The organism is Rhizobium sp. SG_E_25_P2 (genome assembly GCF_029892285.1).
Classification (GTDB): Bacteria; Pseudomonadota; Alphaproteobacteria; order Rhizobiales; family Rhizobiaceae; genus Rhizobium_E.
Map to the genome: position 1 here is coordinate 1 of NZ_JARXVM010000027.1, position 55,946 is coordinate 55,946.

Here is a 55,946-nt window from a genome sequence, read left to right on the forward strand (position 1 = left end):
ACCGGCAACGACATCCTCGATTACATCTCCAACAAGGAGGTGTTCCACTACGAGGACGGCTTCGTGTCGATCCCGCAGGGTCCGGGCCTCGGCGTCGAGGTGGACGAGGCCTATGTGATCGAACGCGCCAAGGAGGGCCATCGGTGGCGCAACCCGGTCTGGCGACATGCCGACGGCAGCGTGGCGGAGTGGTGAGATCAATCAGCGGGCGCCGGCGAAACCGGCGCCCGCCCATCATCAAGACAGGTGATGCGGCTTGGTCATGCCGTAAACAGGCGTATCCATGCCGACCTGGCGGGCCTTGAGCTGTAGCGACAGATATTGCGAGTAATGCCGCGACTGGTGAAGGTTGCCGCCATGGAACCAGAGAGCAGGCTGCTGCGTCGGTTTCCACATATTGCGCTGTTCTCCCTCCCAGGGACCGGGGTCCTTGGTGGTGTTGGAGCCGAGACCCCAGCATTTGCCGACCTTGTCGGCGACCTCGCGCGAGATGAGATCGGCCGCCCAGCCATTCATGGAGCCATAACCGGTGGCGTAGACCACGAGATCGGCTGGCAGTTCCGTTCCGTCCTTCAGCACCACGGCGTTTTGAGTGAGATGCGAGACATCCACGCCGGATTTCAGCTTGATCGAGCCGTCGATGACCAGGTCGCAGGCGCCGACGTCGATGTAGTAGCCTGAACCACGACGCAGATATTTCATGAACAGGCCGGACTCGTCGTCGCCGAAATCCAGCATGAAGCCGGCCTTTTCGAGCGCCGCGTAGAAATCGGCGTCCTGTTCACGGATCTTGTCGTAAATCGGGATCTGGAATTCATGCAGGATCCGGTAGGGAAGCGAGGCAAAGATGAGGTCGGCCTTGCGCGTGGTCATGCCGCCCTGCACCGCCCGCTCGGAATAGAGATCGCCAAGGCCAATCTCCATCAGTGAATCCGATTTGACGATATGGGTGGACGAACGCTGCAGCATGGTGACATCGGCGCCGGCTTCCCAGAGTGCGGCGCAGATATCATGGGCGGAATTATTGGAGCCGATCACCACCACCTTCTTGCCGGCATAGGCGTCCGGACCCGGATGCTGCGAGGAATGCTGCTGTTCGCCCTTGAACACGTCCTGTCCGGGAAATGTCGGCACATTGGCCTTGCCGGACATGCCGGTCGCTAGCACCAGCTGCTTCGGCTTCAGCACCACCTCCTGGCCGGCGCGATCGACGATCACGGTCCATTCGCCGGTCGCTTCGTCATATTGAGCGGATTTGCAAGTGGTGGAGCCCCAGTAATTCAACTCCATGACCTTGGTGTACATTTCCAGCCAGTCGCCCACTTTGTCCTTGGGCGTGAAAACTGGCCAGTTTTCCGGGAAGGGAATGTAAGGCAGGTGATCGTACCAAACCGGGTCATGCAGGCAGAGCGACTTGTAACGCTTGCGCCAGCTATCGCCGGGCCGCTCATTCTTCTCGATGATGATGGTCGGCACGCCGAGCTGGCGCAGCCGCGCGCCAAGCGCGATGCCGCCCTGGCCGCCGCCGATGATGACGACATAGGGCTGGGTGGAATAGCCGAGTTCGGCAGCTTCGGTCTCGCGGTTTTCCTTCCAGGTCTTGCGATTGCGGTCATGACCATGCTCGGCGCCCATCGGACGTTGGAAGCCTTTCGGCTCCTCATGGCCCTTGAGTTCGGTCATGGTGGTCAGCAGCGTCCAGATCAGCCCATCCTTGAGGCGGATGTGGCCATAACCACGCGCAACGCCTGTTTCGAATTCGAACCAGCCGTCCGTGACGCCGCCGGCCTCAGAGGCGGCCTCCTTGGAATCCTGCACGAAATTTGACGGCTTCGTCGCGGCCAACTGGGTGGCGAGCATGTCGCGGATCTGCTCATGGCCTTCTACGGTCTTGAGGTTCCAGGTGAAGGTCACCAGATCGCGCCAGTAGCAATCGGTCTGAAACAGGTTGACGGCAGCGTCGATGTCGCCGCTTTCGAGGGCTTGGCCGAGTTTTGAAAGAACCGAGTCGATCTTGGTTCCCGGGCTGATATCAAGCATGGTCATCTCCTCCATGGATGCTTGGTGGTTCGTGAGGAAGCGCCGGTTGCAGCGCTCCATTCGACTTCAGCGCCTTGGCGTCCGGGCTCCTCTCCCGGAAACCGAGGCTGAAAAGTTCATTTCGAAAGATCGATCAGGATCTTCAGATGCGCGCCGGCGGGATCGAGCAGGACGTCGAATCCTTCCTTGACGGCTGTGTCGAGGGTGATGCGCTTGGTGACGATCTTGGTCGCCGGCAGCAGGCCTGATGCGATCAGCCGGATCACCCTCGGCCAGTAATGGGTCGGGTAGGCCCAGGAGCCCTTGATCTCGAGATCGCGAAAGGTGACCTGGAACCAGTCGAGCGGGTTTTCATGCGGATGCAGGCCAGTCTGCACCACAACACCCTGTTTGCGAACGGCGTCGACGCAGGCCTTCAACGCATGTTCGTTGCCCACGCATTCGATGGCGACGTCGCAGCCGACATGGCCTTCCGTCAGCGAGCGAACGACATCGCCGACCTTGTCGCGCTTCGGGTTGATGGTGATGATATCGGGCAGCACGCCTTTCGCCAGCTCAAGCCTCGCATCATTGAGATCGGACACGAAGAGCTGCGCGGCGCCGGCGGCGCGGGCGGCGAGCAATGTCAGCATTCCGATGGGACCGGCTCCGGTGACCAGCACGCTACTGCCGGCGGTCACGCCGCCGCGATCGCAGGCATAGACCGCGACCGCCGTGGGCTCGACAAGAGCAGCCTCTTCATCGGTCATGTCATCGGGAATTTTCTGGACATTGTATTCGTTGACAACCGCCGCTTCGGCCATGCCGCCGCCATCCCAGCTCAGCCCGACCAATGCCAGTTCGGGGCTCAGATGAAACAGGCCGCGATCGGCAAAATAGTCGCCGGATCTCGGCATGACCAGCGGCTGGATCGACACCCGGTCGCCGACAGCAACGGACGTCACCCCTGCCCCGATAGCCTCGATCACGCCGCCGAATTCATGACCGAGAACCTGCGGACCATGTGCGCCGGTAAAGGGATGCGGCTCGGTGGGGATGAAGATCGGGCCGTAGCTATATTCGTGAAGGTCGGTGCCGCAAATGCCGACGAAGCGATTGCGGACCAGGACCTGCCCCGGCCCCGGCTGCTTGGGTTCGGCAATGTCTTCGAGCCGCAAATCCTTGGCGGCGTGAAATCTGAGCGCGCGCATGTTTTCTCCCTTTGGTCTTTTTGACGTAAAGTGAGCTGCAACCCCCGTGCCAGCGGCAGCGTGTGGTTCAATTATTTGAATTCACGGCATTTTCTCGGTCGATTACCACATCTTGCGCCACAACTGTGGCGCAACAAGTGTGGCGCGCGCCACAACAGCGCCCTCAATGCGTCCGGTCTATGCCGAGCCGCTTCATGCGCCGATGCAGCGTGGTGCGGTCGATGCCAAGCCGCCGGGCGGCTTCGGACACATTGCCCTTGCAGGCGGCCAGGATGGCGCGGACATCCGCTTCAGCCGTCTCCTGATCGGCCAAACCGCCTATATGCGTGAGATGATCCGGAAGGTCGGCGACCTCGATCAGTCCGCCCTCGCAAAGCGCGGCGGCAAAGGCGATGGCGTTGTCGAGTTCACGGATATTGCCGGGCCAGGAATAGTTGAGGATCAGCATTCTGGCCGCGCCGGAAAGACGCAAAGGGCGGCCTATGGCTCCGTGCTTTTCGAGAAGTCTGTCCAACAACCAGACAAAATCCTCGCGCGCCGCCAAAGGCGGCAGCGACAGCACTGCGGCGTTCAGCCGGTAATAGAGATCCTCGCGAAATTTTCCGGCCGCCACCATATCGGCCAGCAAGCGATGTGACGCCGAGACGACACGGAAATCCACCTTGCGCGGCGCAGATCCGCCGACAGGCAGGACTTCGCCCTCCGCAAGCACGCGCAGCAAGCGGCTTTGCGCCGCAAAGGGCATGTCGCCGATCTCGTCGAGAAACAGCGTGCCGCCCTCGGCCTCCTCGACGAGCCCTTTGCGCCCCTTGGCGAGCGCACCGGTAAAGGCGCCGGGTGCGTGGCCAAACAATTCGCTCTCGATCAGTTGTTCGGGGATCGCCGCGCAATTGACCGCGACGAAGCGGCCGGCAACGCCACTCGCCTCGTGAATGATCCGCGCCAGGAATTCCTTGCCGGTTCCCGTCTGCCCCTGCAGCAGGATCGGCAAGCGGCTTGGCGCGAGCTTTGCGACCTTGCGCCTGAGACCGTCGATCAGTGGCGAAGTCCCGCCCAATCGGGAGATCGCGGGCGCCGGCCGCGCGAGCCTGGCGACCGGCGCGCCGGCGACACGGCTCTGCGGTTCGATCGCATGGGCATAGAGGAGGCCGCCGTCGCGCAAGGCGATCCGGCGATCCTGCGGCAGGCTGGCGCGCGTCAGCGAGGCAAGCTCATCAAGGCCTGCTTCGAAGAAGTCGGCGACGGGCTGGCCGATCATCAACTCGGGGCTGCGCCAATCCAGCCCGCGCGACCGGGCGAGAAGCCGCGCGCCGCCATGGGTCATCCCGGTGATGTGCCCGACGCCATCCACCGACACAGCCGCTTCCGGATCGACATCCAGAAACTCGGGCGCTGCAGCGAAACGCAGAACCAGGTCATGGCGGCTATTGGCCATGAGATTGGCGAGTTCGATCCGCCGCACGGTGGAGGACACGAGATGGCGCGCCATGTTCTGGCTCGCCTTCAGAATGGGCGAACTGAGGAGAGAAATGTCGAGCACCGCCGTCAACGCGCCTTGCGTATCATAGATCGGGGCGGCGGTGCAGGAGAGCGGCGTATGGGTGATGTCGAAATGATCGGTCTGATGGATCGTCAGCGCTTCGCCGGTGGCGATGCAGGCGCCGACCGCGCAGGTGCCGGCGCGCGGCTCCGACCATTCCGAACCAAGATAAAGCCCAGCCTTACGCAGATTGTTGTTGAAGGAGGCGTCGCCGAGAAATTCGACAGTCACACCCTGACGATCGGAAAGGAGCAGCACATAATTCTGCTCGGCGACCTGTCGATAGAGCCGCTCGAGACCGGAGCGGGCAATATGCACCAGATCCTCGGCCTGCTGGCGATGTTCGCGCAGCCGCGTTTCAGAAACGATCACCGCCTCGCGCGCTTTGGCCGGATCAAGCTGATACGTGTCCAGGCATCGACGCCAGGATTCGACGACCAGCGCGTCCCTCCCCGTATTGCTGCCCTGCCCGACGCGCTCGATTTCCTTGACGTGCTCCGAAAAACCCATGAAATCACCGGCCAGAAACAGGCCGCCTCCCGTGATCCTCAGGGAGAGCATAACCGCAATTGCGGCGAGAGCCTAATCGTTCAACAAAATCGGCAGCCTTTATCGCGTCATTGACGCGACAGCCGGAGAGGCGCATCGCCCGGCAGGATCACGGGCTCTTGGCGAGCGGTCCCAGCAGCACATCGCCGAACAGGGGCTGGTAGCTCTTTCGGATGTCCGGATCTTCCTTGAACGACAGCGCGTATTGGCCGATCTGGTGGAAATAGGTGATGCGCGCCCGGACAATGCTTTCCTTGTCGGAATAGCCGATCTTGAGGAAAGAACGCACCAGAAGCTGGATGCGCAGTTCGTCGATCGCATCCACTTCCCCGGCAATCTTCTTGGATGTCCGCGCCCAGTCGCGGATGGCGAGATCGAGTTTCGGGCTGAAGGGTTTTTCGTCGACCCAGGTATGCACGATGTCGCTGAAGAACTGCACGCCGTCGGTAACCTCCCGTTCCACCATTGCCTGGAAAGGCGCGCAATTGGATCGCCGCCATTCCGAGAGCAATTCGTCGTGCAGATCGCTCAGGCTCGAAAAATGGAAATAGAAACTGCCGCGCGTCACCTTGAACTGTCGCGCCAGCCGGTCGATCTTCACCTCGGCGATGCCGCGCTTCTCCAGAACCTTGCGGGCCGCCGCCACCCAACCCTCGCGCGTCAGCGTCCTGCGGGCGACTTTGCCTGTATCCTCGGCGTCGGGAGCTGCGGATAACTGTTTCGCTTTTGCCAAAGGCTCTTCGCTTTCAAGACCGGAAATGGCCGGCGACATCGCCGGCCGGCCCGGATGTCTCATCCTGCCGTTAGCAACCAGCGGGCGCTGAATCAAGGGAGCGCGCTGATCCGCTCCAACATAAGTGCGAAGAAGGGATCGGGATCGATCCTGCGCAGCACGTTGCAGTTTCTCTCCTGCCCAGTGACATGCCACCAGTCGACCACTGTCATGCCGATCGTCACCGGCGACGAAATCTCCACCGTCACATGGCACTCGCGCTGCTCGAAAATCTCGGGCGCCAGCAGATAGCCGGTGACGCAGGCGTCGTGAATCGGCCGCGCTTCGGTCGGGAATTTGTGCGAGCCGTAGATGCGGAAGAAGTCGGCGAGATTGGCCGCCTCGATCGCCGCGCGGCTGCCGGTCGCCCGGAGCCTGGCGAGCCATTCCGGGGTCATCTGCGCGGTGTAGGTGCAATCGATCCCGGCCATGGTGACCGGCACGCCCGAGGCGAACACTTTATGGGCCGCGTGCGGATCGACATAGATGTTGAACTCGGCAGCAGGCGTGGCGTTGCCGCCCTCGAAGAAGCCGCCGCCCATCAACACGACTTCACGGATGCGCGGAATAATCCGCGGCTCCATTGTCATCGCCATGGCGAGATTGGTCATCGGTCCGAGCGTGCAGACGGTGATCTCGCCGACCTCCGCCTCCATGATGGTGCGCACCATCCAGTTGACGCCGTGCTCGGCCTGCAGCGGCGTCACCGGTTCCGGCAGATCAGCGCCGTCGAGGCCCGTTTCGCCATGCACATATTCCGCCGTCATCAACGGCTTGACCATGGGAGCCGGGCAGCCGGCGAATACCGGAACATCAGGCCGGCGCGCCAATTCCACCACTTTCAGCGCATTGATCGCGGTAAGCCTGAGAGGAACGTTGCCCCCGACCGTGGTGATCCCGACGACCTCCAATTCCTTTGGCGAGCCGAGCGCGAACAGAATCGCAAAGGCGTCGTCCTGCCCCGGATCGGTGTCGATAATGATCTTGCGTGGGGTCATTGTTTTGATTTTCCCATGATTGACGAATGCCTATTGCCGATATCATTTCTATGTGTAGAAATACAGTACTGTATCGTATGTTCAAGACAGGAGTTTGGCGATGACCTCGATCGACCGCGGCGACTTTTCCGAGATTCCGATTCTAGACGTCTCTTCGCTCTACGGCGATGACGAGGCGGCCATTCGCGCCACGGCGGCAACGCTGCGCAGCTATCTCGAGACCATCGGCTTCCTTTATGTCGTTGGCCACCCCATTCCCCGCGCCGATGTCGAGGCGGTCCGCGAAGCCAGCAAGCGTTTCTTCGCTCTGCCGGACGAGGAAAAGCTGAAGCTCAAGATCGACAAGAATTTTCGCGGCTTCCTGCCGTTCGCCGGCTCCACCATCGTCACCTCCTCGGTCGCCACTGTCAGCAAGCCGAACCAGAGCGAATCGATCTTCTTCATGCATGAAGTCGACGAAAACGATCCGCGCGCTATTGCAGGCGAGCCGCTGCAAGGCCCGAACCAGTGGCCGGATGAGGCGCAGCTCGCTGGATTCCGCGCCACGATCGAGCACTATGTGGAAGAGATGAGCACGCTGGCGCGCAAGATGGTGCGGGCGATCGCGCTCTCGCTCGGCCTACCCGCCGACAATCTCGACCGCTATTTCGAAGATCCGACCACGTTCCTGCGCCTGCTGCATTATCCCACCCAACCGCAGGAAGAAGGCCTGTTCGGCTCTGCGCCGCATACCGATTACGGCTTCATCACGCTGCTCGCCCAGGACGATGTCGGCGGCCTCGAAGTCAAGAACAAGGCCGGCGAATGGGTCCCGGCTCCGCCAATCCCGGATTCCTTCGTGATGAATGTCGGCGACATCCTCGCCCGCTGGTCCAACGACGTCTTCGTGTCGACCCCGCATCGCGTCATCAATCGCACCGGTCGCGAACGCTATTCGCAGCCCTTCTTCTTCGATCCAGCCATGAACGAGATGATCGAAGCGCTGGATGTCTGCGTGCCCGCTGGCGCCGAGCCCAAATATCCGCCGGTTCAGTATGGCGATTACCTGATGGAGCGGATCGACAAGAACTATCACTATCGCAAGAAGCAGGCAGCGGAAGCCGCCGCCGCCAAGATCTGAACCCGCCAGGAGGCTCGTTTGGGACCACAGGTCGATCCTGTCACGTCTGCCGAGACGCCGCCAGCGAAGGCCGATGTGGTCATCGTGGGCGGCGGCATTATCGGGCTGAGCACGGCGCTTTTCTTGGCGCGCCGCGGTCTCTTCGTGGTCGTCTCCGAAAAGGGCGATTTCGTCGGCGAGCAATCGAGCCGCAACTGGGGCTGGGTGCGGCGCATGGGCCGCGACCCGCGCGAATTGCCGCTGATCGTCGAGTCCATGCGGATCTGGGACGACATGAATATGCTGGTTGGCGCCGATGTCGGCTTTCGCCGGACCGGCATTCTCTATCTCTGCGACCAAGAAGACGATGTCGCACATCATGTCGATTGGCTGACGCGCGCGGGCGATTTCGCCTTTGACACCAGGCTGGTGCGGGGCGCTGAACTCGCCGATCTTCTGCCCGGCGCGGCGAGAAACTGGCATGCCGCGCTTTATACAGCGAGCGACGGTCGCGCAGAGCCGCAAAAAGCAGCATCGGCGATTGCGCGAGCAGCGGCGGCTGACGGCGCTGTCCTTATGGCCAATTGCGCCGTCCGTGATATCGAGACCACCAATGGACGGGTCTCTGCAGTCTTAACCGAACATGGGCGCATTGACTGTCACACGGTAGTTGTCGCGGGCGGCGTCTGGTCGACGAAACTGCTGCGTCGTTTGAATGTGAGACTGCCGCAACTCGGCGTTCGCGCCTCGGTGCTGCGCACCAGCCCAGTCTCGGGCGGCCCCGATGGCGCAGCCTGGTGCAAGGACTTCGCCTATCGCAAGCGACTGGACGGCGGCTATACGATCGCCGACGGCAGCCAAAACCGCCATGATATCGGCGCCGACAGCTTCCGCTATTTCGCAGATTTCGTGCCAATGATGCGGCAGGAATGGGGAAGCTTCAGCCTGGGCTTACCCTCTCCGCTGACCGTGGACATCAAGGGGGAAACAGAGTTTGAACGGATGCGCACGCTCGACCCCGCGCCCTTGAACCATCGCCTGACACAGACATTTTCAGACCTGCAAAAAGCTTTCCCGATTTTTCGGGGCGCCAAAGTCGAGCAAAGCTGGGCTGGCATGATCGATGCGACACCCGATGCGATCCCGGTCATTTCCAAGGTGCAGTCGCTGCCGGGATTGGTGATCGCGACGGGATTTTCCGGCCATGGCTTCGGCATCGGACCCGGCGCGGGCAAGCTCGCCGCCGATCTGGTCACCGGCGATGCGCCGCTCGTTGACCCCACAGCCTTTCGCTACGAACGCTTCATTGACGGAACGCGGCCAAAGCCGACGACGGGGGTGTGAAGCAATCGAGAATTTCCGTCCAGCGGGTCTGGACCGGAAGCCAGCGGGACCAGGCTTAAAGCGGAACCCGGCGGCGGGAGTAACAACAAAGAAGAGAGGAACGACTGACATGAAATCTTATCTGACCTATGCAGGCCTCGGCCTCGCCGCCATGATGACGGTCTGGAGCGGCAACGCTGTTTCGGCTGACATCAAGGCTTCACCCGACGTGGCGAGCAGCGGCAAGCTTTCCGTCGCCAACACGCTGGATTACGCGCCCTTCGAATATCTCCACGCCGACGGCAAGCAGACCGGCATCATCGTCGAACTCGCCGGCGAAGTCGCCAAGCTTGTGAAGGCGGAGCTCGATATCCAGCGCACGCCCTTCCCGTCGATGATCCCGGGCCTGGCCTCCGGCCGTTTCAGAATCGCCTGGGAAACCTTCTCCGCCAATCCCGACCGCCTCAAGCAGGTCGATTTCGTGATGTTCATTAAGGCCGGCATCGCCGCCTCGACTTCGCCGGAAAAGAAGGACAGCTTTACCGGCGACATGCCGCTCTGCGGCAAGCGCATCGGCGTCTCCGCCGGCAGCGCCTCCGACTTCCTTGTCGACAAGCTCAGCAAGGATTGCGCCGACAAGGGCCAGGAAGACATCAAGAAGTCCGTCTTCAACTCCTCGACCGACATCGTCCAGGCTGTGCTGTCCGACCGTGTCGACGCCCGTATGGACGACGCCACCGCATCCAGCTATTTCGAAGTCACCAGCAAGGGCCAGCTGGTCGTGCTGCCGACGCTTTATGACGTTGCGCCGCTCGGCCTCGCCATCGCCAAGGATGACCCGGCGACCGCCGAGATGATGGTGTCCGCGCTTGCGGAGCTATTCAAGAACGGCAAGTATCAGGAGATCTTGAACAAATACGGCATGGGCGCCTATGCGATCAAGGAGCCCTATTTCGTCAACACGATGGAATCGCTCCGCGCGGAATAAGGCCTGAAACCGGCTCCAAGAGAGCCTGTTGAAAGGCTCTTTCTGAGCCGTCCAATCCATGAGCGTCGCCGGACCAACAACGGCGGCGCATCGTCGGCGTTTCAATCCAGGCGCCATCCGAGAATACCAAGGACAGAGTCATGAGCACCGCCGATCCTCCCCACTCCCTCGCGCATGCGGCCATCGCCGAGCAGGTCTCGCGCCTGAAGGTCGTGCCGCAGCGGCAATACGGCATCTGGATCGGCACCGCGATCGCTCTCGTGCTGGCCGGGTTCATTATCCGCGCCTTCGCCGTCAATCCCGCCTTCGACTGGGGCACAGTGATTGGCTATATATTTCATCCTCCGATCCTGCGCGGACTGGGCACGACGCTTCTGCTCACCGTGCTGATCATGGCGGTGGCCATCGTTATCGGCGCTGTCATCGCTATCATGCGCGTGTCGCCGAGCCCGATCCTGCGCGCTTTCGCAGGCGTCTATGTCTGGTTCTTCCGTGGCGTCCCGGCGCTGATCCAGCTGATCTTCTGGTTCAACCTGTCGATCCTGGTGCGTGAGGTGTCGCTGACGGTTCCTGGCCTCGGCACATTGTTTTCCATCCGCACCAATGACCTGATGACGCCGTTTCTCTCCGCCGTCGTCGCATTGTCGCTCTGCGAAGCAGGCTATATGGCAGAGATCATCCGGGCGGGCATCAAATCGGTTCCCTCAGGCCAAGCGGAGGCGGCGAGCGCGCTCGGCATGCCCTATCGTCTGATCCTGAAGCGCATCACACTGCCGCAAGCCATGCGCTTTGTCGTTCCGCCGACCGGCAACGAAGCCATCAATCTGCTCAAAATGACCTCGCTCGTCACCTTCATCGCCGTCGACGATCTCTTCTATTCGGCGCAAAGCATCTATGCCCGAACCTTCGAGACCATACCGCTGCTCATCGTGGTGGCCGTCTGGTATCTGGCGGTGGTCAGCATCATGTCGGTCGGCCAGCATTTCCTAGAACGTCATTTCGGTCGGAGCGACAAGAGCGAGGAGTCGCTTCTGGCGGATATTCTGGCCAAACTCATGCCCATAAGCAGGAGGCAGAGTCATGTCTGAGGCCAGCATATCCAACCGCGACCGCTTTCAGATCCCTCCCGAATCCATGGTGTTCGCCCGAGGCGTACGAAAATCCTATGGCAACCTTGAGGTTTTGAAGGGCATCGACCTCGATGTTCCCAGAGGCTCCGTCACCTGCATCATCGGCCCTTCGGGCTCAGGCAAGAGCACCTTCCTGCGCTGCATCAACCATCTCGAGAAGCTCTCGGGAGGCCTGCTGCTCGTGGATGGCGAATTCGTGGGTTACGATCTGGTGGGCGACAATCTCCATGAGGTGAAAGACAGGCTGCTCTGCCAGAGGCGCGCAGAAATCGGCATGCTGTTTCAATCCTTCAACCTGTTTTCCCACATGACCGTGATGGAGAACATGATCGAGGCGCCAACGCAGGTGCGCCGTATGCCCGTCGACCAAGCCCGCGCCGAAGCCGAGGTGCTGCTCAAACGCGTCGGCTTGTCCGACAAGCTCGATCGCTATCCGCGCGAACTCTCAGGCGGCCAGCAGCAACGCGTCGCCATTGCCCGCGCCATGGCGATGAAGCCGAAAGTCCTGTTGTTTGACGAACCGACCTCGGCGCTTGATCCGGAACTGGTTGGCGAAGTGCTTGGCGTCATGCGCGACCTCGCTGAAAGCGGCATGACCATGGTGGTGGTGACTCATGAAATCGGCTTCGCCAGAGAAATCGGCGACCAGTTGATCTTCATGGACCAGGGCGTGATCGTGGAGCAAGGCGATCCGCGCGTGATGATCGCCGATCCGCAATCTCCCCGCACGCGGGAATTTCTCTCACGCGTGCTCTGATTTCCGGGCAGCGGGCACATGGGACAGCACGCCGCCGCGCCGGAAAAGCAACCGGCTTCGACCACGCCGACTTTTTCACGGATGAGAGCAGCGGCGTCCTGAGCTTTCAGGCCGACGCCTTTGATGTTCGGAAACGCATCGATCGCGCCATGCGGACTTTGGCAGAATATTCCGGGCGTCTGACTCAACCGACTGACGACAAGTTCGCGCTTGCGCCGGTCTTCGTCGTCCACCAGTTTCTCTTGCAGAGCCCGGCGCAGCGCTAGTTCGCCGCGCATGTCGGATCAATGCACCCATCCGTCCCGTAGCGCCTTTACCGTGGCGTCCTTGATATGATCAGGCGCGTCATGGAAGGGTTAACCGAGTTCGAGATGAATGGGATCACGTCCCTGACTTGCTATTGCGGAGCCTTCTGAGACATTCCGAAACTCTTGGGGGGTATCTGGGTAATCCGTTTCGCAAGACGTGGCATGTCTGATCTCCAACATTGGCGTTTGGAACGGCGAACCGCGTCTTGATTTGGATCCAGCAGCTCTTGCGCGTTTGATCAAATGATGCCGCGCCTTGTTTTTCAAGGTTCTGACAGATAGATTTTCGCCGCAGGCGAAACTGACCTACCTGAAAAGGGATACGCATTGGCTTTGGACGAGAATTTCGGCCCGGTTCTGGGGAGGGTCACAGTTCAGGACGCCGTTTACGTAAAGCTGCGAGAGGCCCTGCTTCTCGGCCGTTTCGATCCGGGTCAAGTGCTGACCATCGCATCACTTTCGCAATCGTTCGACACCAGCCACATGCCCGTCCGCGAAGCTTTGCGACGGCTTGCCGCCGAAAATGCGCTTGAAGTCGCCCGCAACGGTTCCGCTCGCGTGCCAGCCGTCAGCTCCGCCCGCCTCGACGACCTCTGCCGCGCACGCGCTTCCATAGAGGGACTCGCCACGGAACTGGCGGCGCAATTGATTTCCATTGAGGAAATCGACGCGTTGGAGGGCGTGGTTGCCGCGCATGAACTCTGCGCCCAAAACGGCCAGGTGTACGAAATGCTGAGCGTCAATCGTGAATTCCACTATCGGATCTATAGCGCGTCGAGATCGGAAGTGCTCACCCAGCTCATCGACACGCTTTGGCTGCGCTACGGCCCCTATATGCGCATGCTCCCGGCCTATGTCGCCCCGCGCATGGCCACCGAAGACTTTCGATCCTACACCGTTCATCACCGCAGGATCATCGCGGCTATGCGCCAGCGCGACGCGGTGCGCGCGCGCGAGGAAATGGTTGCAGATATCAGAGACACGCAGGATCTCTTGCGCAGACTTATCGACAATTGAGGCCGCCGCCACCCTACCGGGCTCCCTGGCGCCGATGACAAAAAGCTGGGAACTAAGTTGATGTTTTTTATATATTTTTTAGGAATAAAAATATTCTTCCGCCAGTTCAAAATTCCTCCCGCAGACCAGATTGACGAAAAGTCCCCAATATGATCTTTTGATCAAAATAGTTGAGGCTTGAAATGTCCAGGTACTTTCTCTTCCACTCCATCGGAACCTTTCCGGGCAAAGCAGAACAGATGAGCGAAGCGTTGTCGCGCTTTTCGCAGATCTGGTCTGCGGAAGACGACGGCCAGTGGCCGGCAGCGCTCGCGGAACGTCAAGCCTTCATTGACGCCTGGCGTAGTGTAATCGGCGCCCCCCCGGGCTCGGTGACGACGGCCGAGAACGTCACGACAGCGCTCTTCAGTTTGGTTGGCGGACTGCCCGCGAACCGGTTGCGCGGCAAGCGCCTGCTCGTGGCGGCAGATTGTTTCCCTAGCCTGCATTTCCTCTTGGCCGGCATAGCGCGGAGGTTCGACTTCGTCCTCGATACGGTGCCTTTCCGTCCAGGCGAGGCCTGGGTTCGCGACGAGGACTTCATTGCCCATTGGCGAGAAGATGTCGGTCTCGCGCTCCTGACTTTCGTTTCCTCGACCACATCGCACCGCGTGGATGTTGAGCGGTTGGCGGCGCATGGGCGCGCGATGGGATCGGTCGTCGGCATCGACATTACGCAAGGCGTCGGCGTCGTTCCCTTTTCCGTGGCGGCCGACACTGTCGATTTCGTCGTTTCCACATCGCTTAAATGGCTGTGCGGCGCATCAGGCGCCGGCGTTCTTTATGTTCGCCCCGACCTGCTCATGGACTGCCAGCCCGAACTGCGCGGCTGGTTCAGCCAGGAAAACCCCTTCTCCTGGGATCTCGACAAGTTCCACTACGCTGGCGACGCGCGTCGCTTCGATCACGGCACGCCTTCGATCCTGGCCTCAGTCGCTTCGCTTCCAGGCCTCAATTGGGTGATCGCGCGTGGGGTTGACGCCATCAGGGCCAACAATCTCGAAGCCGCCCACAAGATTATCGGTCACGCTCGGGATCTCGGCTGGAAGATCGCGTCGCCTGTTAACGACGACGAACGCGGAGGCAGCGTCATGCTGACGCTGCCCTCGACGGTCGAGCCCACAGCGGTGATCTCGGCGCTCCGGGCTGAGGCGATCTATTGCGACGCGCGCGGCAGCACCATGCGGCTTTCGCCAGGCGCAGTGACGTCCGAAAGCGCCGTCGATGAGCTTTTCACTGCGCTTGAACATATTGCGCCGAAGGGAAGCAGCACGCGCGCATGACATGAGAACCACCGCGCCCTGATGGACGCGAACCGCCCCACCTATGGTTAACCATTTGAAAAGCGGGTGTTTATGCCGCTTTTCAAGGTAAAAAGAGCCGGATTATTCGCGGTCAGTGGCGATGACTTCAGAAAATATTGAGCCGCCGCATCAGGATTTGCCAGCGGTCCAGCCGCAACGTGCTGGCGCCATGATTGCTGCGGGCGACGGCATCGACGAGCACATTCAGGATCAGCGTCAGGGCGACTGTCGACTCGATGAACAGTCCCGAGCCGGACGCTGCAAACATCGTGTGGTCGGCGACATCATGCGCCCAGTCACAGAATTCATCGCTGATGACGATCACCTTGATGCCGTTTTCCTTGGCGATCTGCGCCACTTTCAAACCGTCATTGGCATAGGGAACGCCGTCGATCAGAATTAGAACCAACGGCTTCGGACTGGGGTCGCCGATAAAGGACAGCCATTCCCCGAGCATATCGTCATGGGCGGACATGAAGCGGACATTGTCTCGGGCGAGAGCCAGGCGGCGAGAAAAATCCTCGGCTGTGCCGCGCAATGCCTGAAAACCCGTCACGAAGATCTGCTCCGCGATGGTCGCGGTTTCCACAAGTTCGCGCCAGGGCGCGCCCTTGAATTCCACGAACAGCCGTTCGATGGAGCGGATCTCATTCTCGCGCACCTCTGCGTAAATGTCGGGCGAAGCAGCGCTTTCGCTCTCGTCTGACAGATGCCTCTCGTTGACTGCCTCGACTTTCAGCTCAAGCTTCAGGCCGGCAATGCTTTTATAGCCAGCCCGGCGCAGGAAACGGCTGACGGAGATTTCGCTGACCGATACCTTGCGCGCCAGCGAACTGCCGGTTTCGAAAGGAATCTGGTCGATATGCGCGATAATGAAATGCGCAATTCTGGCCTCGGTCGGCGTCAATTCTGGAAGCAGCGATTGAAATTTTCGGATTGTGGTTGCGGACATCAATGTCGCGGCTTCGCCGCCTCCGGTTGAGACAGAAATATACCATAATAATGTTATTGACAGAAGTAAACGCCAAGAAGATTGTTTACCCATAAATGAGCAATGAAAACATTCGCCATAGGGGAACTACAATGAATCGTCGTAACTTTATCAAATCAGTCATATCCGCAGGCATCGGGGCGCCGTTCCTGCTCGAACAACTCTCTTCAATAGCCGCCGCAGCCGGAAAGAAGGTCCTGCGCATCGGCTATGCGGCCCCGGTGCAGACGCTTGACCCGATCAAGACGGTCTTTGCTCCCGATATCATCAGCCAGGGCATGATGTATGCCCGCCTGTTGAAGGCCAATGCCGATCAGAGCGAAGTTGGCCCCGGGCTTGCCGAAAGCTGGACAATCTCCGACGACGGACTGACCTACACATTCAAGCTGCGCGCGGGTCTGAAATTCTCGGATGGCAGCCCGCTGACGGCCGAAGACGTCGCTTTCAGCTACAACCGCATGCGCTTCCAGAAAGATACCGTCTACGCGGCGCCCTTCCAGCCGCTGGTAAAGATTGAAGCCGTGGACGCGGTCACGGTGAAATTCGGTCTCGATCGTCCCTTCCCGCCGTTCCTCAAGCTCTGCGAGATCTGGAATACCGGCATCGTCTCCAAGAAGACCGTGACTGCGATGGGCGACGAGGCGTTTGGCGCGAAGCCGGCCGTCACATCCGGTCCGTTCAAATTCGTCGAATGGAAGACCGGCGACCGCGTGATCATGACGCGCAACGAGCACTATTACCGGGATGGCCTTCCCCATCTCGATGGCATCGAGTTCATCTTCGTGCCGGATGTGAATACCGGCGTCTCCATGGTTCAGGCCGGCGAACTCGACGTCAGCATGGGCGTGCCGTTCGCGCGCATGAAGGAGCTTGAAGCAGCCGGCGTGACTGTTGTCTCCGAGCCGTCGAGCGCCACCTCTGATATGCTCATCAATCACGCCAAAGCGCCATTTGACAATCTTGCCTTCCGTCAGGCCGTGAGCTTTGGCATCGATCGCCAGCAGATCAATGACGCGGTCACCGCAGGTTACGGGACCGCCGCATCATCGATCTTCAGCCCCAAGCTCGATTTTTACGACAAGGACTTGAAGGTCATCACCCGTGATGTCGAAAAAGCCAAGGAACTTCTGGCGAAATCGGGGGTGGCGGACACATCCTTCACGCTTCTGACCAATGCCGGGGCCACCGATGAAGACAAGACGGCCGTGCTCATCCAGGCGCAGCTGTCAGAGATCGGCATCAACGTCACAGTGAATTCGATTGATCCAGGGCAGGCCTGGACCCAGCTCGTGGCGGGCGATTATCAGGCGCAGCTTAACTGGTGGTACAATGAAACAACGGACCCCGACAACGCCGTGCGCTGGTGCGTCTGGGGGGCCGGCGCTAACAAATCCTATTACACCAACTACAACAATGACGAGGTCAATAAGCTGATCGACGCTGCGGCAGGCGAAGCCGACCAGACCAAGCGGGCCGCCATGTACAGCCAGATCCAGAAGATCTGCGTGGATGAAGTAGCGCAAGTCGCGCTCTATCATCCGTCTTGGACAAGCGCCCGCTCAAAGGCGGTCACAGGACTGGTGTTCGACCTTGGCTCGCAATATGCGGCAATCGACGACGCTGACCTCAAGGGCTGAAACCCGGTATTCTGACCGCGCAGGTGTTTTTCAATGACGCGATTCGCCTTTCTGTTGCGAAGGCCGTTCGAGCTGATCCCGGTTTTATTCGGGATCAGCCTGATCACCTTCGTTCTGTTGCAACTCACGCCAGGCGACCCTGTCCGCCTTTTGCTGGGTCCCAAGGCGGGCGAGGCCGCCATCGCCCTGGTGCGTGAACGCTACGGGCTCGATAAACCGCTGCTGGTTCAGTATTTTTATTACATCAAGAATGTTCTGTCCGGCGATTTCGGCCAGTCGATCACCTATCGATCGGCCATCGGGCCCGTGATCCTCGAACGGATCGGCCCGACCGTCTACATCCTTCTCTATGGCCTATCGCTCTCGGTGCTCCTGACGCTGGTCCTGGGTGTTATGGCCGCGCGTAGCCGTGGCGGCTGGGTCGATCAGACCATCCGCATTCTCTGCGTTGTGGGAGTGGGCGTGCCATCTTATGTCGCCGGCCTGCTGCTGGTGCTGGTGTTCTCGCTGTCGTTCAAGCTCTTTCCAGTCTCAGGCTATGCAGACGGCGTCTTTGCCAATCTCCATCATCTCTTCCTGCCGGCGCTCACCATCGCCATTTCGGTCACGCCGATCCTAACGCGGAATTTCCGGGCCACTCTGCTGCAGCAGATGAATGCCGGCTATGCGATTGCGGCGCTGTCCAAGGGCGTGTCACAAAGGGCGGTGTTCTGGCGGCATGTATTCTGGAACTCGCTTCTGCCGACCGTGAGCCTGTTCGGGGTCGTCGCGTCCTTCCTGATCGGCGGCACGGTGGTGATCGAGAATGTTTTCAACATTCCAGGTCTCGGCCTGCTCCTGGTGCGCTCGGTGCTCAGCCGCGACTATCTCGTCGTGCAGGGCGTGACGATCGTTATGGCGCTCGGCATCGTGTTGTCGAACCTGATCGTGGATATCCTGATGGCGGCGCTCGATCCGAGGGTCAACCCATGACGCGCGCGCTTATGTGGTTACGACGTGAGGCTCCGCGATCGCTTCTCGTCGGTCTTGCAATCACCCTGTTTTGGATTGTGGCGGCGGCGCTTGCGCCAGTTCTCAGCCATTTCGACCCGATCAAGATTGACGTTATCAACGCCTTGCAGCCGCCCGGCGGCGCGCATCTTCTCGGCGCCGATTCCGTCGGCCGCGATGTGCTGACCCGCATCCTCTATGGGGCGCGGATGGATCTGCTGATGGCGGTCGCGGGCGTCGCCGGCCCGTTCATTCTGGGCACTGCGATCGGCCTTCTCGCCGGCTATTCCGGCGGCTGGCTGGACGCCTTGCTGATGCGCATCCTCGAGGTGACCATCTCATTCCCCTACTTCGTCCTGGTCATCGCCATTGTCTCGATCATGGGGCCGGGTCTGCAAAGCTACATCATCTCGCTGACCGTGGTGAACTGGGTCACCTATGCGCGGCTCGTGCGCGCCGAAACGCTGGTGCTCAGCAATGCCGATTTCGTGCTGGCGGCGCGTGTGCTGGGCTATCGCCCCGGACGGATCATGCTGCGCCATATTTTCCCCAACGCCATCATTCCATCGAGCGTGTTTCTGATGACCGATGCGGTTCTGACCATCGTGCTGGGATCGTCTCTCGGCTTTCTGGGCCTCGGCGTGCAGCCGCCGACACCAGAATGGGGCGTCATGATCGCCGAAGGCAGGACTTATCTCGGGTCTGCCTGGTGGATCTCACTGTTCCCAGGGCTCGCTCTCTGCTCGCTGGCGTTCGGCCTGTCGCTGGTCGCCGATGGCATGGCGCAAGTCCTGGACCCGGAGGCCTGAAATGGAGGATCTCGTCTCTATCGAAAACCTCTCTGTCAGCTTCGACACCAGCCATGGCCCGGTTGACGCCGTCAAGGATGTGTCATTTACAATCAGGCGCGGCGAAGCTCTGGGAATCGTGGGCGAATCCGGATCTGGGAAATCGGTGGTCTGCCGCGCCTTGCTGCAGATCTTTGCCGCCAATGCGCGGGTGACGAACGGGAAGATCCTCCATGAGGGCAAGGACGTGCTGGTCATGTCCGCCGCCGAACTCAACCGCTATCGCGGCGAAAAGGCCGCGATGATTTTCCAGGACCCGTCCACCCATCTCGATCCGATCATGAAGGTCGGCGATCAGGTCGCCGAGGGCCTGAAGATACACCGCAAGCTGAACCGCGCACAGGCAGGCGATCAGGCGGTTCAATTGCTTGACGACATGAAGATCCTCGACCCCGCACGGCGCGCCTCGGCCTATCCGCACGAACTGTCGGGCGGCATGCGCCAGCGCGTGATGATCGCTGCGGCGCTTGCCTGCTCGCCGGGCCTTTTGATCGCCGATGAGCCGACCACCGCGCTCGACGTCACCGTCCAGGCGCAGATCCTTGGCCTGCTGCAGAAGATCCGCAAGGAGCGTGATCTGACGGTTGTGCTGGTTTCCCATGATCTGGGCGTGATCGGGGCGGTGTGCGACCGCATCATCGTCATGAAGGATGGCGCCATCGTCGAAACGGGCTCCACCGAGGAGATTCTGACCGCGCCAAAGGCGGAATACACCCGCAATCTTATCCGATCGCAGCCTTCCCTTCTGCCGGATCGCGCCGACACAACCTCCAGCGGACCAGATGTCGTGTCCATCGACAAACTGTCGGTTCATTTCCCCGCGCCGCGTCGTCTGTCTGATGTCATCACCGGCAGGCCCGCGCATGTGGTGCGCGCGGTTGACGATGTCAGCCTCTCGGTCCGGCGGGGCGGATCGCTCGGCATTGTCGGCGAGTCCGGCTCGGGCAAAAGCACGCTCGCCCGCGCCATTGTCGGCCTTGTCCGCCCGACATTCGGCGCCATCAACATTGCCGGTCTAGAGGACGTCAAAGCGCGCAGCCGCGTCGTGCAAATGGCGTTTCAGGATCCTTATCTGTCCTTGAACCCGTCCTATACGATTGCCCAGACGTTGTCGGAACCATTTATCGCCCATGGCCTCTGCGCGCCGTCGGAAACGCCAGAACGGGTGAAGGCGCTGATGCAGACGGTGGAACTGCCGGAGCACCTGCTTCGCCGCAAATCAGGCCAGCTGTCCGGCGGTCAACGCCAGCGGGTGGGCATCGCCCGCGCGCTCGCAATGTCGCCGGAGATTCTCATCGCCGATGAGGTGACCTCGGCTCTGGATGTCTCCATTCAGGCGCAGATCCTGGAATTGTTCAAGCGCCTGCAGGCGGAACTGGGGCTGACCCTGATCCTGATTTCGCATGACCTCGCCGTGGTCCGCTATCTGTGCGAAGACGTCGCCGTGATGCAACATGGCAAACTGATCGAATATGGCCGGAGCGCCGATGTCCTGCGCCATCCCCAGACCGAATACACCCAGGCGCTGCTCGACGCCGCGCCAAAACTGATGATCGCCAAAACAGGACCATGACTTCCATGACCAAACCCCGCGCCCGCGCGCTTGGCCTGCCATTTCCCGGCGCACCTGGCCCCAACAACGCCATCACCGATGTGCCCGGCGTTCTCGTGGGTTTTTGCACGCTGACGGATCCGGCGCAGAACATGCGCACGGGCGTCACCGCGATCATCCCGCGCGCCGAGAAGGATAGCCCCCATCCGGTCTGGGCGGGATTTCACACCCTCAACGGCAATGGCGAAATGACCGGCGTCCATTGGATCAATGACGCGGGTTACTTCGTCGGACCGGTCTGCATCACCAATACCCATGGCGTAGGCGCTGTGCACACCGGCGCCACGCGTTGGATGATCGATACATACGCCAAGCATTTCAAGGAAGAACACGCCTGGGCGATGCCTGTCGTCGCCGAGACCTATGACGGCTGCCTCAATGATATCAATGCGATGTTCGTCAAGCCGGAACACGCTTTGGCGGCGCTGAACGACGCCCGCTCCGGCCCCGTGGCGGAAGGCTCCACAGGCGGTGGCAATGGCATGATCGCCTATGGCTTCAAGGGCGGCACCGGAACCTCGTCGCGACGGGTGGTGATTGGCGGACAGACCTATACGGTGGGCGTGCTGGTGCAGGCCAATTTCGGCATTCGCCCCTGGTTTACGGTGCTGGGCGTGCCTGTCGGCCGCGAAATGGGCGAGGACTGGCGTCAAACCAAGGAAACCGGCTCCATCATCGTGGTCATCGCGACAGATGCGCCTTTGTCGGACGCCATCCTGCGGCAACTGGCCAAACGCGCCTCGATCGGCATCGGACGATCCGGCTCGCCGGGCGGAAACGGGTCCGGCGATATCTTCCTCGCATTTTCCGTGGCCGATGAGATGCCAAATTCGCTGCATGCAGGGTCGGTCATCACGCGCCATTCGCTCAATTGGGAAGAGCTGGACCCCTTCTATGAAGCAGCGGTTGAAGCAGTCGATGAAAGCGTGATCAACGCCATCGTTGCGGGCGAAGATGTCGAGACCTTCAAGCCGCAAGGCTATATCTGCCCCGCTCTGGACACCGATCGACTGATGGCCATCATGGCCGCCCATGGGCGCGCCGGCGGACAAAAGCAAGGAGACTGATCATGGCTCTCAACCAGGCAAGAGAAGACGAACGATTTCTGGTGACCGGTGTGCAGATGCCGGTATCGCTGACCGAGGACAATATCCCCGCCATGCGCGCCAAGGTCGCGGAGACCATGGCGCTGTTTCCCGGAACCGATATGATTGTCTTTTCCGAGCTTGCCATGCATGGCCCGCTCGACGCGCGCATCTCGCCCGATCCATCGAAGGATATCGAGGTATTCCAGGCGCTGGCGGTCAAGCACGGGGTCTGGATCATCCCTGGGTCAATGTATGTCCGGCGCGAGGGCCTGGTCTTCAACCACGCCGTCGTCATCAGCCCCGATGGCTCCATTCAGGGCCAGTATGACAAGATGTTCCCGTTCAAGCCGTTTGAGTCGGGCGTGGCTGCGGGCGCTTCGGTTCTCGCTTTCGACGTGCCGCGCGTCGGACGCTTCGGCCTCAGCATTTGCTATGACATCTGGTTTCCCGAGATCATGCGGACCCTGTCGAGCATGGGCGTCGAAGTGTTGATCCATCCGACGCTGACCGGCACCACCGACCGAGCCGCCGAAAACGCGATCTCCAAGGCAACGGCGGCGATGTTCCAGTGCTATGTTGTTGATGTCAACGGTCTCGACGGCGGCGGCAATGGCCGCTCTCTGGTCGCCGATCCAAGCGGCAACACCGCCTATCAAGCCGGGCAGGTCTCGGAAATTTTCCCGGTCATGCTCGATCTCGGGCTTGTGCGTCAGGCGCGTCGCGACGGCGCCAACGGGCTTGGTCAGGTGCTGAAATCCTGGCGCGACCGGGAAAGCGAATTCGACATCTATGCGCCCGGAAAAACATCGGCCTATCTGGACAGGCTCGGTCCTCTGGAGCCGATGAGAAAGCGGCCTTTGTAGCTCACGATCCCGGCCGCAAAAGCGGCGTTGCGCACACGGGCGTCTTGATGATTTGCCCTACAGCCGCATGAAGCGACACCTCCGGTTGTCAGAGAATCTCGACGGGCTTGGTCCACTGGATGAGCACGACACAGCCTTCCTCCGATGAAACGGAATGGATGCTGCCCTCGGGATTGGCGACCAGCGAGCCCGGTCCGTAATGGCCGTATTCGTCGCTTTGCGAGCCTTCGAGCACCAGGATCGTCTCCAGCCCTGTATGCCGATGCTTCGGCACGCTGGCGCCCGGCGCATAGCGCAGAAGCGCCAGTTCCGGCTCGCCGCGCAGGATACGGCAAATCTCGACGCCGTCGCGAAAATGTTCGAACGCGCAGTGACGCCAGCCGCTCGTCAGGAATTGCGCCATATGCAGGGTGTCAGTCATCAAGGGCCTCAACAATCTCATCGACAATGGCCGCCCATCCGACGATCGCGCCCTGGGCGGTCATCATGTCGATGGCGGCTTTCTTGAATTCGGGGAAATAGCTTTCGGTGGCGTCCGTCGCGAGCAGGCACTCATAACCACGGTCATTCGCCTCGCGCATGGTGGTCTGAACGCAAACTTCGGTGGTCACACCCGCAAACACCAGTTGGGAAACGCCTTTTTGCGCGAGGATATCGCCGAGAGGAGTTGCGTAGAACGCGCCCTTTCCCGGTTTGTCGATCACGGTTTCACCAGCCAGGGGATAGAGAGCCTCAACGATATCCGCTCCGTCCTCGCCCGCAATCAGGATGCGGCCCATGGGGCCCGGATCGCCGATGCGCAAGGACGGTTTGCCGCGCGTCCGCTTGGCCGGCGGGCAGTCGGAAAGGTCGGCTGCGTGGCATTCCCGCGTGTGGATGACAGGTAATCCGGCCTTGCGGAAGCCGGCGATCAGCCGCGCCGTGGCGGGCACGATCGCCTGCAACAGCGAGACGTCGTTGCCGAGCGTCGCGCCGAAGCCGCCCGGCTCGATGAAATCGCGCTGCATATCGATGACAATAAGCGCGGTCTTGTCCGGGATGAGAGTGAAGTCGAAGGGACGCGCCTTGATCGTCGCCATCAGTGATGTCCCGCCATGTGTTTTCCGATGTCCCCGATATCCGCATTTGCCGCCGGTGTCTCATAGACGATGCCGCCGTCCGACATGACCAGAATGCGATCCGAAAGCTCGAGGATTTCGTCGAGATCCTCGCTGATCAGCAAAACCGCCGTCCCTGCATTGCGCGCCGCCATGATGCGGGCGCGGATTTCCGCCACCGCCGAGAAATCCAGCCCGAAACAGGGATTGGCGATCAGCAGGAGATCCACCTTGCCATTGAATTCACGCGCCAGAACCGCGCGCTGGACATTGCCGCCCGAAAGCGCTGCGATCGGCGTGTCCAGCGACGCCGTCTTCACCTTGTATTCGCCGACCAGACGGGCAGCCAAGGCCGCCATGCGACGGTTGTCGAGCCAGAATTTCGGTTTGCCTTCGGCAAAGTCGAAATCGCGGAAGAAGATGTTCTCGGCGACGCTCATTTTCGCCGCGCAGGCGTTGCGCAGCGGTTCTTCCGGCAAAAAACGGACATTCAACGCGCGCACCTGGCTGCGCGTGGCGTGAAATGGCGCGCCGCAGACCTCGATTGCGCCCTCCGACACCGGACGCTGGCCGGACAGGATCTCCATCAACTCCATCTGGCCATTGCCGGAAATGCCGGCAATGCCGACGATCTCGCCGGACTTAACCTGGAGTTCATCAATCGCGATGGTCTTCAAGCCGGAGCGGTCGGAAGCCGTCACGCCCGAGACTGTCAGAACAGGCTGTCCATTGTGAACGAGACGAGCGGCTGGCCGCACCAGTTCTTTCTCGCCGATCATCATTGCCGCCATGTCCGCAGTCGACAGATCCGTGACCTTGCCGCCGCCGACATGTTCGCCGCGCCTGAGCACGGAGATTTCGTCGGCGAAGGCCGTCACCTCTCGGAATTTGTGGGAGATCATCAGACAGGTGAGGTCGCCGCTGGTGGTCAGACCGCGCACCATGCCGAGCAGTTCATCCGCCTCTGCCGGCGTCAGCACCGAGGTCGGTTCATCGAGAATGAGGAAACGACGCCCGAGATAGAGTTGCTTGAGCAGTTCCAGTTTCTGCTTTTCCCCCGCCGCCAGTCTGCCGACGGGAACATCCAGCGGCACGGCGAAAGGCATCTTTTCCATGAAGGCGGCAAGGGCTGCGCGTTCCCTCTCCCAGCGAATGCGCGTCGGCACGTCATTGCGGCTGATCACGAGATTTTCGGCCGCCGTCAGCGAGGGCACGAGCGTGAAGTGCTGGTAGACCATGCCGAGACCAAGATCATGAGCCGCGCGCGGGTCTGGCGCGTCCACTTCGCGGCCCTCCACCACCATCTGCCCTGACGTCGGCCGATAAAAGCCCATCATGCATTTGACGAGGGTGGATTTGCCTGCGCCGTTTTCCCCGAGCAGGACGTGAAACGAACCGGCGTCTATCTTGATCGACACGTCGTTCAACGCCGTAAAGGACCCGAAGCGCATGGTCATGCCGATCGTTTCCACACTTATGGCGCGCGATGGCGTTTCGTGCTGAAGCGGCGGAACCCTCATGGCAGGGCCTCGACGAATTTGGCGCTGTCGGAGACCGCGCCGAATACGCCGCCCTGCATCTTCACCATCTTGATCGCGGCGGCGTGATTGCCGGGGTCCGTCGCCGCGCAGCAGTCTTCGAGAAGCAGACATTCGAAGCCGCGGTCATTGGCCTCCCGCATCGTTGTATGGACGCAGACATCAGTAGTTATGCCAGAGAGCACGATGTTCTCGATGCCGCGTGTTCGAAGAAGCAGTTCGAGATCGGTGGCGCAGAAGGAGCCCTTGCCGGGCTTGTCGATGATTGGCTCGCCTTCAAGCGGCTTGAGCTCGTCGATGATCTCCCAGCCCGGTTCGCCGCGCACCAGAATGCGCCCACAGGGACCGGCGTCGCCGATGCCGGCGCCGATCTGGCGCGAGCGCCACCGCTTGTTCGGCGGCAGGTCGGACAGGTCGGGCCGATGGCCCTCGCGCGTGTGGATGATGTGGTAGCCTTTCGCCCGCATGGCCCCGAGCACCGACTTGATCGGCTCGATCGGCGCGCGGGTGAGCGAGATGTCGTAGCCCATCGTATCGACATAGCCGCCCGGTCCGCAGAAATCCGTCTGCATGTCGATGATGATCAGGGCGGTGTTTTCCGGCCTGAGATCGCCGTTATACGGCCAGAGATAGGGGTCAGCCTGAATGGTGGTCATCATAGTCTCCATTCGCATGTCGCCGGACACGGCGCTTTTCATTTGGTGATGCTGAGTTCGCCAGGCGCCGAAGGCATGGCGCGGGTGGTCGAGCTGGTCGCGACCAGAAGTCCGAGAGTGAGCACGTAAGGCGCGGCGTAGAAGAGATAGTAGCCGCTGGTGACGCCGACCGATTGCAGCGCCGGCCCGAGTGCTCCAGCGCCGCCGAACAGCAGCGAGGCATAAAGGCAGTTAACAGGATTCCAGCGGGCGAAAATGACAAGCGCAACCGCCATCAGGCCCTGTCCGGAGGAAATGCCTTCATTCCAGCTGCCGGGATAATAGAGCGAGAGATAGGCTCCGCCGACGCCGGCCAGAGCGCCGCCCGCCGCCGTGCTCCACAGCCGCACACGGTTGACGTTGATTCCGAGCGCGCGGGCGGCGTCGGCGCTGTCGCCGGTGACCCTTATGGTCAGCCCGATTCGGGTGTTTTTCAGCATCCAGGCGGTTGCAAAAGCCAGAACGATCCCAATGAGGAAAAGCACATTGACGTTGAGAGCCGCCTGAACCTGCGGCAGGCCGGACAAGAAGCCGAGTGGTATTGCGGGGAGATCAGGCGCGACAGGCTGCACATAGGGCTTGCCGAAGAAGAAGGCGAGGCCGGTCCCGAAGATCATCAGCGCGATGCCGATGGCGATGTCGTTGACACGCGGCAGCTTGCAGATCCAGCCATGCAACAGGCCGAACAGCAGGCCGGAAAAGGCGGCGGCCATGACGCCCAGCCAGGGCGATCCTGTGTGATAGGCCACCGCATAGCCGCTCAAAGCGCCGAAGACGAGCGTGCCTTCCAGCCCGAGATTGATGCGTCCGGCGCGTTCCGTCAGGCATTCGCCTATGGAGACGAAGATGAACGGCGTGGACACGCGGATCGCGCCGCCGAGGATGGCGAGGGGCACGCCCCACAGACCGATATCGTCAGTCATTTCTGCCTCCGCTCGAAGATAGACATGAACCGCAGCCGACCCTGAAGCGTGTCGGACAGGAGGATGGCGATGAAGACCATGCCCTCCAACACCAGAACCGTCGCATCCGGCATGTCCATGCGTCTTTGAACCAGCCCGCTCGATGCTTCGAAGCCGGCGAAAAGAATGGCCGCGGGGATGATCGCCAGACCGTTGTGGCGGGCGAGAAAGGCAATGAGGATGCCGGTGTAGCCATAGCCCGCCGCAAGCGATGCATTGGCCGAACCATGGACCGCCGCCACCTCGAACATGCCGGCAAGGCCCGCAAAAGCGCCGCCGAGGGCTGTGAAGCCGATGGCGAGGACGCCCGCCGGAAGTCCCTGGATCTGCGCGGCGCGAACATTTCCGCCGACGATCCGGGCTGCAAAGCCAAAGGTTGTGCGTTCGATCAGCACCCAACTCACAATACAGGCGATGATGCCGACGGCAAGGCCCCAATGCACGCCAACGCCGGGGATCTCGCCGATGCGCCATGCTTCGGGCAGCGGCGCGGTGGACGGTTTGTTGAGGCTTGCGGGATCGCGCAGCGGGCCTTCGATGAGGTGGTTCATGAGCGCGATAGCGATATAGGCCATCAACAGGCTCGAAATGGTCTCGTTGACGCCGCGCAGCCGCCGGAGCGCCCCGACGCCGCCAATCCATACGCCGCCGACGACCATGGCCGCGATCGCCATAAAGGCGATGCCGATGGGCGCCGGCATTGACGGCGCTAGCATGGCGACGGCGCCCGCCGCCACACCGCCCAGAACAATCGCGCCTTCGCCGCCGATAATGACGAGGCCGAGCCTTGCAGGCAGCGCCACGCAGAGCGCCGCCAGCAGCAGAGGCGCTGCGCGCGCCAGTGTGTTCGTCCACGAAAAGGCCGTCCCGAAACCAGCCTTGAAGACCAGCAGGTAGAAGTCGACGGGCGATTTGCCGAGCACTGCGAGAAAGGCGGCGAATGCCGCCATCCCGGCCAACAGCGCCGCCAGCGGCAGGATCGCTGCCTCGATGCGGCGGGCTCCGGCTTCACTCAGGAAGCCCGCCCGCCCGGTGGATGACGCCACAAGTTCGGCCTGCATGCTCATGGTCTGCCCTCCAGTCTTCAGATGCCGTGTCAGGAGGTGGAGCCGACAACGCCTTCGACCAGATAGCTCATGCTTTCCAGCGCCACATCCGTTTCGACGAAGGCCTGTCCCTCTGTCGCCACGACATTGCCCTTGTTGTCCTTGAGCGGGCCCTTGATGGCGGCAAAGCCGCCCTTCATAATCTCGGCCTTCACCGCTTCGAACTGAGTGCGCGCCTGTTCCGAAACGGCCGGGCCAAGCGGGCTCATCTTGATGAAGCCATCGGCGATGCCGCCGCGCACAAAGTTTTCGATCGTCCCGCCGGCAAGCGTCGTCTTGACCATGTCGGTATAGACCTTGCCCCAGTTCCATTCAGCGCCCGTCAGATATTTTTCAGGCGCAAGCGCGCTCTGGTTGGCGTGATAGCCGCACAGAAACATGCCGCGGCCTGCGCCTGTTTCCATGACCACCTTGGGGCCGTCCACATGACAGGTGATCACGTCGACGCCCTGATCGGCCAGAGCATTCGTAGCCTCTGCCTCCTTGACGGCGAGCGACCACTCGCCGGTAAAGATGACATGGCACGTGATCGTGGGGTCGACGGCGCGAGCGCCGAGCAGGAAGGAGTTGATGTTCAACAGCACCTGCGGAATGGGTTTGGCGGCCACGAAACCGATTTTCTTGGTTTTTGTCGCATGGCCTGCGGCAATCCCGTTCAGATACTGACCCATGCCGATATAGCCGAAATAGGATCCGACATTCTTGGGCTTGTCCGGCGTCCACAGGCCGCCGCAATGCTCGAAGCGCACGGCGGGATTCTTCGGGGCCACGGCCAGGATATGCGGATCGAAATAGCCGAAGGATGTCGGAAACAGCAGTGTTGCGCCGTCAAAGCCGATCATGCTTTCCATGGTCTTCTGGACGTCGACGGTTTCGGGAACCTGTTCCTCTTCGACGACAGTGACGCCTTCCATCGCCTTGACGGCTGCGGCCCCCTGGGCATGGGACTGATTGTAGCCGAAGTCGTCTTTCGGACCGACATAAATGAAGCCGACGGTGAGCCCGGCGGCGCGCGCCATTCCTGCGGGCAGGATGCCGGAAAGGGCGGCTGCGCCGGCCATGCCGGCCGTGCTCTGCAGAAACTGGCGACGATTGGGCATCAGGATCTTGGACATGCGAAAGTTCCCCACTTTTCGTTAGACCGGTTGCGCGTTTATGGCTCCGAGCGGCCCGCGCCTTTGAATTTCGCCGTCAGTAATCCAGATAGACGCGCTTCTGTCTTGTGCTATGTTTTGGCTGGACCGCTGCAAGAATTGCAGCAGCTCGGAAAGGCCCGCCATGCGCTATCTCTCGTCCATCCGCTATATAGACGCTGTGGTGAAAGCCGGGTCCATCCGCGCGGCCGCAGATACGCTGGCAATCACCTCGACGGCGCTCAATCGCCGCATTCTGGCGATGGAAGCGGAACTCGGCGTGCCGATTTTCGAACGCATGCCGCATGGCGTGCGTCTGTCGGCAGCCGGCGAGATCTATATCCACCACATCCGTAACCAGCTTTCCGATATGGAGCGGGTGCGGTCGCAGATCGCTGATCTTTCGGGGGTGCGGCGGGGTCATGTCTCCATCGCCTGCAGCCAGGCGCTTTTACCTTATTTTCTGCCCAGCCAGATCGCGCTTTACCGGAAGGAACATCCGAATGTGACGTTCGGCGTGCATCTGCGCGACCGAGAAGCCGCCGAACAGGCGCTCGTCGATCATAGCGCCGATCTTGCCGTGGTGTTCGAACCCGTCCGGCTTACGGATTTCATGACCCTGATCCGGGTGCGCCAGCCGGTTCACGTGGTGATGTCCTGGGATCATCCGCTTGCGGCGAAGACAAATGTGCGCCTTTCAGATTGCGTCGATTATCCGATATCGCTTCCCACCACGCCCTATGGCGTCCGGCATCTGCTCGACATCGCCATGCGGGTCGCCGGGGTGCGCCTCGACCCGGTCATCCAATCGGACAATTTCGAATTTCTCCGCAATCACGCCGTGTCGGAAAACATCCTGACCTTCCAGATCCCGATCGGACTTGCCGAAGAAACATCCACCGGCCGGCTGATCTCCCGCCCGGTGGATGGTCGCGATGTGCCCGCAGGAATTCTTTATCTCGGCCAGTTGAAGGGGCGTACCCTGCCGGTTGCAGCCGCCCGCTTCGCCTCCCAACTCACCAGCGCGCTCGCAAGTCAGTTCGAGGCATCATAGATGGCGCGAAACAGCGTCAACCGGCGCTATTTCCCGCCAAATATCGCTTTTGCGCTGACAACGGTCTGCGGTCCGGTCACGACTCCGTCACCGAACATTCGCCCGGCGCTTCAGCAATTTTGACGTTGCGGCGGGATTTCAGAAAAAGGTTCCGGCCATTTCAGGAGAGCCCGCAAGAGCGTGCTCCATGAACTCGAGCGCGCTCTTGAGGGTATCGCGTTTTATTGGCCCGCCGAGGCAAATGCGCACGGCTTCGTCGGCCTGGCCATCAACAGTAAATGCGTCACTTGCGACCACGCCAATGCCGGAGTTACGCATTTGGGTCCCGAAGGTCGAACGAGTCCATCCGTTGGTCAACGGCAACCATATATTGAAGCTGATTGGGTCGCTTCTGTAGCTGCCTGCCGGCAGCACTTTCGCCACCAGGGCCTGGCGAGCGGCAGCTTCGGCGCGGATGAAGCGCAGGATACTGTCCGCTGTGCCATCCTCTATCCAGCGCGTGGCCAGGGCGGTGGAGAGCGGTGACGCCATGACGCTGGCCGCGCGCATGGCGCTGGCGAAGGGCCACGCCGCCCTGGTGTCGGGCACGACAACATAGGCCAGCCGCAGGCCGGCGCCGATGCATTTTGCAAGTCCACCGATATGCCAGGTCAGGTCGGGCGCCATGGCCGCAAGCGGAGCCGGGCCGTGCAGCGGAATAAACCCATACGCATCGTCCTCGACGATCGGGACGTGATATTTGCGGGCGACAGCGCAGATTTCCTCGCGCCGCTTTTCCGGTATCGTCAGCGTCATCGGGTTTTGAAGCGTCGGATTGAGGTAGAGCGCCTTCGGTTTGCCGGTTTTGCACATCTCGGCAAACGCAGCGGGAATGACGCCCTCATCGTCCATCGGCAACCCCACAAGATTAAGGCGAAGCTGAGCGGCAATCGAGCGCATGCCGGGATAGGTTATATTCTCCGACAGCACCAACTCACCCGGCTTTGCCAACAGCCCGAAAATCGCCAAAAGCGCCGGATGCGCCCCGGGCGTCACGAAGATACGTTCTTGCGAGGGAACCAGTCCTCGGCGACTAAGCCATGAAGCGGCGGCTTCCTTGTCCATTCCGGCGCCGCCAAAACCCTGATAGCGCAGCAGCGGGATCAAATTGGTGGATACGGCGGAGAGCCCCTCCTGCATACGCGCCAGAAGATCCGGATCATCCGGTTCCGGCGGCATATTCATCGAAAAATCGACGACGGAGGTGCGTCTCGCATCCAGCGCGGCCTGCGAGACGAAACCGCGCCGTTCCTTTTCGGGGCCGCCCGTGACGAAAGTTCCGCGTCCGACATGGGGGGCAACCAGTCCTCGCTTTTGCGCCTCGACATAGCCGCGCGCAACGGTGGTGAAATCGATCGCCAAGCGTTTCGCAAGCTCTCTTTGTGGCGGCAACCTGTCGCCAACCAGCAGCTTGCCGCTCTTCAGATCCATCTCGATGACGTCGGCGATCGCCATGTAGCGTGGGCCGCTGCTGCGGGAGAGGTCTGGAAGCCAGGATTTCATGACAACTCATCTATCGTGAACATTGACCGTATATTGTTGCTTTCCGGCTCTGTCACGCAAAAAGCGACTGCTCAACTCGGCAGCAACGCGCTTTCCGTTTGCCAAGCAGAAGTGACAGCACATTGACTGCATTCAAAGTCGATCAACGCGCCTACGAGTTCACCAGATTTTTGCCCAGAGTTTAGCGTGAGCGAGATATTCCCAGCAACATTGAATGCATACTTGAATGCAGATCATGCGGTTTTGATTTGATATTAGGCAAAACGCGGACTGGCACACCCATTGCAATTGAATGGCAGTGGCCCGCCCTGGGCCGAGGTCAAAACAGGAGCCATTTCATGCCCGCTATCACCGCCCCCGCCCACGCTGATGGAGATTTCTTCGTCGACTATGAGGAAAAGGTATTCGAAGATGTCCAGGCGATGGAAGGTGAAAAAGCCCTCATCACCTTCCACACCGTCGCCTTCGAAGGCTCGATCGGCCTTGTCAACCTGCTCCAGGCCAAGCGTCTGAAGCGAAAGGGTTATGACACCTCCGTACTGCTCTATGGCCCGGGCGTTACGCTCGGCATCCAGCGCGGTTTCCCCAAACTCGGTTCCGAAGCTTTCCCCGGACATCTCAACTTCAACAACCAGATCAAGGGCTTTCTGGAGGAAGGCGGCAAGGTCTATGCCTGCCGGTTTGCCCTTCAGGCGCTTTATGGCCACGGTGAGCCGGCCCTCATTCCCGGCATCACTCCCATCAGCCCGCTGGATGTGCTCGATCTCATGTTGATCCACCGCCGCGCGGGCGCTGTCATCCTGGACACCTGGACGCTGTAACCCCACTCATCCGCGTCCATCTTGGCGCGTTCGGAAGGCGGGGTCCGCTCCGCCTCCTTCACCTCAATTCAAGGAAATCGTCATGGCTGACAACAGGACAGTTCGGGCCGCCGCCGCACAGATCGCGCCGGATCTCACCTCAGGCGACAAGACGTTGACCCGGGTGCTTGAAACGATCCGCGAAGCCGCAGCCAAGGGCGCCGAACTGATCGTATTCCCGGAGACCTTCGTCCCCTGGTATCCCTATTTTTCCTTCGTCCTGCCGCCGGTCCTTTCCGGCCGCGAACATTTGCGGCTCTATGAGGAGGCGGTCACAGTTCCCAGTGCTGCGACCGACGCGGTAGCGGCAGCAGCCCGCGAAAACGGCATGGTCGTTGCGCTCGGCGTCAATGAGCGGGATCATGGCACGCTCTACAACACCCAGCTCATCTTCGACGCCGACGGGACCCTTGTCCTCAAGCGGCGCAAGATCACCCCTACTTTCCATGAGCGGATGATCTGGGGCCAAGGGGATGGCTCCGGCCTCAAGGTGGTCGACAGCAAGATCGGACGCATCGGCGCGCTCGCCTGCTGGGAACATTACAATCCCCTCGCCCGCTACGCGTTGATGGCGCAGCATGAGGAAATCCATGTCGCGCAATTCCCAGGCTCCATGGTCGGTCCGATCTTCGCCGACCAGATGGAAGTCACCATCCGCCATCATGCGCTGGAAAGCGGCTGTTTCGTCGTCAACGCCACCGGCTGGCTGATGGATGAGCAGATCCGAACCATCACCCCGGACGAGGGCCTGCAGAAGGCCCTGCGCGGCGGCTGCATGACGGCGATCATCTCTCCGGAAGGCAAGCACCTGGCGCCGCCGATCACCGAGGGTGAAGGCATCCTGATTGCCGATCTCGACATGAGCCTGATCCTCAAACGCAAGCGGATGATGGATTCCGTGGGCCACTATGCGCGCCCGGAACTGTTGCATCTCGTCATCAACGACCGCCCGGCAAACACGATGGTAGCCGCTCATCCTTTCCTCGAAACCGCACAGACAGGGAGCAATACCCATGGACACCAGACCCCAGCTTTCGACGGAAACCCTGATCAACGAATTGCAGTCGTTCGGCGCGAGGCTCGTTGATCCCAAGGCCGGCCACGAGAGCCGCCGCGGCGGCGCTGGCCCCTCCGATCACAAAGCGCTCACTATCGACGGCATGACGGTCATGGTCCCGGTGCACACGGCGCCCGCCTTCGAAAGCCCCTACCTTGTCGAAAGACCGGATGAAGCGGGTAACAGCCGCATCAGTCGTGACGGCCGGGTCATCGGCGAAGTCTCCTTCCCCCTGCGCCCCCGTTTTTACGAGCGCTCGACGGCAGACGGCATTCCCTATTCACAGATCGCCGTACTGCACGGACGCGACGTGCTGGCAACCACCGTGTTGCAGACCTGTATACGCTACCAGAGCCGCACGAAAACCTGTCAATTCTGCGCCATCGGCCAGTCGCTGGCGGCAGGACGTACTGTCGCCCACAAGACGCCGGCGCAGCTTGCCGAAGTCGCCAAGGCCGCCGTCGAGCTCGATGGCGTCAAGCATATGGTGATGACCACGGGCACGCCGAAGGGCGACGATCGGGGCGCTGCGGTGCTGGCGGACAGCGCTCGCGCCATCAAGGCGGCAGTGGATATTCCCATTCAGGCGCAATGTGAGCCGCCGGAAGACGACATTTGGTTTTCACGCATGAAGGAAGCCGGAGTCGATGCGCTCGGCATGCATCTCGAAGTGGTGACGCCGGAGATCCGCGCCCGCATCATGCCGGGCAAGGCGCAGGTCGGCATCGAGAAATATATGGCGTCCTTCAAGACGGCGGTCCAAATATTCGGACGTGGACAGGTCTCCACCTATATCCTCGCAGGCCTTGGCGACACACGCGAAGCCATCCTCGACATCTGCGAAAGGCTGGTGGCGACAGGCGTCTATCCCTTTGTCGTGCCCTTCGTGCCGATCTCGGGCACGCCGCTTGAAAGCCATCCCGCGCCAAAACCCGAATTCATGCACTCGATCCTCGGGCCCTTGTCGAAACTGCTTGTCCAAAGCGGCCTGAAAGCCGTGGACATCAAGGCCGGCTGTGGCAAATGCGGCGCCTGCTCCGCCCTTTCCACCTATGAAAGGATGCTGACCAAATGATGATCGAACCCTTCTCGCCCTTCCGCACCAGCGAATTCCAGGTGAAGTTCGCGACATCGGCCTGGGAACGTAGCCAGGCCCATGCCCTTCGCCGGGAAGTATTCTGCCGTGAACAGCAAATTTTCCAGAACGACGACCGGGACGCGATCGACGATTCCGCCACCCCCATCGTTGCGCTTTCCATGCTCGGCGTTGCCGCCGACCAGGTGGTCGGCACAGTGCGCATCCATGAGGAACAGCCGGGTCTCTGGTGGGGTTCGCGCCTTGCCGTCCACGAGGATTTCCGCAAGATCGGCGCGCTCGGCGCCACGCTGATCCGGCTTGCCGTTTCCTCCGCCAATGCCATGGGTTGCCACACGTTCCTGGCCAATGTTCAGGTGCAGAACGGGTTGCTGTTTCGCCGCCTGCATTGGGATGTGGTCGAAGAATTCGAGATCTACGGCAAACCGCACTTGCGGATGCAGGCGGATCTCAGCTGGTATCCGCCTTGCGCCACGCCGGAGGCGGGTTTCGTGGCGCTCGCCAAACGGGCGGCATGACGATGGCGGATGTCGACCTCGCCGCGCTCGCAGAAAAGCTACGAGCCAGCAACGGGATCGCGGCCAAACACGATATTGGCGGCGTCACCGCGCGGCTCGGCGTCAAGGATAAGTCTGTCCCCGTGGGGGACGACTGCGCCGCCCTCCCTGACGGGGACGGCTACCTGCTGTTCGCCATCGAAGGCTTCATGAACGCCTTCGTCGCCGCTGATCCCTGGTTTGCCGGCTGGTGCGGCGTCATGGTCAATATCTCCGACGTGGTCGCCATGGGCGGCCGGCCAACCGCCGTGGTCGATGCTGTCTGGGCCGATGGCGAGGCGGGCGCAGCTCCGATACTGGACGGCATGCGGGCAGCGGCAGAGGCTTATGGCGTGCCGATTGTCGGCGGTCACACCAATATCCGCACCGACCGGGGCCAGTTGTCCGTCGCCATTGTCGGGCGCGCAAAACGCCTGCTGACCAGCTTCGACGCTCGCCCCGGCGACGTGCTGGTTGCCGCCGTCGATCATCGCGGCCGCTACCGCGCCCCCTTCGACAACTGGGAAGCCGCGACCGATGCGCCGGCTGACAGGCTGCGCGGCGATCTCGACATCCTGCCGCAGATCGCGGAAGCAGGGCTTTGTCTTGCCGCCAAGGACATCAGCCAGGGCGGGATCATCGGCACGGCGATCATGCTGGCCGAATGTTCCGGTGTCGGCGTCGATATCGAAGTTGCAGCCATCCCAATGCCCTCCGGCGTCAGCCTCGACCGCTGGCTGGGCACCTTTCCGAGCTTTGGCTATCTGCTGTCCGTTGCGCCTGACAATGTCAATGCTGTGCTCGACCGGTTTGCGGGCCGCGCGATTTCCGCCGCCATTATTGGAGCTGTGCAGCCTGGCAGCGCCGTCTCGATCACGGACGGATCCAGGCGCATCCTTATCCGCGACCATGCGACAACACCCCTCATGCAGCTTGGGCCGACGGAGGATTGCCGATGATCCGGCCGCTTCGCATCGCCATGCTGACCCATTCCACCAATCCGCGCGGCGGCGTCGTGCATGCGATGCAGCTTTCCGAGGCGTTGACAGCCCAAGGTCACGCGCTGACGCTGCACGCGCCTGACGTCAAGGGCGGAGGTTTCTTCCGCACTCCCGCCTGTAAGACGGCCTGCCTGCAGGTCGGGCCAGCTTTAGCGGATATGACGGCCATGGTGGAGCAGCGTATTGCCGATTATGTCAGCTATTTCGAACCCGCGGCGCATCGAGATTTCGACGTCTTCCATGCCCATGACGGCATTTCGGGCAATGCTCTGGCGACGATGAAGGAGCGGGGCCTGATTTCGGGTTTCGTGCGCACCGTCCACCACATCGATCAGTTTGAAGATCCGCGCCTCATGGCCCTTCAGGACCGTTCGATCCGATGCGCCGATGCCTTCTTCTCCGTCAGCAAGATATGGCGGGACGTCTTGCGCGACAGCCACGGCGTGGATGCAACCGTGGTCGGCAACGGTGTCGACACCAACCGTTTCGCCCCCACCTGGAGCGGCGAACAGACCGCGCTGCGCGATCGGATAGGCCTTCCCGCCGGCCCGATTTTCTTGAGCATTGGTGGAATCGAGGCGCGCAAGAACACGCTCGGGATTCTAGATGCATTTCGACAGCTTCGCGCCGTCAGGCCGGATGCGCAACTGGTTATCGCCGGAGGAGTGTCGTTGCTCGACCACCGGGATTATCAGGACGAGTTCCAGTCCCATTTGCGGGCGCTGCACGACGATGCCAGCGCGGTTCACTTGGTTGGCGCCGTGTCCGATGATGATATGCCGAACCTCTACCGGCTCGCCGACGCGCTGGTGTTCCCCTCGCTGAAAGAGGGCTTCGGTCTCGTCGTTCTAGAGGCCCTGGCGAGCGGCGTTCCCGCCATCGTGCCATCGATTGCGCCTTTTACCGAATATCTGGGCCGCGACGACGCCCTCTGGTGCGATCCCCGCCACTCGGCTTCGATTGCCGAAGCCATGGCCCTGGGTCTGGTTCCGCAGATCCGCGAACGTGTCATCCCGCGCGGCATGGAGGTCGCGGGGCGCTTCACATGGCGGCGGGTCGCGGAATCCCATCTTTCCACTTACACACGATTGAAGGAGGCAGTTCATGCCTGAGATCCGCTTTGTCATCACCTGGCCGGATGGCGAGGAAGAGACCTGTTATTCACCCTCCCTGGTCATTCGCGACTTTTTCACCGAGGGTGAAAGTTATCCGGTGGCGGATTTTGTCGACCGCAGCCGAAAGGCGCTCACCATCGCCAGTGATCGGGTCGCCGCAAAATACGGATTTGCCTGTTCTGCGGCACACGACCAACTCGCCCGCATCGAAGCCGCAGCCCTCCCCTTTCTGGAGCGCGCGGACGCCCGCGTCCGCTGCGAGACCTTCATCCTTTGAAAGGACCCAAGATGACCCGATCCCTGAAATCCCATTATAGCGCCGTTGTGGTGGGTGGCGGCCAGGCAGGCCTCTCCGCCAGCCATTACCTCAAGAAACACGGGCTCGACCATGTCGTGTTCGAAAAGAAGACCGTGGCCCATAAATGGAAGGACGAGCGCTGGGATGCGTTTTGCCTGGTCACCCCGAACTGGCAATGCCAACTACCCGACCATCCCTATGATGGCGCCGATCCGCATGGCTTCATGGTGAAGGATGAGATCGTCGCTTATGTCGATCGCTTCGTCAAAAAGGTCGACGCGCCGGTTTTCGAGGGCGTGAGCGTTACCGCGCTGGAGAAGTTCGGCGGTCTTTTCCGCGTCGAATCGTCAGCCGGGACCGTCACGACCGACAACGTCATCCTCGCCACCAGCCTCTACAGCCAGCCCTTCGCGCCGCGTTCCGCGGAACGTCTCCCCGATGAAATCACCCAGATCCACACGGCCAACTACCGCAATCCCGCGCAACTGCCGCCGGGCGCCGTCATCGTCGTCGGCTCCGGCCAGTCCGGCTGCCAGATCGCCGAAGACCTGCATCTGGCCGGCCGCAAGGTGCATATGGTCACCGGCAACGCCCCGCGCTGCGCCCGCTTCTACCGCGGCCGAGACGTCGTCGACTGGCTGGCGGATATCGGCCAATACGATATCACCGTCGCCCATAACGGCATGTCTAAAAAGAAGCACGACACCAACCACTATCTGACCGGTCGCGATGGCGGGCGCGATATCGACCTTAGAAAATTCGCGCTGGAAGGCATGGCCCTTTATGGACGGATGGCGGGCGTTTCCAAAGGGAAAATGCTGTTCGAGCCAAACCTCAAGAGCAATCTCGATGGAGCCGACCGCGTCTATAACGGCATCAACGCGCTTATCGATCGCCATATCGCGGAAAAGGGCATCGACGCGCCGGCCGGCAGCCCTTATTTCCCGCTCTGGGAACCGGAGCACGAAACGACAGAACTGGATCTCGAAGCTGAAGGCGTCACATCCGTCATCTGGGCGACAGGCTTTACGCCCGATTGGTCCTATGTTGGATTGCCTATCTTCGACGGGACCGGATATCCCGTCCAGCGACGTGGGGTAACCGGGATGGACGGCGTCTATGTACTGGGCCTTCCCTGGCTTTGGACCTGGGGATCCGGTCGGTTCCTCGCCGTTGGCAAGGACGCCGAATATGTGGTCGACCATCTGGCGACGCGGCTGGAGCGGGCACGGCGTCCGCTGAAACAAGCGGCGAACGGATAAGCGATGAACCTCGCTTTCCGGCCCGCTATTTTGGACGAACCATCGAGCCGCGATCTTATGGACCGCGCGCTCGACCCGCACCTGCTCGTCGGCATGCCGCATCTGACGCCGCACGGCCTGTCGGAAACCTGGCTGATGAAGGAGTTGGGACATCGGCATTGGTTGATGCTGGCGCGCGATCTCGGCATGGACGACGCCGATTTCCGCACTGTCGATGGAGAGCAAGCCTATGCGGCCATCTGTGCGACTTCGCTATGCGAAGCGCGCCTGGAATGCGTGAGGGCAAACAGCATCCTGACCATCCGTTCAGAGCTGTCGACCGTCTCGCGCACCCAGATCGCGACGAGCCACGACCTCTTCGCCGAAGGGAGCAAAATCGGACGGGTGGAATTGATCTCCGCCTTCGTTCGCAGGGAAATTCACGGGTGCAATCATTCTCTTGCACGCGCAGCGGTGCTAACGTCAGAGGCGGCCCCCTACAAATTCAACCAACTCGCAAAGACCGCCGCAGATATTCGCAATTTACGGATAGCGACCTATTGGGGCCTGCCAGTCACAGCCAAGGAGCCCCTGCGATCATTTCGATACGATCCTGCGGTCTCTCAGGAGTTCAATGGCGCCGGTCTTTTCTATTTTGCGGAATTCCAGGCTCTTGCGGAGCGCGCTCTCGACGCCTGGCTTCCCGAACGCGAACCGTTGAAACGGCGGGATGTCTTTTTTCTCGGTAATATAGAAAGGAGCGAAGGCCTCATCTTTGACTTGGTCGCAGCGTCAGACAACGGCGACGTGTTCAATGGCCAGATCAGACGGCAATCCGGTGATGTGATCGCGAAACTTTTCATGTCTTCCAAGGAACTGCCATGAGGACCAAATCATCGAAGGATCGTGGTCAACCCGTTGCCCAACGCCAACGTGCAATCGAGCCGCAGGTTATGGCCTGGAAAATGACGTATCTGTTCTGTGGACACTGCGCATGAGTTCTCTCGCGATTATCGAGATGGCGCGGCCAGTTTTCGTCATTGCAAAGGAATCGCGGCGCCAAATGCCGGCATTGAATGTTGCAAGGGGGGAAACGCCATCGATGAAAGTCAGACCGACAGCGGGGAGGAAATGGCTGACATTGGTGGGCAAGGGCAGCAAACCGTCTGTTCGCGCCGCAATCAGCAGGGCGTTCAGCCAGGATGAGGTCTTGACGATCTTACCACGCACGCGACTGCGGATATCCCCGCCGCCCCAGGCGGGCTGGTCAAGCGCGTCATGATAGTCGATCCAGTCGCAGGCGAACACGCCGGACAGGTCCCCCAACGGCGCGCCCAACAACGGGTGGCCGATGCGTCCGGCCAGGCGCACCTCGACATGGACAAGGGCGTCGCCCGTCACGCGCGAATCGCCAGGGTCGATATCCGTGTTGCACAGGGCGATGTCGATTTCACCATCCGCCAGAAGGCGGACGAGGCGCGCCTCGAGATCGACATGGACGGACACTGAAAGATCCATATCCGTCGCGGCCAGGCGTTGCACCAATTCCGGAACGCAGCCAACGCTCCAGGACGGGCTGGCGCCGATCCGCAGCGACTTGCGCCGGTTGAGCCCGACCGCGCGCGCGTCGAGTTCGAGATGGCGCATCTCAGCGTCAACCCGCTTGGCGTGACTGAAAACGCTTCTCCCCTCCTCTGTCAATTCGACGCCACGCGGGCCGCGCTCGACCAGTTGGAATCCGAGATGGTCCTCAAGCCGCCTCAGACTTTTGGTCAAGGCGGGCTGCGTCAGGCCGAGCCGAGCGGCTGCCCTGGTGACGCTGCCTTCCTCGATCAAGACGATGAAATGCCCCAGTTCCCGATACATGAATGTCTCTCGCTTTTCATTCCCACAAGGAATGTCAGGTGAATGAGATGAATTTGTAGTTATGGGAGGCGCGCAATACAACAGGCCGTGGAGAGCAATTCGACGTTCGGGAGGAACGACATGGAAAACAGCACGGAAACGGATCTGGCGATTGTCGCCGCAGGAGCAGCCGGTCTGGCGGCAGCGGTCGCGGCGGCGCAACTTGGCCTCGCGGTTGAGGTTTTTGAAAAGAATGCGACAACCGGCGGAACCGCCAATCGCGGCATGGGGCCATTGGGAATCGAAAGCCGGCATACGCGCGCCCGGCTATTCCGCCCCACGCGCGACGAGGCGTTCGAAGCCTTCATGACCTATACGCATTGGCGGGTCGACGCCAATCTGGTGCGCGCTTTCCTCAACAAATCCGGAGACACCATCCATTGGCTGGAGAGCCTGGGCGTGACTTTTGCCGAGCCAGCGACCTATTTCTCTGGATCCTATCCCACCTGGCATCTGTTGCAGCCCGAGAACGGGCCTCCGGGTCCCGGGGGCGGCGCCACGATGATGAAGATCCTGACGCAGCGCGCATTGGAGCTCGGCGTAAAGATCCACCTGAATTCGCCGGTCTCCCGCCTGATCACGGAAGACGGCAAGGTGACCGGCCTGGTCATATCAGAGAATGGCGCCGCGCCGCACAGCGTGCGCGCTCGCTCGGTCGTGATCGCCACCGGCGGGTTCGGCAATAGCGAGGCGATGATCCGCGACCATACGGGCTTCGAACTCGACAAGGATATCTTTCCCTTCAAGATACCCGGGGTCACCGGCGACGGAATCCGCATGGCCTGGGAGGCCGGCGCGCAGAAGACCGAAATGGGGATGGAACTGGTCTATGGCATGCCCGACCCGCTCACTGTGCCGCCCGCCCTTCATGAGGCCTGCCGGCAGCCGCATCTGATGGTCAATCTGCTCGGCAAGCGCTTCATGGACGAAGCCGTCATGCCCAATGTCACCTTCACCGCCAACGCCATCGCCCAGCAAAAGGACAAGACGGCCTTCCTGCTGTTCGACAGCGGCATCCTTGAGGAGATGAAGCGGGACTTCGACACGCGCAATCGCGTTTTCCCGAAGGAGCGCTTCGACGACGCCGAGGCTACGATCGACGCCTATCTCGCCAGCGGCAAGGGCAATTTTTATCGCGCTCCCACGCTCGCAGCGCTCTCGGCGCAAACCGGCATCGACGGCGAGACGCTGAGCAATGTCGTGGAAACCTATAACGGCTACTGCGCCCAAGGCTATGACGCGCAGTTCAACAAGGAGCGGCGCTATCTCCGCCCGCTGACCGGCGGCGTATGGTATGCGGCGCGGCATTTCCCGAGCGCCTATGGCAGCGCCGGCGGCATCAAAATCAATGAGAATGCGGAAGTGGTGGGCAAGGACTGGCGCCCGATCCCCGGCCTCTACGCCGCCGGCACCGATGCGTGTTCGATCTATGGCGACAGCTATCCGTTTATTTTCCCTGGCACATCGATGGGGTTTGCGCTGAACACCGGGCGCATCGCGGCGGAAACGGCGCACGCCTATATCAGCGGAGCGATATAGGGTCGGGGCAATTGCAAAAAAGTAATTGACCCGAAAATGATAACTGGTTGCCTATTTTGGGTCTTCGTCATGCGAGGACCCGCTGGGACGGATTGCAGACTGCTCTGCGACTGTGCCTGATCCTCAATATAGCGTTTGGGCGGTGGCGACCGCCCATCGCGGGCAGATCCGGGATAAGCGGAAATTCTACTGATGAAGGCCGAGTGGCAAATGTAGGAATGACCTGGCGGCCTCGGCCACAGCCCGCAACGAGCGGTTTTCACCGGGCCTGTGCCTGACGATCTCCTCCGCAGAGTCATTCTCGCACTATGTCGAACCGAAGCGGCCCTCATTCCATCACGGAAAGAGGGCCGTCTTTAAATCGCGCAAGTTCAATCTTCGTCAGTCTTCCGGAAACATCGCCACCGCCCGGCACCAGCCGGCTGAGCCGCCGCGGATCTTGACCGGCAGGCACGAGACGGTGAAGCCGCGCGCAGGCAGTTCTTCAAGCCGGGTCAGTTTTTCCATATGCAGGAAAATGCCGTCTCGCCCGGCTTTGTGGCCTTCCCAGATCAGGCCGGCATTGCCCGTGACGGCAAAGCGTTCGGCGGTGATCCGAAACGGCGCATCCCAGGACCAGGCGTCCGTGCCGGTGATGTGCACTCCCTGCGACAAGAGCCAAAGCGTCGCTTCACGGCCTATGCCGCAACCGCGGCCAATATAATCCGGCCGACCATAAGTCGCGCCCGCCGAGGTGTTGACGAGCACAATGTCAAATCGCTGGAGAGGAGCGCCTGTCGCTTCGACGGCGGCGCGCACTTCGTCTGCGGTCGCGACATGCCCATCCGGCAAATGGCGAAGATCGAGCTTCACGCCTGGGCGTATGCACCAGTCAAGCGGGACTTCGTCGATCGTCCAGGCGCGCTCGCCACCATTCATGGTCGAGGCGAAATGCCAGGGCGCGTCCAGATGCGTGCCGGCATGCGCCGTCAGCGTCAACTGCTCCACCGCCCAGCCTTCCGCGCCCGGCAGGTCTGCTCGGTCGAGACCAGGGAAGAAACGCATGACTTCGTCCGCGCCGGCCTGATGATCGGAATAGGTGATTTTTGGCCCAAGCCCTGGAGGATCGGCAGGCGTATCATTGTCGATGGCGACGGACAAATCGACGATTTTCATGGTCTGTCTCCTGAAAGGGCCTCGCGGGCCAGAGATTGAAGATCTGCATCGCCGGCAAAGCCGAGGCCGCGCATCAGGCCTTCACCACCCGCTGGTCGATCACGCCGAACGGCGTCGCGCCATCGGGAAGCCGCGCCTCCATCCGCACCCGATCATCCCAGGTGAGGAACGGGGTGACGGACTCGCCCTGCTCGAGGAGTTCGATGACGCGGATTTCCGAAATACAGGAGGAACCGGCTCCCCGATCTGAGTTCGACACCGTGCCCGAACCGACAATCGTGCCTGCCGACAATTTGCGGGTCCGAGCGCAATGGGCGATAATGCCGTCAAAAGCGAAATGCATCTCGGCGCCGTTCGCGCGGCCAACCTCGCGCCCATTGATCTCAACATGCAACGGCAGTTTCACCCGGGCATTGTCCCAGAAGGGTGCGATCTCGTCCGGCGTGATGGCGAGCGGCGCAAACGCCGTTGAGGGCTTGGCCTGCAGCCAGCCGAAGCCCGTCCGCATTTCGCGAGGCCCGAGCTTGCGCAGCGACCAATCGTTGATCTGCACCAGAAGCCGGACATGCGAGACGGCCTGTTCGGCGCTGACGCCCATGGGCACGTCCGACAGGATCACCCCGAACTCGCCTTCCATGTCGATCCACAGGCTGTCGTCTGGGAATGCAACATCGTCGACAGGACCGCGCAGATCGTCGCTCGCCCCCTGATAGACAAGCGGGATGGTCTCGAAATCGGGATTGACGGGATTGTTGAACGCCTTGTCCATCAGCCGGCCATGGTTGAGAAAGGCGGACGCGTCGAGCCATTGCGGCGCACGCGGCAAAGGCGCCATACAGCGGTCGGCTTCGAAGCGGGTGGCGAAGGCTTCTTCGCGGGAGTTCAAGCGACAGTAAAGCGCGTCTAGACGCGGAGAGACACTATCCCAGTTCTCGATCGCCTCCAGCATGGTTGTTGCAATGCCGACAGCAGGCGCCGCAACGGCAAGGTCTTGAGAGACTATCCATAACTGGCCATCGCGGCTGCCGTCTTTATAGGTCGCAAGCTTCATCTGAACCTCCGGAAGACTATGTGCTGTTTCGGTCTGCGACCGGACAACGCCTCAGCGATCGCGGGCACGTAAACCCCATCCGATTTCGGAAAACACCGATCGGCCGGCCTCGTCATGCGGTCCTCGCTTTGCTGAAGAAGATGGTTGAAGCGACGGACACCAGCACAGCTGCGGCCCCAAGCGCGCCGAAGCCGAAATTCTGCCCGAGCGCGCCGCCGACAATCGGCCCGAGCGCCGCCCCGATCATCAGCATCGCGGGCGTCGCGGCCACCGCCCGGCCGGTGGGGTCGAGACGGGCAAGCAGGCCGAAGGCGAAAGTATGGGTGAAAATCTGGATCGCCACGAAGAAGGCCGCGACTGGCGCCCAGAGCACGAAGGCCGTGGCGCTGGTGACGATGACGGCGAAAAGGGCCTGCACCGCCGGACCAATCTGGACGACGCGCTCCGCCGCGAGCCGCTTCTGCAGGATCGCCGCAAGCGGCGAAGGAACTATGAAATTGACAACGCCCAAGGCGATCAGGGCGCCAAGCACGCCTTCCGGAGGGAAATCTCGCAACTTGCCTATCACTTCGACGAAGGAAAACACCATCGCCTGATTGAAGGTCATGATGCTGATGCCGAAGATGGTGAACCAGACGGCGCGACCGAGAGGCGCGGCGCCATGCGCTTCACCGCGCGCCGGATTAATGAAGAAGATCGCGCAAGTCAGGCACGCGACAGCCATGACACAACCGAATACGCGAAACAACATAGGCCCGCCGAAGGCGATCATCAATTGCGGCAAAGCGCCGAGAAGCACGATCCCCAGAAGACCGATGGAAATACCCGCCAGCGCGTAAAGTCGGTGCGGATTGACCGATTTACCGATTGCCCCATGCACCATGGATAGCGCGGCGCCAACCGAAAAGCCTGCAACGAGATGAAGGGCCGCAAGTTCGATATAGCCGCTTTGTGTGGAGGCGGCGAAGAAGGCCAATGCAGCCGCGCCATAACCCAGCGTCGCTGCAATCTTCTGGTTGATTTTATTGAGACGTGGCGCGACCACCACGCTTGCCGCTACCGCGCCGAGCAGGAACAAGGTCACGAGGCCGCCAGCCTGTTGAGGGCTGAACCCGAACCGCTCGACCAGTGCGCCGACCCAGACCGGAAGCGCGATCAGATCGAGCATGCCGGCGCAATGCGACACCACCAGCGCGGCCGTTCCGCCCACGCCATATTTCTGTCCTGTCATTTTCGATCCTCCCGGACCGGCGCGGCGCAGAGCCGTCGCGGTCCCCTCTCCCCGTTATGGTTCCACGCGCTCAGATGGTTTCAGCGAGCGTTTTCATGGATTGGCGCATTATTGCCGAATGCTCCTCGCGGCTGCCGCCATGAATTTCGATATCCGCAAGTTGAGCTGAATTCTCGACCACCATGCGACACCGCTCCCAGCGTCGCGCCTCAAAGGCTGCGAGCGCATCCGCCACGGTCGAGTGCCGCGCCACTTCCTCGGCGAGCACCATCGCATCCTCGATGCCGATGCAGGCTCCGGCCGCCAGATGCGGTGTGGTCGCATGCACGGCGTCGCCAATCAGCGCCACGCGGCCCTTCCTCCAGGGGCGCGGCATCAACATTTGTTCGAGCGGCCGATAAATGACGTGATGCTCGTCGGACAGTTGATCGGCAATGGTCTGAATGATCGGCGAAGGAAACTTCCTCAAAAGCGCCCGCAGCGTTTCGACGAAGGTCTCCGGAGCCACGAAGTCGTTGACTTCTTTGTCTTCCGTCAGGAAGAGATAGGCCTTGTCGCGCGACACGCCGTTCAGGCCAACCTTCAGTTTCGGCCCCATCCACATGGCGACAGTGGTGATTTCTGCGGGCCGGGGCAGCACGGCTCGCCAGACCGATTGTCCGATGAAGCGGGGCTTGGGCGCTTCTGGAAACAGTTTGGCGCGAACGCTGGAATAGAGACCATCCGCGCCCACGGCCAGATCGTATCGCTCCGGCTGGCCATCGCCGAACCCGACCCAGACGCCGTCCTCGCGGTTGTCGATCGTCGTGAAAGTTTCGCCGAGACGGACGTTCACGCCGGCGGCGACAACCGCTTCCTGCAGGATCTTGGCGAGCGCCGGCCGCATGATACCGCCGCCGCCGGCGATATCGGGGCCTGCCACGCGCGGCGTCGGCAAGGTCACGAGAACGCGATCGTCTGGACCGCGCATTTCGACGCCGTCGGAGGCGAAACCCTCCGCCATGAAGCGATCGATCAGGCCGAGTTCCTTGAGCACGCGCAGGGTCGAGCCATGCAGGCTGATGCCCGCGCCATAAGAGCGCCAGCCGGCATCGATTTCGAAAAGATCGACCTCGACGCCCTGACGCGCCAGCCGCGCCGCCGCCGTCATGCCGGCAAAGCCGCCGCCGATGATCAGTGCCTTGTTGATGCCTGCATTCATAGTGTTACCTCCTCCTCGGCCAGAGCGGCGAAAACTTCGCCCTGCTCGTTGACCGTCAACTCCACGCGCGTCAGCCCCTGCCCCAGGCAGGGACCCAAGACGCATTCTCCCGTTTGCATGTCGAACAGTGCTCCATGCGAATGGCAGGCGATATGCGTGCCGTCGCCATTCAGGTAAGCGTTGGACCGCCAGGCCATCGGCGTGCCCTGCGGATAGTGAGGGCAGGCGTCGAGCCAGGCGTGCAGCCGCCCCTCCTTCCGCAGAACGATAATCTTGCGACGATATCCTCCGACCGGACCGAAGCCTTTGGCTTCGCCCTCGTCGACATCTCCGGTATTGCAGAGACCCACGAGACGCGATGCGGGGGACAGCATCGGCTTAGCCTTTCGCGCCCGGAGGCGGTCCGCCGGGGGCCCATTTCTCACGCATTTCGAAGAGCACGATCTGGGAGGCTTCCGCGCCCATCGGCGCTTCACGGGCCACCCAGGCGTCGTCATGCTTGTCCATGTCGGCGTCATATTCGAAGTGACAGCCGAGCGGACTGTTGAAATACCAGAACCAGTTCGAACCGAACTTGTGGCGGCCGGGGCCCCAGAAGCTCTGATAGCCCTTCTTGACGAAGCGCGTGCCGGCGACCATCAACTCGGTCGGACCGCCCATATGGAAAGCGAGATGTTCGCAGCCCTTCATATAATCCGGCGTGCGAATGAAGAAGAGCGTGTGGTGATCGTCATTGGCCTTCGGCCGCAGGAAGGGACCCGCGCCTTTCAGAACGTCGGTGATCACGAAGCCGAGACGGTTGCAGTAGAAATCCGCCGCGATTTCGATATCGGGGACGAAGAGAACGACATGGCTCAGCGACCGTGGCGCAGCCGGCATATCCTCCCAGACGCCGATTTCATTGGGCTTACGCTGGGCCGGCGCGCCAGGAGCGTTGATCTTTTCGGCCGGCATGTCCAACTCGCGACGGATCGTCACCTGGAACCTGAGTTCAAAACCATGCGCGTCACGGGTCTCGATGGAGCCGTCGGCGAGACGGGTGACGCGACGATCTTTCGACAGTTCTGCTTCGATCGCGTCGAGGTCTTCAGCCGAACGCACCCCGTATACCTGTTGGCGCAGCAGATTGGCTGTCGGAAGCGTCGCCGGCAGCGACGGATCGGATTTATGCCGGATGAGAATTCCGGTGCCGTCGAGCGCGGCGAACAGGCCGCCAGTTTGATCGACATCGACGGGCTGCAGGCCGAAATCGCGAAGATATTCCGAAGCGGCGGCGACATCGTCCACGCCGAAAACCAGATAATCCGGTCCAATGATATTCATGCTGATCCTCCCTTCGGCCGTCGCGTCAGCGACCGGCAAACATTCTGAATTCGCGGGCGATGAGATAGGCGGCGGCGCGTTTGCCTTCTGCCGCCCCGGCGTCGAGCGCCAGTCGGCAATGTTCGAGAAGACGACGCGCCTCCTCTTCGTCGCCAGCCCAGAATTCATCGACGACGGCGATCGGTCCCGGCGTGACGGCCGTGTTGCGACAGTAGCCGGAATAGGCGACCTTGCTCAAAGCGATACGATCGGCGAGATCGACCGACGCCGCGCCCGCAGGCCTGACGACAAACAGTTTGAGATCGATCGATGCCGAGGCTGGCTCCTGCACGCGCTCTTCCGAGAATGGCTGCCCCAAAACATGGGCAATATCGACAAAGCGCGGCTCGTCAGGGCGCAGGCGCTCGGCATAGAAGGATGTTTCCCGCGACGCCTTGAGCGATTCGAGATCCTCGAACCAGATCTGGGTTACAAAATCCAGGCCGAGTCGCAGGGCGGCGGGCGCGGTGTCATCCTCGGCGAAGACCCCGTCCAGCCCATGATTTTGCGTATATTTGCGCGGGGCGTTTTGCGGCTCGGCAGCGATATAATCGAGCACGAGACGGCCGTGGACATCCTTCATGTGACGGCGATTTTCAGCCATCGTTTGGCCCGGAGCGCGGCGTCCGAACATCATCATCTTGACTGTCATGCTGCGTCTCCATGCGCGATGCGTCCGCCGAGAATCTCCGCCACCCAATCGGCGATATAGGCGCCGGCATTGGCGGAATTGTCGAAGCTGGAATGCTGGACGCCGCCAGTGCGAGCGTCGAAGATCTTCAGTTCGCGGTTGGGGCTGTTGACCAGCTGATCATAAGTCGCTTGCGCCCAGTGCAGCGGGATCTGGCTGTCCTTCTCGCCGTGAGTAACGAGGAACGGAACCCTGATACGGTCGAGCACGCCGTCGAGATGAACATTTTCGGCAATGCGCATGAAGTCGTCCATGTCCTTGGCGCCCCAGACCCAGCGGACATGCTCCCAGTAATGCGGCACCGGAAAATCGCCTTCACGGGCCAGACGCTTCTTCTGCACGTCGCGCCAGTCGTGATTGGCGCCCCAGACGACGCCACAGGCGAAACGCGGCTCGAAGGCCACCGCGCGGGGACAGTAATAACCGCCGAGCGAAACGCCTTCCATGCCAATGCGCTTCGCATCGATTTCGGAACGCGTCTCAAGCCAATCCACCACGCGGCTGGCCCAGTGCTCGCTATCATAGCGCGCCGTAAGTCCCTGTAGACGCAGCGCTTCGCCGGTTCCCGGCTGGTCGACCACAAGCGACGCGACGCCTCGTTTGGCGAGCCAGACTGGCAAACCGACGAGGAACTTCATTTCCTTGGTGCTGTCGAGGCCATTGACCTGCACCAATACCGGCTGCGGACCGCTGACGCCCTCTGCCGGAATATACAGGGCGGATAGATGCGTTCCTTCATAGGGGATTTCGACCCGGCGACATGCTGAACCCGACAGACGCAGACCTTTCTCGAACATATCGAGGAAACGCCGGTAAAGCGCCAAACGCCCCTCGGAGCCATGCGCCTGCAACCGCTCGGCGGTCAGCAAATAATTGGCGGCGCGAATGAGCTTTTCGCCGGCGGAAATCAGTCGGCCCTTGGCCTCATCTTCTTCGGCCAGAGAAATGAGCTTTTCGCCCATGCTCGCCCAGGTCTGGCGAAACGCCATCACGCCGGCTGCATCCGGGGCCTTGGCGGCCTCCTGCAGCGGCGCGCACATTTCCTCGATCTCCCCGATACGGGCGCCCATCTCGATCGACAGGTTCACCGAGAGGTTCCAGACATAATTGGTGGGGAAATACTTGAACATCACGCCTCCTCAACTCTTTCGCGTCGCCGACGGCGACGCCACGGGGCGGCAATCCGCAGCCATGCCCTGGCATGGCTTCCCGATCGCTCCTCCCGGGCAAAGACTTAACGAAAATCAAAACGTTTACAAAATTTGTTGTTTCAATCCCACCTATTGATATGCTGAATACAAGGAGGAGCCATGCGTTTCAAAAATCTCGACCTTAACCTGCTGGTGGCGCTCGACGCGCTGATCCGTCTGCGCAATGTCAGCCGCGCAGCGGAAGAAATGTTCATCACACAATCGGCCATGAGCAACGCGCTTGGGCGATTGCGGGACTATTTCGACGATCCCCTGTTGATCCAAGTGGGCCGGATGATGGAATTGTCTCCGCTTGCGGCGTCTCTTGAACAGCCCCTGCGCGACATCATCGTGCGGATCGACAGCGCCGTTGTGTCGACGCCATCGTTCAATCCGGCCGATTCCAGGCGCTTGATCGGCATGGTCGTTTCCGACTATTCGCTGCATACGCTGATCCCCATCTTCATGGAAATCGTCACGGCAGAAGCCCCAGCGCTGCAATTTGATTTCAAACCTCAGCAGAACTTCCCGCATCTGCTGCTGGAAAAAGGCGAAGCCGATCTTCTGATTGCGCCATCTGTGTTCTGCTCGACCCACCACCCTTCTGATGTCCTGTTCTCCGACGAGATCTGCCTGGTTACGGATTGCCGCAGCAGTTTTGCCACCGGAGAAAAAATAACCCGCGAACAATTTGAATCGGCCGGACATGTGGTGATGCGGCCACCCAATGGCGGCGAGAGCTTTGCCGAGCGGGCCTGTCGCGAAGTAGGCCTCGCCATCCGCGTGGAAGTGGCGACTTTTGCATTTTCGACGCTGTCTGTGCTCGTGCGCGGCAGCAACCGGCTCGCGCTGGTCCAGAAAACTCTCGCCATCGAGATGATCAAGACGGGCGGTCTTGCAATCATCGATCCGCCGCTCGACCTTCCACTCCTAGAACAGTCGGCGCAATGGCACAGCTACCGCTCCCGCGACCCGGCCTTAACCTGGGTGCGTGAAAAATTGAAAACTGCTGCGGCAGAGCTTGCCGGCCGCTCATCGCGTTTGGCGGGCCAACGAGCCATCACAGCAATCAATACATAATATTCCCAAACAAAATTTTACAAATGCCAACTCCCTGCCGTACCCAAATGGATGGGGAGAGCATCAAACAAATTTCGGCAAATCGCATCCTGAGCGCAAGTCCTACGCTCGGGAACCGGTTTCGACGCTCATTATACGCCGCCATGCCGGATTGCACCCGCGTGGCGCATAGCGGGCGCATGGATATGCTCAAGACGAATGTCTCGAGCGGAGAAGGATTTGATTGCCCCGAACAGAGACACGCGACCAGTTCTTATGCGGCTGGCGCAGGTATTATGAGGAGGATGAATTGAAGAATTACCGTAGCCTTATCCTGACAGTCGCCATCTGCGCCCTGGGCGGCTCCGCCATTGCGGCGGAGAACGGCAACAGCCAATATGCGCCGGGCGCAGCGCAATTCTACGGCGGCTCCATTCCGCCCTATGAAGGCCTGTATTTCCTGTCGCAAACCAGCTATTTTAGCGCTGACCGCACCAATGACAGCGATGGAAACGAAGTACCGATTGACTTCAGCGTCAAGGCGGCAGTCGAAACCATGCGCTTTCTCTATGTGTCGGATATCAAGATCGGTGACGCCCAGCTCTGGGGACAACTCGTCCTTCCGGTAATCCATCTCGACATCGACACGGCGTTCGGCTCCGATAAAACGCTTAACATTGGCGACGCCACCACCACGATCGGGCTCGCCTGGCATCCGGACAAAGCGCAGACATTCGTAATCGGCATGGATATCGGCGTTCCGACGGGAGCTTATGATGAGCACGCCCTGGCCAATAGCGGCTTGAACCATTGGTCAATCCAGCCCACGGCGGCCTATCACTATTCTGACCCGGACGGACTTGAATTCGCCGCGGCGGCGCGCCTGATCTTCAACACCGAAAACACCGCTACCGACTACAAGAGCGGTAACGAATTCGTGCTGGACTATGCCGCTGGCTGGAACTTCGGCAAGATCCGAGCAGGCGCTGTCGGCTATTTCATCAAGCAGTTTACCGATGACCAAGGTCCGACGGCCGCCGCCGACGGTCATCGCGGTGAAGGCTTCGCCATCGGACCGTCGCTGACATACAGTTTCAATCCGGGGCTTCAGATCAGCGCTTCCTGGCAACACGATGTCTATGCTGAAAATCGCTCCCAGGGCGACTCCATCTGGATGAACTTCGCAACGAAGTTCTGAGGTCGCCCGGCGTTCCCACGACGCCCCAGAGTGCAAAAAGACAGCCTTCGCCGCAACGGCGCCTGCCGCTTCCGCAAGGTTGCCGGGGCACCTTTATTTCCGGAACGCAAATTCACCCGGTGATTTTGTCACCGGGCGTCAGGCTGCTGACACCCCCCTGGCCACAGCCAGGGGGGCGCAGTTCACTGGGACATGTTGAGAAAACCCACTCTTCAACAAACAGCTCTCGAGATTGTGACGCTCGACGGGCTTGTCCCCAAGGATTACCTGCTTGGCAAGATCGACGCGGTGATCGACTTTTCCTCCAACAATCGTCGCATCGCCGGGCTCTACTGCGCCGACAATTGACGTCAATCGCAAGACGGCCAGGGGCAAGGCGATCTCCAAGCGAGGAAAAGAGACAGTCGAGCGCTGCTACGCCGGCTCCAAGCAGTTGCACGACCACCGCTACGCCCGTTATCGAGGCCCGATCAAGGTGCAATGGTCAGGCTTTTTGGTAGTTTGCGCCCAAGTCAAATTATCGGATGGCGGCGCACACGCTTTCATTGCCTTCCCATGCGCCGCCGAAACTCTCCGTTATAAGAAAGCCAAGCGAGACATATTCGTGATAGATGTCCATCACCGACCGCGCTGCAGTATCGTCCACGATCATATGCTGCCCAGCTCGCCGCATCGCGAGGCAGTTGCTTATATCGGCGCGGCAGATTGCGTCACCATGCCCACCGTCGACATGAAACACGTCGAAATTCAAGTGCCGGTGATGCGTGGCCAGAACCGGCAGAACATCGCGAGAATCTTCTCCGAAAAATGTTACACGGCCCGGGAATGCGGATAGCAGATATTCCGCAGCAAGCGGCGTGTATTTTCTAGCGCAGATATCTACGCCGACATAATGCAGACTTGGGTTGGTCGACAACGCCAAGAGCGCGCTATGCCCGGCGTTGAACCCGATCTCCAGAAGCATGCGCTTCGATCTCAGTGTCCTATGGAAATTGCGCCGTTTGTGAGCGCGCGACGGGTTCGGCCCTTCCATAATCATAAAATCGGTTTGCCGATGATGGTAAAATAGATTTCCTTCGAGCTCTTCACCAGTGCTTCTCACGATGTCATTGAGCGCCTTTAAATGCGCCCTGAACATATTAGAAAGCACTTCCTCCTTCTGATCTCCGATTGTGTATGCGCTTGCCATAAAACCTCCTACTGCTCACTTTAGGTAAGGCCGTGGCACATATCCTGCCAACTGCGCGCGCCTACACCGATTGCGTTAGGTTTGGCATTTTTATCAACCATAGAGCAACGCTAGCAAGACTTGTTTTCGCTCCGTAGTGCTGCCACTGTGGGTTAGACGCCTTTGGATGCTAGGCTCTCGGCTTTGAACTCTAAAACCCAAGCGACGGATTGAAGGAGATGACGCACTTGGCGATTTACACTTGGGAGAGCGAAGCTGACGATATTTTTAGTGCGAACCTACTGCCATACGCACCGTTCAAAATTATACTGAAAACCAAGGATGACCCATGGTTTGTCCGCGAGTGGTTCCGACATCACGCAGCGATCGTCGGCCCCGAAAACATCGTGATCTTCGACAACTTGTCCACCGATGAATCGGTGCTGTCGTTCTACGAAGAAGTCGAGCCATCAACCACTATTGTTCGCAACCGTTTTGGCGTGAACCACATCCATAACATTCACAAGTGTCCCGCACTCTATGTTGCTCTCACGCAATACTGCGATCGTTTCTGTATCCTTGATACCGACGAGCGGCTGATCATGATGAACTCGCCAGACAGCATCGCGGCTCCTGGAGACATCGTCACCGCCTTATCGAGGCAACAACCCGACGTCTTCATCCCCACTCTCTGGCTTGGAAACGCCTTTAAATCGCCTAGGCACATGAAGATGAACGCTGAAGCCGACATGATCAACGCGCTGCGATGGGGCAAGCCAATCATCTCGACCGGAGATATCCCGGAGGGATTCATCAATCACAACTGCCAGATCGGCAAGATGACCGATAAAGTGGCAGCAACGAGCCGGATGCTGCTGCTTCACCTTAAAAACCTTCACCCGGAACAGCGCATATCAGCAAATCTCCGGAAGCTTGAGAGCTACGGGTTCATCGACGTCGGGACGCCAGCCGAGGAAGCTATCCACTGCGATCCGAAGAAGATCAATAAAGGCGATGCGACATACTGGATTTCTGAAATCCACAATTTACTTCAGTCGAAAGATGCGCCTGAACAGCGCGCCCAAATGACAATTGAAGATGATCGGATAACCTATTCGTCCGATATCGCACGAATACTCATGACCGCGTATTTCGAAAACAGCAGCCAGTTCTACGCTCAAGCCGACATCACCCCTTTTCAGGCGGCGGCTGAGAGGTAGGCACATCACTGTCGGGTTTCATGACAAGTTTTCATTATTGGCAAAGACTGTTGATGATCAGCTCTGTGCCTATAGAGTTGACCAAAGATACGGCTGTGGCCAGGTCTGCGGCAGCAGAAGAGATTGTTGCTCGCCGACCGGAGAATTCCCATCGAAACCGACGCCTTGCTCACTCGAGACTGGCCTGCTTTACCCGCCTCCCGCTGCGGTTCCCTGAACGCAAAAACGCCCAGTGATTTTATCACTGAGCGTTCAGGAATTGATTTTGGTTGCGGGGGCAGGATTTGAACCTGCGGCCTTCAGGTTATGAGCCTGACGAGCTACCGGGCTGCTCCACCCCGCGTTACCAGATTTTTGCCGCAGGCAAAATATCGACAGATTTTTGCCGTAGGCAAAATATCGCTTAGTCTAGCAAGGCCTCGACGCGACAGGTGTTTTGCGTTTTGCAAAAGACCGACAGCGCGGATTGTGAAGAGATTGAGATGTTTGCATTTTGCAGACCTGGCGGCGACCTACTCTCCCGTGTCTTAAGACAAAGTACCATTGGCGCAGGGGCGTTTCA

The 55,946-nt window shown here is 60.6% G+C and carries 51 protein-coding genes, 1 tRNA gene and 2 pseudogenes; 29 read left to right on the forward strand and 25 right to left on the reverse strand.

Going from position 1 to position 55,946, the window contains the following annotated elements:
- Window positions 1–195: pseudogene (locus M2360_RS25485) on the forward strand (D-galactonate dehydratase); the annotation flags it as partial.
- Window positions 196–237: 42 nt separating this feature from the next.
- On the opposite strand, the gene M2360_RS25490 reads toward M2360_RS25485, so the two are convergent.
- The 5 genes from M2360_RS25490 to M2360_RS25510 all read right to left on the reverse strand — a co-directional run bounded on the left by M2360_RS25490 (window position 238) and on the right by M2360_RS25510 (window position 7,089).
- Window positions 238–2,040 carry an NAD(P)/FAD-dependent oxidoreductase gene (locus M2360_RS25490; protein WP_280778200.1) on the reverse strand — a complete coding sequence of 601 codons (1,803 nt, stop codon included), beginning with the start codon at window positions 2,038–2,040 and terminating at the stop codon, window positions 238–240.
- A 116-nt stretch (window positions 2,041–2,156) separates the two neighbouring features.
- The gene (locus M2360_RS25495; protein WP_280778201.1) at window positions 2,157–3,230 is read right to left on the reverse strand and encodes a 2,3-butanediol dehydrogenase; all 1,074 of its coding nucleotides are present in this window, start codon (window positions 3,228–3,230) and stop codon (window positions 2,157–2,159) included.
- A gap of 163 nt (window positions 3,231–3,393) precedes the next feature.
- Window positions 3,394–5,280 carry a sigma-54-dependent Fis family transcriptional regulator gene (locus tag M2360_RS25500; protein ID WP_280778202.1) on the reverse strand — a complete coding sequence of 629 codons (1,887 nt, stop codon included), beginning with the start codon at window positions 5,278–5,280 and terminating at the stop codon, window positions 3,394–3,396.
- 148 nt (window positions 5,281–5,428) lie between these two features.
- The gene (locus tag M2360_RS25505; RefSeq protein WP_280778203.1) at window positions 5,429–6,091 is read right to left on the reverse strand and encodes a TetR/AcrR family transcriptional regulator; all 663 of its coding nucleotides are present in this window, start codon (window positions 6,089–6,091) and stop codon (window positions 5,429–5,431) included.
- 53 nt (window positions 6,092–6,144) lie between these two features.
- On the reverse strand, window positions 6,145–7,089 hold the full coding sequence (locus tag M2360_RS25510; protein WP_280778204.1) for a nucleoside hydrolase: 945 nt from the start codon (window positions 7,087–7,089) through the stop codon (window positions 6,145–6,147).
- A 100-nt stretch (window positions 7,090–7,189) separates the two neighbouring features.
- Here M2360_RS25510 and M2360_RS25515 point away from each other — a divergent pair, with 100 nt between their 5' ends.
- The 7 genes from M2360_RS25515 to M2360_RS25545 all read left to right on the forward strand — a co-directional run bounded on the left by M2360_RS25515 (window position 7,190) and on the right by M2360_RS25545 (window position 15,033).
- A complete protein-coding gene (locus tag M2360_RS25515; protein ID WP_280778205.1) occupies window positions 7,190–8,209 on the forward strand; it encodes a 2OG-Fe(II) oxygenase family protein in 1,020 nt (339 codons plus the stop codon).
- A gap of 18 nt (window positions 8,210–8,227) precedes the next feature.
- The gene (locus M2360_RS25520; RefSeq protein ID WP_280778206.1) at window positions 8,228–9,532 is read left to right on the forward strand and encodes an FAD-binding oxidoreductase; all 1,305 of its coding nucleotides are present in this window, start codon (window positions 8,228–8,230) and stop codon (window positions 9,530–9,532) included.
- Window positions 9,533–9,641: 109 nt separating this feature from the next.
- On the forward strand, window positions 9,642–10,499 hold the full coding sequence (locus M2360_RS25525; RefSeq protein ID WP_280778207.1) for an ABC transporter substrate-binding protein: 858 nt from the start codon (window positions 9,642–9,644) through the stop codon (window positions 10,497–10,499).
- A gap of 140 nt (window positions 10,500–10,639) precedes the next feature.
- Window positions 10,640–11,587, forward strand: coding sequence for an amino acid ABC transporter permease (locus tag M2360_RS25530; protein ID WP_280778208.1), 948 nt, complete (start codon window positions 10,640–10,642; stop codon window positions 11,585–11,587).
- Window positions 11,580–12,386 carry an amino acid ABC transporter ATP-binding protein gene (locus M2360_RS25535; RefSeq protein WP_280778209.1) on the forward strand — a complete coding sequence of 269 codons (807 nt, stop codon included), beginning with the start codon at window positions 11,580–11,582 and terminating at the stop codon, window positions 12,384–12,386. Before M2360_RS25530 ends, M2360_RS25535 begins: the two co-directional genes overlap by 8 nt.
- Before the next feature lie 635 nt (window positions 12,387–13,021).
- Window positions 13,022–13,711 (forward strand): GntR family transcriptional regulator, encoded by a 690-nt coding sequence (locus M2360_RS25540; RefSeq protein ID WP_280778210.1) that lies wholly within the window; start codon window positions 13,022–13,024, stop codon window positions 13,709–13,711.
- 182 nt (window positions 13,712–13,893) lie between these two features.
- The gene (locus tag M2360_RS25545; protein WP_280778211.1) at window positions 13,894–15,033 is read left to right on the forward strand and encodes an aminotransferase class V-fold PLP-dependent enzyme; all 1,140 of its coding nucleotides are present in this window, start codon (window positions 13,894–13,896) and stop codon (window positions 15,031–15,033) included.
- A 127-nt stretch (window positions 15,034–15,160) separates the two neighbouring features.
- Here the strand turns inward: M2360_RS25545 and M2360_RS25550 are convergent, their stop codons facing one another.
- Complete coding sequence (locus M2360_RS25550) at window positions 15,161–16,006, reverse strand: MurR/RpiR family transcriptional regulator (protein ID WP_280778212.1); 846 nt, start codon at window positions 16,004–16,006, stop codon at window positions 15,161–15,163.
- A gap of 131 nt (window positions 16,007–16,137) precedes the next feature.
- Here M2360_RS25550 and M2360_RS25555 point away from each other — a divergent pair, with 131 nt between their 5' ends.
- From M2360_RS25555 to M2360_RS25580, 6 genes are read left to right on the forward strand one after another with little or no spacing between them, the layout of a single operon-like run.
- A complete protein-coding gene (locus tag M2360_RS25555) occupies window positions 16,138–17,682 on the forward strand; it encodes an ABC transporter substrate-binding protein (protein ID WP_280778213.1) in 1,545 nt (514 codons plus the stop codon).
- Window positions 17,683–17,715: 33 nt separating this feature from the next.
- A complete protein-coding gene (locus M2360_RS25560; RefSeq protein ID WP_280778214.1) occupies window positions 17,716–18,654 on the forward strand; it encodes an ABC transporter permease in 939 nt (312 codons plus the stop codon).
- Window positions 18,651–19,481, forward strand: coding sequence for an ABC transporter permease (locus M2360_RS25565; protein WP_280778215.1), 831 nt, complete (start codon window positions 18,651–18,653; stop codon window positions 19,479–19,481). The genes M2360_RS25560 and M2360_RS25565 overlap by 4 nt, the downstream gene beginning before the upstream one ends.
- A gap of 1 nt (window position 19,482) precedes the next feature.
- Window positions 19,483–21,093, forward strand: a complete 1,611-nt coding sequence (locus M2360_RS25570; protein WP_280778216.1) for an ABC transporter ATP-binding protein — start codon at window positions 19,483–19,485, stop codon at window positions 21,091–21,093.
- 5 nt (window positions 21,094–21,098) lie between these two features.
- Window positions 21,099–22,199 carry a P1 family peptidase gene (locus M2360_RS25575; RefSeq protein ID WP_348529579.1) on the forward strand — a complete coding sequence of 367 codons (1,101 nt, stop codon included), beginning with the start codon at window positions 21,099–21,101 and terminating at the stop codon, window positions 22,197–22,199.
- A gap of 2 nt (window positions 22,200–22,201) precedes the next feature.
- Window positions 22,202–23,083 carry a carbon-nitrogen hydrolase family protein gene (locus M2360_RS25580; protein WP_280778218.1) on the forward strand — a complete coding sequence of 294 codons (882 nt, stop codon included), beginning with the start codon at window positions 22,202–22,204 and terminating at the stop codon, window positions 23,081–23,083.
- An 88-nt stretch (window positions 23,084–23,171) separates the two neighbouring features.
- Here M2360_RS25580 and M2360_RS25585 read toward each other — a convergent pair whose 3' ends face one another.
- From M2360_RS25585 to M2360_RS25615, 7 genes are read right to left on the reverse strand one after another with little or no spacing between them, the layout of a single operon-like run.
- Complete coding sequence (locus tag M2360_RS25585; RefSeq protein ID WP_280778219.1) at window positions 23,172–23,504, reverse strand: cupin domain-containing protein; 333 nt, start codon at window positions 23,502–23,504, stop codon at window positions 23,172–23,174.
- Window positions 23,497–24,162 carry an isochorismatase family cysteine hydrolase gene (locus M2360_RS25590; protein WP_280778220.1) on the reverse strand — a complete coding sequence of 222 codons (666 nt, stop codon included), beginning with the start codon at window positions 24,160–24,162 and terminating at the stop codon, window positions 23,497–23,499. Before M2360_RS25590 ends, M2360_RS25585 begins: the two co-directional genes overlap by 8 nt.
- Window positions 24,162–25,700 carry an ABC transporter ATP-binding protein gene (locus M2360_RS25595; RefSeq protein WP_280778221.1) on the reverse strand — a complete coding sequence of 513 codons (1,539 nt, stop codon included), beginning with the start codon at window positions 25,698–25,700 and terminating at the stop codon, window positions 24,162–24,164. The genes M2360_RS25590 and M2360_RS25595 overlap by 1 nt, the downstream gene beginning before the upstream one ends.
- Window positions 25,697–26,377 (reverse strand): isochorismatase family cysteine hydrolase, encoded by a 681-nt coding sequence (locus tag M2360_RS25600; protein ID WP_280778249.1) that lies wholly within the window; start codon window positions 26,375–26,377, stop codon window positions 25,697–25,699. The genes M2360_RS25595 and M2360_RS25600 overlap by 4 nt, the downstream gene beginning before the upstream one ends.
- A gap of 35 nt (window positions 26,378–26,412) precedes the next feature.
- Complete coding sequence (locus tag M2360_RS25605; protein ID WP_280778222.1) at window positions 26,413–27,336, reverse strand: ABC transporter permease; 924 nt, start codon at window positions 27,334–27,336, stop codon at window positions 26,413–26,415.
- Window positions 27,333–28,436: an ABC transporter permease gene (locus M2360_RS25610; protein ID WP_280778250.1), complete on the reverse strand. Its 1,104-nt coding sequence runs from the start codon at window positions 28,434–28,436 to the stop codon at window positions 27,333–27,335. The genes M2360_RS25605 and M2360_RS25610 overlap by 4 nt, the downstream gene beginning before the upstream one ends.
- A gap of 35 nt (window positions 28,437–28,471) precedes the next feature.
- A complete protein-coding gene (locus M2360_RS25615; protein WP_280778223.1) occupies window positions 28,472–29,596 on the reverse strand; it encodes a BMP family ABC transporter substrate-binding protein in 1,125 nt (374 codons plus the stop codon).
- 163 nt (window positions 29,597–29,759) lie between these two features.
- On the opposite strand from M2360_RS25615, the gene M2360_RS25620 reads away from it, so the two are divergent.
- Window positions 29,760–30,668 carry a LysR family transcriptional regulator gene (locus M2360_RS25620; RefSeq protein WP_280778224.1) on the forward strand — a complete coding sequence of 303 codons (909 nt, stop codon included), beginning with the start codon at window positions 29,760–29,762 and terminating at the stop codon, window positions 30,666–30,668.
- A gap of 138 nt (window positions 30,669–30,806) precedes the next feature.
- Here the strand turns inward: M2360_RS25620 and M2360_RS25625 are convergent, their stop codons facing one another.
- Window positions 30,807–32,210 carry a PLP-dependent aminotransferase family protein gene (locus M2360_RS25625; protein ID WP_280778225.1) on the reverse strand — a complete coding sequence of 468 codons (1,404 nt, stop codon included), beginning with the start codon at window positions 32,208–32,210 and terminating at the stop codon, window positions 30,807–30,809.
- A gap of 338 nt (window positions 32,211–32,548) precedes the next feature.
- On the opposite strand from M2360_RS25625, the gene M2360_RS25630 reads away from it, so the two are divergent.
- The 9 genes from M2360_RS25630 to M2360_RS25670 all read left to right on the forward strand — a co-directional run bounded on the left by M2360_RS25630 (window position 32,549) and on the right by M2360_RS25670 (window position 40,299).
- Window positions 32,549–33,031 (forward strand): MSMEG_0572/Sll0783 family nitrogen starvation response protein, encoded by a 483-nt coding sequence (locus tag M2360_RS25630; protein ID WP_280778226.1) that lies wholly within the window; start codon window positions 32,549–32,551, stop codon window positions 33,029–33,031.
- 82 nt (window positions 33,032–33,113) lie between these two features.
- Window positions 33,114–34,157 (forward strand): Nit6803 family nitrilase, encoded by a 1,044-nt coding sequence (locus tag M2360_RS25635; RefSeq protein ID WP_280778227.1) that lies wholly within the window; start codon window positions 33,114–33,116, stop codon window positions 34,155–34,157.
- Window positions 34,084–35,202, forward strand: a complete 1,119-nt coding sequence (locus tag M2360_RS25640) for an MSMEG_0568 family radical SAM protein (protein WP_280778228.1) — start codon at window positions 34,084–34,086, stop codon at window positions 35,200–35,202. The genes M2360_RS25635 and M2360_RS25640 overlap by 74 nt, the downstream gene beginning before the upstream one ends.
- Complete coding sequence (locus M2360_RS25645; protein WP_280778229.1) at window positions 35,199–35,741, forward strand: MSMEG_0567/Sll0786 family nitrogen starvation N-acetyltransferase; 543 nt, start codon at window positions 35,199–35,201, stop codon at window positions 35,739–35,741. The genes M2360_RS25640 and M2360_RS25645 overlap by 4 nt, the downstream gene beginning before the upstream one ends.
- A gap of 2 nt (window positions 35,742–35,743) precedes the next feature.
- The gene (locus M2360_RS25650) at window positions 35,744–36,718 is read left to right on the forward strand and encodes a sll0787 family AIR synthase-like protein (protein ID WP_280778230.1); all 975 of its coding nucleotides are present in this window, start codon (window positions 35,744–35,746) and stop codon (window positions 36,716–36,718) included.
- Window positions 36,715–37,872, forward strand: coding sequence for an MSMEG_0565 family glycosyltransferase (locus tag M2360_RS25655; protein ID WP_280778231.1), 1,158 nt, complete (start codon window positions 36,715–36,717; stop codon window positions 37,870–37,872). Before M2360_RS25650 ends, M2360_RS25655 begins: the two co-directional genes overlap by 4 nt.
- Window positions 37,865–38,152 (forward strand): MSMEG_0570 family nitrogen starvation response protein, encoded by a 288-nt coding sequence (locus tag M2360_RS25660; RefSeq protein WP_280778232.1) that lies wholly within the window; start codon window positions 37,865–37,867, stop codon window positions 38,150–38,152. Before M2360_RS25655 ends, M2360_RS25660 begins: the two co-directional genes overlap by 8 nt.
- Window positions 38,153–38,163: 11 nt before the next feature.
- Window positions 38,164–39,435 (forward strand): MSMEG_0569 family flavin-dependent oxidoreductase, encoded by a 1,272-nt coding sequence (locus M2360_RS25665; protein WP_280778233.1) that lies wholly within the window; start codon window positions 38,164–38,166, stop codon window positions 39,433–39,435.
- A 3-nt stretch (window positions 39,436–39,438) separates the two neighbouring features.
- Window positions 39,439–40,299: a Pnap_2097 family protein gene (locus M2360_RS25670; protein ID WP_280778234.1), complete on the forward strand. Its 861-nt coding sequence runs from the start codon at window positions 39,439–39,441 to the stop codon at window positions 40,297–40,299.
- Between the two features lie 66 nt (window positions 40,300–40,365).
- Here the strand turns inward: M2360_RS25670 and M2360_RS25675 are convergent, their stop codons facing one another.
- Window positions 40,366–41,280: a LysR family transcriptional regulator gene (locus M2360_RS25675; RefSeq protein WP_280778235.1), complete on the reverse strand. Its 915-nt coding sequence runs from the start codon at window positions 41,278–41,280 to the stop codon at window positions 40,366–40,368.
- Between the two features lie 120 nt (window positions 41,281–41,400).
- On the opposite strand from M2360_RS25675, the gene M2360_RS25680 reads away from it, so the two are divergent.
- Complete coding sequence (locus M2360_RS25680; protein WP_280778236.1) at window positions 41,401–42,858, forward strand: FAD-dependent oxidoreductase; 1,458 nt, start codon at window positions 41,401–41,403, stop codon at window positions 42,856–42,858.
- Between the two features lie 381 nt (window positions 42,859–43,239).
- Here M2360_RS25680 and M2360_RS25685 read toward each other — a convergent pair whose 3' ends face one another.
- From M2360_RS25685 to M2360_RS25720, 8 genes are all read right to left on the reverse strand, one after another.
- Window positions 43,240–44,013 carry a cyclase family protein gene (locus tag M2360_RS25685; protein WP_280778237.1) on the reverse strand — a complete coding sequence of 258 codons (774 nt, stop codon included), beginning with the start codon at window positions 44,011–44,013 and terminating at the stop codon, window positions 43,240–43,242.
- Window positions 44,014–44,086: 73 nt separating this feature from the next.
- Complete coding sequence (locus tag M2360_RS25690) at window positions 44,087–45,064, reverse strand: fumarylacetoacetate hydrolase family protein (protein ID WP_280778238.1); 978 nt, start codon at window positions 45,062–45,064, stop codon at window positions 44,087–44,089.
- Window positions 45,065–45,176: 112 nt separating this feature from the next.
- Window positions 45,177–46,295 carry an MFS transporter gene (locus tag M2360_RS25695; protein ID WP_280778239.1) on the reverse strand — a complete coding sequence of 373 codons (1,119 nt, stop codon included), beginning with the start codon at window positions 46,293–46,295 and terminating at the stop codon, window positions 45,177–45,179.
- Between the two features lie 70 nt (window positions 46,296–46,365).
- On the reverse strand, window positions 46,366–47,496 hold the full coding sequence (locus tag M2360_RS25700; protein ID WP_280778240.1) for an FAD-dependent oxidoreductase: 1,131 nt from the start codon (window positions 47,494–47,496) through the stop codon (window positions 46,366–46,368).
- The gene (locus M2360_RS25705; protein ID WP_280778241.1) at window positions 47,493–47,870 is read right to left on the reverse strand and encodes a Rieske 2Fe-2S domain-containing protein; all 378 of its coding nucleotides are present in this window, start codon (window positions 47,868–47,870) and stop codon (window positions 47,493–47,495) included. The genes M2360_RS25700 and M2360_RS25705 overlap by 4 nt, the downstream gene beginning before the upstream one ends.
- A gap of 4 nt (window positions 47,871–47,874) precedes the next feature.
- Window positions 47,875–48,819, reverse strand: coding sequence for a VOC family protein (locus M2360_RS25710; protein WP_280778242.1), 945 nt, complete (start codon window positions 48,817–48,819; stop codon window positions 47,875–47,877).
- 25 nt (window positions 48,820–48,844) lie between these two features.
- Window positions 48,845–49,510, reverse strand: coding sequence for an EthD domain-containing protein (locus M2360_RS25715; RefSeq protein WP_280778243.1), 666 nt, complete (start codon window positions 49,508–49,510; stop codon window positions 48,845–48,847).
- On the reverse strand, window positions 49,507–50,679 hold the full coding sequence (locus M2360_RS25720; RefSeq protein ID WP_280778244.1) for a prolyl oligopeptidase family serine peptidase: 1,173 nt from the start codon (window positions 50,677–50,679) through the stop codon (window positions 49,507–49,509). The genes M2360_RS25715 and M2360_RS25720 overlap by 4 nt, the downstream gene beginning before the upstream one ends.
- Before the next feature lie 213 nt (window positions 50,680–50,892).
- Here M2360_RS25720 and M2360_RS25725 point away from each other — a divergent pair, with 213 nt between their 5' ends.
- The 3 genes and pseudogenes from M2360_RS25725 to M2360_RS25735 all read left to right on the forward strand — a co-directional run.
- A complete protein-coding gene (locus M2360_RS25725; protein ID WP_280778245.1) occupies window positions 50,893–51,819 on the forward strand; it encodes a LysR substrate-binding domain-containing protein in 927 nt (308 codons plus the stop codon).
- Between the two features lie 289 nt (window positions 51,820–52,108).
- Window positions 52,109–52,996 (forward strand): transporter, encoded by an 888-nt coding sequence (locus M2360_RS25730; protein WP_280778246.1) that lies wholly within the window; start codon window positions 52,109–52,111, stop codon window positions 52,994–52,996.
- A gap of 192 nt (window positions 52,997–53,188) precedes the next feature.
- Window positions 53,189–53,341: pseudogene (locus tag M2360_RS25735) on the forward strand (IS5/IS1182 family transposase); the annotation flags it as partial.
- Window positions 53,342–53,513: 172 nt separating this feature from the next.
- On the opposite strand, the gene M2360_RS25740 reads toward M2360_RS25735, so the two are convergent.
- Window positions 53,514–54,185, reverse strand: a complete 672-nt coding sequence (locus tag M2360_RS25740) for a class I SAM-dependent methyltransferase (RefSeq protein WP_280778247.1) — start codon at window positions 54,183–54,185, stop codon at window positions 53,514–53,516.
- A 227-nt stretch (window positions 54,186–54,412) separates the two neighbouring features.
- On the opposite strand from M2360_RS25740, the gene M2360_RS25745 reads away from it, so the two are divergent.
- Window positions 54,413–55,384: a hypothetical protein gene (locus M2360_RS25745; RefSeq protein WP_280778248.1), complete on the forward strand. Its 972-nt coding sequence runs from the start codon at window positions 54,413–54,415 to the stop codon at window positions 55,382–55,384.
- 266 nt (window positions 55,385–55,650) lie between these two features.
- Here the strand turns inward: M2360_RS25745 and M2360_RS25750 are convergent.
- Window positions 55,651–55,727, reverse strand: a tRNA-Met gene (locus tag M2360_RS25750).
- Between the last annotated feature and the right edge of the window lie 219 nt (window positions 55,728–55,946).

What these genes read in the sequence shown, in the direction of transcription:
- M2360_RS25490 (WP_280778200.1), bottom strand. Translation starts at nt 2,040, where the DNA reads ATGCTTGATATCAGCCCGGGAACCAAGATCGACTCGGTTCTTTCAAAA.
- M2360_RS25495 (WP_280778201.1), bottom strand. Translation starts at nt 3,230, where the DNA reads ATGCGCGCGCTCAGATTTCACGCCGCCAAGGATTTGCGGCTCGAAGAC.
- M2360_RS25500 (WP_280778202.1), bottom strand. Translation starts at nt 5,280, where the DNA reads ATGGGTTTTTCGGAGCACGTCAAGGAAATCGAGCGCGTCGGGCAGGGC.
- M2360_RS25505 (WP_280778203.1), bottom strand. Translation starts at nt 6,091, where the DNA reads ATGTCGCCGGCCATTTCCGGTCTTGAAAGCGAAGAGCCTTTGGCAAAA.
- M2360_RS25510 (WP_280778204.1), bottom strand. Translation starts at nt 7,089, where the DNA reads ATGACCCCACGCAAGATCATTATCGACACCGATCCGGGGCAGGACGAC.
- M2360_RS25515 (WP_280778205.1), top strand. Translation starts at nt 7,190, where the DNA reads ATGACCTCGATCGACCGCGGCGACTTTTCCGAGATTCCGATTCTAGAC.
- M2360_RS25525 (WP_280778207.1), top strand. Translation starts at nt 9,642, where the DNA reads ATGAAATCTTATCTGACCTATGCAGGCCTCGGCCTCGCCGCCATGATG.
- M2360_RS25530 (WP_280778208.1), top strand. Translation starts at nt 10,640, where the DNA reads ATGAGCACCGCCGATCCTCCCCACTCCCTCGCGCATGCGGCCATCGCC.
- M2360_RS25535 (WP_280778209.1), top strand. Translation starts at nt 11,580, where the DNA reads ATGTCTGAGGCCAGCATATCCAACCGCGACCGCTTTCAGATCCCTCCC.
- M2360_RS25545 (WP_280778211.1), top strand. Translation starts at nt 13,894, where the DNA reads ATGTCCAGGTACTTTCTCTTCCACTCCATCGGAACCTTTCCGGGCAAA.
- M2360_RS25550 (WP_280778212.1), bottom strand. Translation starts at nt 16,006, where the DNA reads ATGTCCGCAACCACAATCCGAAAATTTCAATCGCTGCTTCCAGAATTG.
- M2360_RS25555 (WP_280778213.1), top strand. Translation starts at nt 16,138, where the DNA reads ATGAATCGTCGTAACTTTATCAAATCAGTCATATCCGCAGGCATCGGG.
- M2360_RS25560 (WP_280778214.1), top strand. Translation starts at nt 17,716, where the DNA reads ATGACGCGATTCGCCTTTCTGTTGCGAAGGCCGTTCGAGCTGATCCCG.
- M2360_RS25565 (WP_280778215.1), top strand. Translation starts at nt 18,651, where the DNA reads ATGACGCGCGCGCTTATGTGGTTACGACGTGAGGCTCCGCGATCGCTT.
- M2360_RS25570 (WP_280778216.1), top strand. Translation starts at nt 19,483, where the DNA reads ATGGAGGATCTCGTCTCTATCGAAAACCTCTCTGTCAGCTTCGACACC.
- M2360_RS25575 (WP_348529579.1), top strand. Translation starts at nt 21,099, where the DNA reads ATGACCAAACCCCGCGCCCGCGCGCTTGGCCTGCCATTTCCCGGCGCA.
- M2360_RS25580 (WP_280778218.1), top strand. Translation starts at nt 22,202, where the DNA reads ATGGCTCTCAACCAGGCAAGAGAAGACGAACGATTTCTGGTGACCGGT.
- M2360_RS25585 (WP_280778219.1), bottom strand. Translation starts at nt 23,504, where the DNA reads ATGACTGACACCCTGCATATGGCGCAATTCCTGACGAGCGGCTGGCGT.
- M2360_RS25590 (WP_280778220.1), bottom strand. Translation starts at nt 24,162, where the DNA reads ATGGCGACGATCAAGGCGCGTCCCTTCGACTTCACTCTCATCCCGGAC.
- M2360_RS25595 (WP_280778221.1), bottom strand. Translation starts at nt 25,700, where the DNA reads ATGAGGGTTCCGCCGCTTCAGCACGAAACGCCATCGCGCGCCATAAGT.
- M2360_RS25600 (WP_280778249.1), bottom strand. Translation starts at nt 26,377, where the DNA reads ATGATGACCACCATTCAGGCTGACCCCTATCTCTGGCCGTATAACGGC.
- M2360_RS25605 (WP_280778222.1), bottom strand. Translation starts at nt 27,336, where the DNA reads ATGACTGACGATATCGGTCTGTGGGGCGTGCCCCTCGCCATCCTCGGC.
- M2360_RS25610 (WP_280778250.1), bottom strand. Translation starts at nt 28,436, where the DNA reads ATGCAGGCCGAACTTGTGGCGTCATCCACCGGGCGGGCGGGCTTCCTG.
- M2360_RS25615 (WP_280778223.1), bottom strand. Translation starts at nt 29,596, where the DNA reads ATGTCCAAGATCCTGATGCCCAATCGTCGCCAGTTTCTGCAGAGCACG.
- M2360_RS25620 (WP_280778224.1), top strand. Translation starts at nt 29,760, where the DNA reads ATGCGCTATCTCTCGTCCATCCGCTATATAGACGCTGTGGTGAAAGCC.
- M2360_RS25625 (WP_280778225.1), bottom strand. Translation starts at nt 32,210, where the DNA reads ATGAAATCCTGGCTTCCAGACCTCTCCCGCAGCAGCGGCCCACGCTAC.
- M2360_RS25630 (WP_280778226.1), top strand. Translation starts at nt 32,549, where the DNA reads ATGCCCGCTATCACCGCCCCCGCCCACGCTGATGGAGATTTCTTCGTC.
- M2360_RS25635 (WP_280778227.1), top strand. Translation starts at nt 33,114, where the DNA reads ATGGCTGACAACAGGACAGTTCGGGCCGCCGCCGCACAGATCGCGCCG.
- M2360_RS25640 (WP_280778228.1), top strand. Translation starts at nt 34,084, where the DNA reads ATGGACACCAGACCCCAGCTTTCGACGGAAACCCTGATCAACGAATTG.
- M2360_RS25645 (WP_280778229.1), top strand. Translation starts at nt 35,199, where the DNA reads ATGATGATCGAACCCTTCTCGCCCTTCCGCACCAGCGAATTCCAGGTG.
- M2360_RS25650 (WP_280778230.1), top strand. Translation starts at nt 35,744, where the DNA reads ATGGCGGATGTCGACCTCGCCGCGCTCGCAGAAAAGCTACGAGCCAGC.
- M2360_RS25655 (WP_280778231.1), top strand. Translation starts at nt 36,715, where the DNA reads ATGATCCGGCCGCTTCGCATCGCCATGCTGACCCATTCCACCAATCCG.
- M2360_RS25660 (WP_280778232.1), top strand. Translation starts at nt 37,865, where the DNA reads ATGCCTGAGATCCGCTTTGTCATCACCTGGCCGGATGGCGAGGAAGAG.
- M2360_RS25665 (WP_280778233.1), top strand. Translation starts at nt 38,164, where the DNA reads ATGACCCGATCCCTGAAATCCCATTATAGCGCCGTTGTGGTGGGTGGC.
- M2360_RS25670 (WP_280778234.1), top strand. Translation starts at nt 39,439, where the DNA reads ATGAACCTCGCTTTCCGGCCCGCTATTTTGGACGAACCATCGAGCCGC.
- M2360_RS25675 (WP_280778235.1), bottom strand. Translation starts at nt 41,280, where the DNA reads ATGTATCGGGAACTGGGGCATTTCATCGTCTTGATCGAGGAAGGCAGC.
- M2360_RS25680 (WP_280778236.1), top strand. Translation starts at nt 41,401, where the DNA reads ATGGAAAACAGCACGGAAACGGATCTGGCGATTGTCGCCGCAGGAGCA.
- M2360_RS25685 (WP_280778237.1), bottom strand. Translation starts at nt 44,013, where the DNA reads ATGAAAATCGTCGATTTGTCCGTCGCCATCGACAATGATACGCCTGCC.
- M2360_RS25690 (WP_280778238.1), bottom strand. Translation starts at nt 45,064, where the DNA reads ATGAAGCTTGCGACCTATAAAGACGGCAGCCGCGATGGCCAGTTATGG.
- M2360_RS25695 (WP_280778239.1), bottom strand. Translation starts at nt 46,295, where the DNA reads ATGACAGGACAGAAATATGGCGTGGGCGGAACGGCCGCGCTGGTGGTG.
- M2360_RS25700 (WP_280778240.1), bottom strand. Translation starts at nt 47,496, where the DNA reads ATGAATGCAGGCATCAACAAGGCACTGATCATCGGCGGCGGCTTTGCC.
- M2360_RS25705 (WP_280778241.1), bottom strand. Translation starts at nt 47,870, where the DNA reads ATGCTGTCCCCCGCATCGCGTCTCGTGGGTCTCTGCAATACCGGAGAT.
- M2360_RS25710 (WP_280778242.1), bottom strand. Translation starts at nt 48,819, where the DNA reads ATGAATATCATTGGACCGGATTATCTGGTTTTCGGCGTGGACGATGTC.
- M2360_RS25715 (WP_280778243.1), bottom strand. Translation starts at nt 49,510, where the DNA reads ATGACAGTCAAGATGATGATGTTCGGACGCCGCGCTCCGGGCCAAACG.
- M2360_RS25720 (WP_280778244.1), bottom strand. Translation starts at nt 50,679, where the DNA reads ATGTTCAAGTATTTCCCCACCAATTATGTCTGGAACCTCTCGGTGAAC.
- M2360_RS25740 (WP_280778247.1), bottom strand. Translation starts at nt 54,185, where the DNA reads ATGGCAAGCGCATACACAATCGGAGATCAGAAGGAGGAAGTGCTTTCT.